Here is a 55,649-nt window from a genome sequence, read left to right as displayed (position 1 = left end):
CCCGGCGTGGGATCACCGTCACCAGCCTCGTCAACAACGCCGGTTTCGGCACCCACAGTCCGTTCCGCCAGGAGGACGCGGCACGGGTCCAGCAGGAGATCGGCCTGAACGTGGCCAGCCTGGTCGACGTCACCAGGGCGTTCATCGGCCAGTTGACCGGTGTCCTCGTCAACGTCGCCAGCTCTCTCGGGTACCAGCCGTGGCCCAATGCCGCGGTCTACGGGGCGACCAAGGCCTTCGTGCTGAGTTTCACCGAGGCGCTGTGGCAGGAATCGCGGGGGACCGGCCTGCGGGTGCTCGCGCTCTCCCCGGGCCCGACCCGCACCGAGTTCTTCGACGCGGCCGGCTCCGACGACATGGCCCGCGGTGTCCGGTTGCAGACGCCGAGTCAGGTGGTCACCACCGCGCTGCGCACGCTGGACCGGCGCAACCCGCCGCCCAGCGTCGTCTCCGGCGCCTTCAACTGGGTGATGACCCTGACCTCGCGCTTCACCACCCGCCGAGCCAACGTTCTCGCCTTCGGTGCGATGACCCAGTGGCAGATGCGCTCGCGGCCTGGTCACTGACCTGCTCCGGACCGCCGTCAAGGGGAGGTCCCCGGCTTCTGCCGCGCCGGCGAGACCACGACCTGGCCACAGGCGACGCCGACCGATGGCTCGCAGCGGGGGCCGCTTCCTGCCACAGCAGTCCGAGAGCCGTTCGGCTCCGAGACCTCAAGGTCTGGCGATCAGCGGGGCCCCTCCAGGAGCAAGACAGGGAACCCGGTGGAACCAAATACGAGGTGAAGTCATCCGGCCCCACCTCGCCGCGACTTCATGGGCCCATACCGGAACCGGCCCCAGGACGACTCCCAGCGCCACGCGTTCCGCGAAGACCACGGAGAAGGAGGCCGCGCCCATCAGCCGGCGGCGGAGGCCCCCTCGTGGGTGTCGAGGGCAGCCAGTGCAGCCGTGGCCTCGACGTGCAGCGGGCTGTTCAGCGCCGCGAGAGAGTCCCGGGCGGTGAGCAGCGTCTGCCGGGCCTCGGGGTGCCCGATGCCACTGAGCGCACGCCCCAGGTCCAGGCGGGCCTGCTCGGCCCAGATGGGCATGTGTGCCGCCTCGAAGTCGGCGAGTGCCTGGCGCAGTGGCGCTTCGGCCTGGTGCCAGCGCTCCAGGGCCACCAGGTCGTTGCCGATCTGCTGCCGGGCCACCGCGTGATACAGGCTCACCAGCTCGTCCGAGCGGCCGGGAAACCCCGTCCGGCAGATCCGCTCGCTGCGGCGATGGATCTCCAGCGCCTCGGCCGCCCGGCCGGTGTGCCGCAGCAGGTTGCCCAGGGTGTTGAGGATGGTCAGCTCGGCCGGCCGGGCCTCGGGGGCGTCCAGCGCCGCGAGGCGGCGGGCCGACTCCCGCAGTCGGTCGTGCGCGTCCTCGGCCCTGCCCTGCCGGTGGAGGGCGCCTGCGCCGTAGCCGAGCGCCCAGCCTTCCTGAAGCCCGTCCCCGCACTCACGGGCGGCCTCCAGTGCGGCGTCGGCCGCGGTCAGGGCGGCCTCCGGGTTGTGCGCACAGAGGTTGTGGGCCCAGGCGAGGTAGTTGAGGTGGACCGCTTCTTGTCGGCGGTCGCCCAGTGCGCGTGCCGAGTCGGTGGCGCAGGTGAACACCTCCACCCACTGCTCCCAGTGCTGGGTCATGTCGGAGAACCAGTGCATGGCCTGCGCGGTGTCGAGGACCTCCTGGTGCCAGCCGGATCGGTGCGCCCGGTGCAGCGCGGCCAGCCACTGCGCACGCTCGGCCTCCAGCCACCGCCGTGCCTCGCTCTTGCCGACCGGTGCCGTGTCGGGATCGGGGTCTTGGGCGGGTGTGGTCCGCTCCTGGTGGACCTCGTAGTGGAGCGCGGCGGCGGTGGCCCGTTCGAGCATCCAGCGCGCCGTACGGTCGAGGGCGGCGTCGCGGATGTCGGGACGGTCCTCCGACTCGGTCTGTTCGAGGGCGTAGAGCCTGAGCAGATCGTGAAAGCGGTACCGCTCGGCGACGGCGTCGCTCTGGAGCAGCCCGGCGTCGGTGAGTTCCTCGGCGCAGTCGACGGCCGCGTCGAAGGAGAGGTTGGCCAGCAGGGCACCGGTCTCAGGGCTGAAGTCAGGGCCTTCGGCCAGCGCGGCGCGGCGCAGGAAGGTCCGTGTGACGGGCGGGAGTTGACGGTAGGAGAGGGCGAACGCGGCACGCACCCGCAGGCTGCCGGCCTGGAGCCCGTCGAGGCGGCGTCCTTCGGCGGCCAGGCGGGTGACGAGTTTGGTGAGGCGTTCGTGCGGCCGGCTGAGGAGGCGTTGTCCGGCGATGCGGACCGCCAGCGGCAGGTGCCCGCACAGGTCGGCGAGGTCACGGGCGGCCTGGGCCTCGGCCAGGACGCGTTCCGGGCCGAGGATACGGGTCAGGAGTTCCACGGCCTCCTCGCGACGCAGCAGTGCCAGATCGGTGCGGTGGACGGAGTCCAGGCCCGCCAGGGAGTTGCGGCTGGTGACCAGCGTCAGTGACGGCCCGGAACCGGGCAGCAGGGGGCGGACCTGGTCCTCGTCGACGGCGTTGTCGAGCAGCAGGAGCACCCGGCGCTCACTCAGCAGTGACCGCCACAGGGCGGCGCGCTCGTCGAGACCGTTGGGTATCGCGGCGTCGGTGATGCCCGACGCGGCGAGGAGCCGGGCCAGCGCGTCCCTGGGCGGTGTCGGCTCGGCGTCCATGCCGCGCAGGTCCAGGGCGAACTGTCCGTCGGGGAAGCGCGGGGCAAGGCGATGCGCGGCGTGGACGGCGAAGGCCGTCTTGCCCAGCCCGGGTTGACCAGTGATCACGGAAACCGGGGAGACCGCCGTCGGTTCCGCGGGCTCGTCGCCGCCCGGTTTCCCGTCGTCGAGGGTCGCTGCCAGCTCCAGCAGCCGCGCGAGTGCCGGGCCCCGTGCGGTGAAGTCCCGGATGTCGCGCGGCAGGGCCAGTATGTTCGGCCCAGCGGGAGCGGTGGCGGCGCGCGGACGTGGTCGCCCCAGTGCGGCGGACTTCTCCAGATCCGCCGCCTCGTCGTCGTCCAGCTTCAGTGCCTCGGCGAGTGCCTGGACCGTGCGGCGCTGCGGCCCGAGCGTGCGCCCGCGTTCCATGTCGGCCAGGGCCCTGACGCTGACCCCGGCCGCCTCGGAGAGCGCCTCCTGGCTGAGCCCGGCACGGGTCCGGAAGTGTCGCAGTCGCTGCCTGAATTCGTCGCCGGCCGGCATGGCACCGCGCACCGCTGAGATCCCCGATCGTCCGGCTCTCCCTGTGCGAGCCCCCGGCAGAAGTATGACGGACGGTACTTCTGCCGGGAGAACCGCCTGGTGGCGAGGGTTTCGCGGTGATCGACTGGGGCCCGACGCGAACGGCGTCGCAGTCCGCCCGAGCTCGTGTCAGGGAATGGGCGGACCGCCGCACGTGTCACACCCGACCGATCGTTCCGGCCACCGGCAACAGGCCGGTGTCTCTGCACCACTTCACGGGGGAACCCATCATGACCGCTGTCTTCACCCGCTCCACGATGCTGGCCGTCGCCGGCACGGCACTGGCCCTTTCGCTCACCGCCTGCCAGGGCGGCGAGGACGACAACGCGGCGGCCACACCTCCCACTTCAGCCACGGCGACGGCGACGGCAGGCGCGTCCGCACCGGCCGCGACCGCGGACTCGGCCGGTTCGACCGGGTCGGGCAAGCCCTCGGGACCGGCCGACTCCGGCACCTCTGACGACTCGAACGGCCGGCAGGCGAGCACCTCCACGCCGGCGTGCGCCGCCGCCGACGTCACCGTGACCGCGGCCAAGCAGGACGGCCCGCCCTACACCCACCTCGTCCTCACCGCGAAGAACACCTCGGGGCACTCCTGCCGCCTGGCGGGCTTCCCGCACGTCCAGCTCCTGGAGAGCCACAAGCAGGACGTCCCGGCCGTGGCCAAGAGCAAGCCCGCCGCCCCGGTCGTGCTGTCCGCGGGAGCCCCGGCCTACGCCCTGCTCAAGGTCTCCGACGGCGGAACCGACGAGGACAACGAACCCGTGTCGGCGTTCTCGGTCACGCTGGAGGGAGACTCGACGGTCATCGCCGTTACCGCGCCCGGATCCGACGGCATCGCGGCTGATCCTGCCCAGGCCCTGGTCGGCTACTGGACCCCCGAGCTCCGCAACGGCGCCGACGACTTCTGACCGTCACACCCGTTCCCGGCGGCTGCCTCGTCGGGAACGGGGCGTCCGCCTGTGAATGATGCGTAGGCCAAGAGTGAAGAAAGTGGCCGAAGTTGTTCGCTTCAAACTTTGAAATGATTACAAGAAGATCACTAGGGTGAGATCTCGAAACCCTCGCACAGATGATCGCTCGCACCACGTGAGCGGCCGTGCAGGGCGCCGTCCACGTGGCTGGCCTGTGGGCGGTGAAGGAAGAAGGAGTTCGTCTTCGTGGCGCTTCACCGCCGACCCAAGCCGCAGAGCCGCACCCGCGTGAGTGTGCTCACCGCGACCGCGGCCGCTGCCGTGGCTCTCACCTCGCAGGCCGCCAATGCGGCCCCGAAGCCGACCAAGAGCGAGGTGAAGTCACAGGTCGACAAGCTCTACGAGGAGGCGGAGCGAGCCACCAACCAGTACGACGGCGCCAAGGAGAAGCAGGAGAAACTGCAGAAGGAGATCGGCCTGATCCAGGACGAGGTCGCCCGCGAGCAGGACGAGCTCAACGAACTGCGCACAGGGCTGGGAACGATGGCGAGCGCCCAGTACCGCTCCGGTGGCATCGACCCCTCGGTCCAGCTGCTGCTCTCCGCCGACCCGGACGACTACCTCGACAAGGCGTCCACGCTCGAGTCGCTCTCCGCGCAGCAACTGGAGTCGCTGAAGAAGGTGCAGACGAAACAGCGTGAGCTGGCCCAGCAGCGTGCCGAGGCGACGGAGAAGCTGAAGGACCTCGCCACCACCCGCACCCAGCTCGGCGAGAAGAAGAAGGAGATCCAGGGCAAGCTCAGCAAGGCGCAGAAGCTGCTGAACTCCCTGACCGCCGCCGAGCGTCAGGAGATCGCGGACACCGAGGCGCGTGCCAGCCGCACGGCGGCGGAGCGCGTCGACCTCGGCAACGAGGCGGCCGCCTCCCCCTTCGGCGCGGCAGCCCTGAACGCTGCCGCTTCCCAGATCGGCAAGCCGTACGCGCGAGGCGGCACCGGCCCCAACTCGTACGACTGCTCCGGCCTGACGCAGTGGGCGTACGCGGAGGCCGGGGTGCACATATCCCGGGTCACCTACACGCAGGTCAACGACGGAACCCGGATCGGGATGAGTGCGCTCAAGCCCGGTGACCTGGTCTTCTTCAACAACACCGAGCACGTCGGCCTCTATGCGGGCAACAACCAGGTGCTGCACGCCCCGTACCCGGGTGCCTACGTGCGCTACGAGTCGATGAGCACGATCGGATCGTTCCAGTTCGGCGTGCGGGTGACGGGCTGACGTCGGCCCGGCCGAGCGCATACGGGTATGTCGAGGAGCGGGGCAGCTCACTCATGATCTCGTGACGTGAGCTGCCGGAACGCTACGGGCCGTGGGAGACGGCCAGTCGGTGGGGGAGTGTCAGCGATCAGGCAGCGTCGCGGTCTCCGCGTCGGCCTCGTCCTCGACGACGGGCGCGGACGGGGTCGCGTCTTGGGCGGAACGGTCATCCGCGGAGCCATCGGTGCCCTGGACGCTGCTGTGCGACGAGCTGGAGCCGGTGCCGTCGCTGCCCTCGCAGGCCGCGAGGGTGAGCAGCGCTGCGGCAGCGAGCGCGGCCGCAACCGTACGTGTGCGCGTGTGGTCCCCCACCATGGTGCGTGATCTGAGAGAGCATCATGCGGCGCGCGGAGTCGGCAGGGAGGCACGGTGATGTTCCTGTGACACGAACGGGTGAGGTGAGGGCACACTGTCGCGGTGAAGATGACAGAAAGCTACGCCGCCACCGTCGCCGCGGTGGCACCGGTGATCCTGCTGGTGGCCGTGGTCGAGATCAACAACCGCCGTCAACGGGTGCGGGAGTTGTACGAATCCCTCACAGGCCCCATCACCCTGATCCGTGCGATGTTCCGCGAAGGCGGTGATCCTTCTGCGCAGCAGGTGGAAGACGTCGCACGGCAGGTGCGGGCGACGAATGTGGGGGCACGGGCAGGTCTGGCCATGGTGTTGTACGTCCTGTCCGCCGTCGCGATCATCTCGCTGTTGTTTCTCGCCGAGCTTGCGTCCCTGCTGTGGCTGACCGGGTCCCCGACGGAAACGGCTCCGGGAGTGGCCCTCTTCTGCGCAGTGGCATTGGGGGCCGGGTTCGCGTGGGTCGCGTACGCTCCGATGCTCGCCCTTGTCCTCCCGATATCGCGCAACCTCTTGTACGTCCTGGGCGGAGTTGCGGATTATCGGCGTTTTCTTCGCCTTCTGCGGCACTACCGTGCTCAGGGCGCTGCCAGTACCCAGGCGGCGCCCGGCGCTCCGGACGCGTGACACGGCACGCGGGCGGCATCCCCGCCAACCGGCGGCTGTGGAACCGGATCAGCTTTCGAGGCGCACGACGATGCCCTTGGAGGTGGGCTGGTTGCTGATGTCGGCGACGCTGTCCAGCGGCACCAGGACGTTCGTCTCGGGGTAGTAGGCGGCGGCCGATCCTGGGGCCGTCGGATAGGGGACCACTTCGAACTTCTCGGCGCGCCGCTCGGTGCCGTCCTCCCAGACGCTGACCAGGTCGACCTGGTCACCTGCGGCGAGACCGAGCTCGCGGAGGTCGGCGGGGTTGACGAGTACGACATGGCGGCTTCCGTGGATGCCGCGGTAGCGGTCGTTCTGCGTGTAGGGGACGGTGTTCCACTGGTCGTGCGAGCGCAGGGTCTGCAGCAGCAGATGGCCCGCGGGCGCGCGCGGCACCACCGGTTCGTTGCAGGTGAACAGGGCTTTGCCGACCGCGGTGCGGAACACGCCTTCGTTCACGGCGTTGGGCAGTTGGAAGCCGCCCGGGCGGGTGACGCGCGCGTTGAAGTCGTGGAACCCCGGGACGATGCGGGAGATGCGGTCGCGGATCGTGTCGTAGTCCCCTTCGAAGTCGTCCCAGGGGATGTCCGCCCGGCCGTCGAGTGTGCGCCGGGCCAGCCGGCACAGGATCGCGATCTCGCTGAGCAGGACAGGGGAGGCCGGTTCCAGGCGCCCTTGGGAGGTGTGCACCTGGCTCATGGAGTTCTCCACCGTGACGAACTGTTCGCCCGAGGCCTGCAGGTCACGTTCGGTACGGCCGAGGGTCGGCAGGATCAGTGCCGTGGCACCGCAGACGGTGTGCGACCGGTTCAGCTTGGTGGAGATGTGAGCGGTCAGCCGGCATGTACGCATTGCCTCCTCGGTGACCGCGCTGTCGGGGGCGGCCCGTACGAAGTTCCCGGCCAGCGCGAGGAACACCTTCACACGGCCCTCGCGCATCGCTTTGATCGAGTTCACCGAGTCCAGTCCGTGGGGACGCGGCGGGTCGAAGCCGAACTCCTTCTGGAGCGCGTCGAGGAAGGAGTCGGGCATCTGCTCCCAGATGCCCATGGTGCGGTCGCCCTGGACGTTGCTGTGTCCGCGCACCGGGCAGGCGCCGGTGCCGGCCCGCCCGAGGTTGCCGCGCAGCATCAGGAAGTTGACGATCTCCCGGATGGTGGGCACCCCGTGCTTGTGCTGGGTGATGCCCATCGCCCAGCAGACGATGACGCGTTCGCTGCGCAGGACCTCGTCGCGGACCTGCTCGATCTCCTGGCGGGTCAGTCCGGTCGCGGCGCGTACGTCGTCCCAGTCGACGGTGCGTGCGTGTCGGGCGAACTCCTCGAAGCCGGAGGTGTGGGCGTCGATGAAGTCGTGGTCCAGGACGGTTCCCGGCCGAGCGGCCTCGGCCTCCAGCAGCAGGCGGTTGAGGGCCTGGAACAGGGCCAGGTCCCCGCCGGGCTTGATGTGCAGGAAGCGGTCGGCGATCTGGGTGCCGCGGCCGACGACTCCCCGGGCCGTCTGCGGGTTCTTGAAGCGCCGCAGCCCCGCCTCCGGCAGCGGATTGACCGCGACGATCCGGCACCCGTTGCGCTTGGCCGTCTCCAGTGCGGTGAGCTGGCGGGGATGGTTGCTTCCGGGGTTCTGTCCGACCAGGAAGATCAGGTCCGCGTGGTGGAGGTCGTCCAGACCGACAGTGCCCTTGCCGGTGCCCAGCGTCTCATTGAGGGCGAATCCGCTGGACTCGTGGCACATGTTGCTGCAGTCGGGCAGGTTGTTGGTGCCGAAGGCGCGGGCGAAGAGCTGCAGGACGAAGGCGGCCTCGTTGCTGGCGCGCCCCGAGGTGTAGAAGACGGCCTCGTCGGGGGAGTCGAGCGTGGTGAGTTCCTCAGCGAGCACGCCCAGGGCATCGTCCCAGCTGATCGGCTCGTAGTGGTCGGAGTCGGGACGCTTGATCATCGGCTCGGTGAGCCGCCCCTGCTGGTTGAGCCACATGTCGGAGCGGCCGGCGAGATCGGAGACGCTGTGCTGCCGGAAGAAGTCGGCGGTGATACGGCGCCTGGTCGCCTCGTCGTTGATGTGTTTGGCACCGTTCTCGCAGTACTCGTTGCGATGACGGTGCCCGGGAGCCGGATCCGCCCAGGCACAACCGGGACAGTCGATGCCGCCGACCTGGTTCATGGCCAGCAGGTCCACGCCCGCCTTGCGCGGGGAGGTCTGTTCCAGGGAGTACTCCAGCGCGTGCACGACCGCCGGGACTCCGGCCGCCCACTTCTTCGGTGGCGTCACGGAAAGGGTGGTCTCCGTCTCCTCAGCGGGCGGGTTCTGCATGGGGTTCGCCTTTCTCTTGCCGGGTTCCGGTGCGCGGGTCAGCCGACGGGCCAGTGAGCCACGCGGCTACGGGGCGGTTCGGGGTGGTCGTGCTGCACCCGGCCGTTGCGGATGGTGCTCCGCCAGGCTCCGCCGGCTTGCCCCAGGCCCTCGATGAACCCCTTGAAGTTCCGCAGTTCGCGGTGCAGGAGCCGGGCGATCAGCCGCGTGGCGCGCGGTGAGCCGAGGAGCGCCTTCGTGGCCGCCCGTGGCCGCAGCAGTATCCGGACGGTGACGGCCGTGCCGCCCTCTTGCGTCGGCCGGAACTCCACTTCGCCCTGGTGCGAGGGGTGCTGCTCCAGACCGCGCCACGCCAGGTAGGCATCGGGATCCTGCTCGACGATCTCCACGGCGAAGCGGTGGCGCAGCGGGCCGTAGCCGAGGGTCCAGACGGTCACGGTCGGCCTGAGCTGTTCGACCCCGCGCACCACGGTCGCGAACCGGGGGAACGTCCTGAACTGCGTCCACTGGTCGTACGCCGTACGCACCGGCACGCTGACCTCGACCGTCTCCTCGACGTGCCGCTCTCGCAGCGGCCGACGCCGTGTGTCACCGTCGCCGGGAGTTGTTCGTGCAGGGTCCGGGGCAGCCTGTTGCAGGTCGTGTTCGCGCGCCATCGTCGCCTCTCCTGCGCCGCGAGGGCCGGGCCGCTCACCTCCGGCGCCTCTCGTGTGTCATGGGCTCCTCTCCCAGTTCCCCGATCGCGGTGTCCGAGTCGCCCCGGCGCGGAGAGGTTCCGGCAGGTGGCGCACAGGCCCGCTGACAGCAGCTTCTGAGGACGGGTGGGCCTACCTGCGGCCCTACACCACCAACCAAGAACGGACCCAAGCCCTGGCAGACTTCCTGCACACCTACAACCACCACCGCTGCCACACCGCACTCGGCGGTCACCCACCGATCAGCCGTGTCAACAACGCTTCAGGTCAATACAGCTAGAGCGAGGCATCCAGCCCCGCAGGTCGCAGTGCCCTGGTCATCGCCGGTAGGTCCGGGGGGCCTCCCTCCGGTGAGGAGACGTGTTCTCCGAGCAGTTCCGGTGTCAGCCGACGGGCCTCGGCGTGCTCCATGAGGAGTGCGCGGGCGGGCCTGCCGTAGCCGACGTACTCGTCCAGCAGCCTGTGGGCCTCGTCGCGCTCCACGAACCGGCTCATCCCGCAGTCCAGACCGTCGTCCTTGAGGCCCTCGGGGTAGGGGGCGCGGGCCCAGGCGCCGTTGTCGTACCAGTAGACGCAGCCCAGCTCGTTGCCCGCGAGGCGGTCGCGCAGCTCTTCGTGGGGAAGCCAGTCAGGGCCGCCCGCCAGCATGTCGACCGGCGGCTCGTGCCACTTGCATGCGCTGGATTCGTCCTCGCCGTAGAGCACGTACCGGCCACCGCCCAAGCGGGAGAACGTCCACCAGGTGCAGCCGCTGTCGTCGAGGTGCAGTCCCTCGTCGTCGATCCACGTACCGGTCCGGTGGCGCGCACGCTCGGCCTCGCTGGTCGCCGCCACGACGGCCACGAGCGCCCATCGCGCCCACAGCACCTCGGGGTCCGGAAGGTCCTCCGGCAGGCCCGGCCTCTGGATGGTCATCTGCTCTCCCCTTCGTCGATCATGAGCGACCGTACCGTCCGGCACGGACAGGCCGGCGGGCCCGGGGCACGTACCGTGCGCCTGAACCGGGCACCTCCAGGGGCCGGTGCCGGCCGGTGGACATCAGCCGGTGTGCCGTGTCGGGGGGGCACCGGACTGGGCCCCGTTCCGGTGAACGCGCGGTGACAGGCCGCGGTGCAACGGCAGGGGCAGTGGCCCCGGCCCTGGGAGCCGCTCAGTTGGTCGCGGTAGCGGGGGTCGCTGGGTCGCCGTACCGGTCCGCCTGCTTGCGCACTCGTCCGCATCGGGGGGGCGGACGAACGCCCTGGGGCCGCCGGGCGACGGCGATGCGGAACGCGCCGTGGGGCCGTTCCTGGCTTCCTGACGGAGAGACCGCACGGCCGACCGGAAGGCCGGCTCTCGCCCGCCCCCGGCCGGGCCCTGTGTCAGCCGAGTTCCGGTTCCACCGGGAGCCACAGTTCGGCGTCGGCCTCGCCTGTCCGGGGCGACAGGCGGGTGCGCAGGATCTCGGGTCCGGTGCGACTGCGGTACGGGTTCGACGGGAACCACTCGGTGAAGACGTCCCGCCACAGCTCCTGAATGGCCTGCGGCGCCGGCCCCGAGGTGGCGAAGACCGCCCAGGTGCCGGCCGGCACGGTCAAGGCGGTGGTGCCCTCAGGGGCAGCCGCGGAGGTGATCACCGCGTGGTAGTAGTCGAGCTCGGTGCCCTCGGCGCGGCTGGGGTCAAGATCGTCGCAGACCGCGACGATCCCTTCCGGCTCCTGGTCCGACAACCGCTGCAGACGCTCCACAATCTGCGGGTCGATGCCGCGTACGAAGTCGATGATCGCCTGGTTCGGCCCCGCATGTACCAGCGGTACACGCTTCTTGAGCCCCACGACGCTGAAGTCCGCCTTGTCCACAACGCGATATCGCATGCTGCTACTTCCTTCGACGACGAGACGGAAGGCCATCCGGGGCTGGGAGCTGAGCGCTGCGCCCGTACGTCGGGCCTCGTTCGGGCCGACGCCGTGCATGGCCCGGAACGCCCGAGCGAACGCTTCGCCGGAGCCGTAGCCGTAGCGCACCGCGATCTCCAGCAGCGTTGTCCGACTCGCGAGCACATCGGCTCCCGCGAGGGTCAGCCGACGGCGCCGGATGTATTCCGACAGCGGCATGCCCGCGAGTGCCGAGAACATCCGACGCAGGTGGTACTCCGAGGTGGCCGCGACGCGGGCGAGTTCGGCCACCTCGATGTCCTGGTCGAGACGGCACTCGATGTGTTCCATCGCCTGGTTGAGTCGCTCCAGCACGCCCGTCTTCCTTCCTCTTGACGACCACCACGCTAGGCAGGGCTCACCCTGCCCGACCCGACATCCTGTGCCCGATCAAGTCGGGTGCGCACGAACGCACCGTCGGCATCGGACTGCGAGCAGGGGCGCGACGAGCAACCTGGCGGACCACCATGAGGGTCTCCCTCCGTGAGCGCCGCGAAGAGGCGGCTGACTGCCGGAAGGTGTCCGTGTGAGAAGTGAACCCGATCTTCATCTGATGGTGCCCGACCGCTTCGACGATTCCGACGCCGATTCCCAAGTGCACCCCGTGGCACGGAAGATGTTCTTCGGCTCGCGGATGGCCGATCCCTTCGCCGAAGCCGCCGAATGGATCAGGGCGCACGATGTCCGTGTCCTCGACACGGCTTGGGAGAACGCCCCCGCCGGGGAGGAGTTCTCCTGTGTGCTGAGCGTGTACTTCGTTTTCGAGGACGACGAAGGGGACTGAGCGGCGGAACCGTCGACCGGTCATGCACGCGGAACCTCCGCCGCGGAGTCGCCGTCGCGCCGAGGAAGAGGAAAAGAGGGCGGCTCGGCCTCGTCGGCAGAGGGGATGTCGTGTCCCGCGGTCAGCACCAGAAGTTCGTCCTCGCACCTCCAGACGCGCCGTTCGGACTGGCGGGGGCACAGACGGATCCGGTGTGCCACGGGGTCGGCGCGGGGATCGCGGGCGCGGTATCCGATCGCGGCCTCGCCCCGTGCGAGCGCCGCCGCCGCGACGGTGGCGAAGGATGCCTCCGCATCGGGGCGTACGTAGGCGTGGGCGGGGCGCAGGGCCAGCGCTCCGCCGCGAACGGTGAAGATCTCCTCGAACACGGCCGCGAGAGCGGGGTTGTGGGAGATCTGGGTCATGACCAGGGCGGTCAGTTCACCGCGGACGACGACCGCCGACGTGGCGCCGAGGGGTGCCAGCAGCCGGCTGCGGTGATCGTGCAGTTCGGCGACTGCACGGACGCATCGTCCTGTCTCCTCTTCGTGTGCCTTGAGCATCAGCAGGGTCAGCAGGGTCCTGTCGTCGGGCTGCCCGGGGGCGGCAGGGTTCTCGTCCCGCAGGACGATGACGCTGTCGTAGCGGGAAGGGTCCAGGGCGCGCAGGGTGGCGAAGCGAGTGGGGTCGCCGCTACGGTGACTGACGCGGAGGAGGTCGGAGCCGTCGGAGTGTGACAGATGAGCGGCGGCCCCGGGTGGATCCGTCTCCGGATCGGTGACGACATCGAGGACGGAGCCCGGCCGTGCGGTGCGGCGCAGGAGGTCCACGATGAACGGCGCCCTGCGGTTCCAGCCCAGCATCAGCGTGTGGGTCGGTCCGTCGGCCCCTTCGTGTTCGGCTGTCGGCACCCGCTCGTCGATGTGGCCGGGGCAGTCGGTGGCGGCCGCCGGATGGTCGTCGTGGGCGACTACGACCAACCGGTCACCGGCACGGAGCAGGGTGTCCGGCCGCGGCGTGAGGTGCGCGGTGCCGTCGGCCCGCAGAATTCCGATCACACACGCGTCCTCGAAGGACGGTGCCAGTTCCGCGTACGACCGCCCCACCGGCCCGGCGACGTCGAGGGTGTGGAACTCGGCTCCGGCGAAGTCGAGCAGGTCGCGCAGGGCGGCCGGGAGCCCTGGCTGACGAGCCGACTGCACGAGCAGCCGTGCCGTCGTGCGGTCCGCTTCCAGGACGGTGTTCCGCAGGCCCGCCGCGAGTCGCGCGGCGCGCAGGTGATGGTCGTGCCGCACGGTCGCCACCAGTGGTGGCCCGGGCCGGGCGCCGATCACGACGCGCAGCGCCAGAAGAGTGCGGATCACCCGCGAGTCGGCGTCGGCGTCGTCGCAGGGGAGCAGCAGTACCGACCGTGCCGTGCCGGGAGCGACCAGTGCGAGTGCCTCGGGGTCGGTCGGGGAGCCGGTACGGCACACGAGCCGGGCGGGGGATGTGATGCCGAGCGCCTTCGTGAGCTCGGTGTGCATGTCGGCCGCGTCACGGTCGGCGAGGACGGTGACCACGTGTCGGCCTCGTCCGGAGCGGGCCGCGAACAACTCGGCCACCACCGTGAAGATGTGCTCGGACCAGCCGAGCACGACCGTATGACCCTGTTCCAGAACAGTGGAGCGGCCCCGGCGCAGCTCTGTGAGCCGGTCGCCCAGACCGGTGGTGATGACACCCACGACAGTGGACACACACAACAGGGCGATGAGGCCGAGTAACGCGGCCAACAGCATCCTGAGGGGAGAGCCCGTCACCCCGCTCAGCCGCAACGTCTCGGCACTGATGCGCCATACGGCGGTGATACGCCCCGGCACGGAGCGCGGCGCCCGCGGGTCCGTCCACACCAGAAGCGCGCTGACCGGCACGACCAGCGTCAGACAGCCCAGGGCCAGCCAGCCGAGCAGCGCTGCCGTGCTGCGTGCCAGCGTTCTGTCGAAGAGGTATCGCGCCCGATCACGTAAGAGGGGCGTCTCCTGACGCCGTCCCGCATCCGCCACCTGTTCTCCTCACTCGGCGTTCGGAATCGCAGAGTGCAGACTTCGGCACCGGCGACACGCCGCCCCCACCGGGACATTCATCCTTTCGAGCTCAGGGGCGGGCCCACGCTCTGCCGTACCGAGCACCGAGCACCGGGTCCTGTCCCGGTCGAGGCGTCGCACTGGAACCCGGTGGCCGAGACGGCAAGCGGACATCGGGGCGCGGCGCGGAAGGTGCCGGGAAATTGACCGCCATGACGTACGACGGCTCCTGACGTCGATCCCACCAAGCCCAGCACCGCCCGCGTCTACGACTACCTCACCATCACCGTCGAGGGCCTGCCCAGGACGGCCGGGCCTCGCTGCCCGCGATGGGCAACATCGACCTGCGCGAGTACGTCTCCGGTCAGCCCTACGACGGCAAGCCCGACCATTCGGGAGGCGGAGGGAAACCTCAGTGGGGCGACTGTGCCGCGTGGGTTGACCGTGATGACCGGCGTCGCTAACTTCGTGGGGTCTGCCACTTGGACAACGTTCATGATATCGAACGGCGTTGGCGCCCGGTCGGTCGCTGCACGGTCCTGCGTGATGATCGACACCACGTACCACTGAAACAGCCCGAGTGCGCTCACCCATAAGCGTGGGAGCGCTCCCATCTTGCGCGGCCTGTTCGGCCGGGCGCAGCCGAGAAGGTGCCGGAGCGCGCGCCGCAGTCACGAGGAGGAGACATGGCGCAGAGTCGGAATGAGCCCGTCGAAGGGCGAAGGTCAGCGAGCCGGAGGGCCATCGTGGCGTCGATGGGCGCCCTGCCCCTCGTCGCCGCCACGGCGTCGTTCGCGAGGGCCTCTGAGGCCGGGTCCGCGACGGCCGCCGCCGCAGCGGTCATCGACCCGTCGTCGACGCGGCAGACGATCCGGGGCTTCGGCGGTATGGCTCATGCCGCGTGGATCGGCGACCTCACCGCGGCTCAGCGGGACATGGCATTCGGGACCGGTGACGGGCAGTTGGGATTCACCCTGTTACGGATCCCGGTGCCCGAGGACCGGGCGGCCTGGAGCCCCGATCTGGCGACGGCGAAGCGCGCGGTGCAACTCGGGGCCTCCGTCATCGCGTCCCCTTGGAACCCGCCCGCCTCCATGGTGGAGACCTTCGTCCGCGGCACCCAGACCGACGCACGTCGTCTCAGGTACAGCATGTACGGCGCCTACGCCCAGCACCTGAACGACTTCAACACCTACCTCCGCAACAACGGGGTGAATCTGTACGGCATTTCGGTGCAGAACGAGCCCGATTACGCCCATGACTGGACGTGGTGGACCCCGGCCGAAATGGTCCGGTTCCTGAGGGAGAACGCCGGCTCGATCGGCACCAGGGTCATCGCGCCGGAGTCCTTCCAGTACCTGAAGAACATGTCGGACCCGATCCTCAACGACCCGGTGGCGCTCGCCAACGTCGACGTGATCGGAGCCCACCTGTACGGCACGTCGTACGGCAACTTCCCCTACCCCCTCTTCAAGCAGAAGGGTGCGGGCAAAGAGCTGTGGATGACGGAGGTGTACTACCCCAACAGCTCGGATTCGGCGGATCTTTGGCCGCAGGCTCTCGATGTGGGGGAGCACATCCACCGGGCCATGGTGGACGCCGAGTTCCAGGCCTACATCTGGTGGTACATCCGGCGCAGCTATGGCCCCATGCGCGAGGACGGCAGGATGAGCAAGCGTGGCGCCGCCATGGCGCACTTCGCCCGGTTCGTGCGGCCGGGGTACGTGCGGATCGGCGCGACGGCGAATCCCGTTGCGAACGTCTACGTCTCCGCGTATCGGGGCGGCGGCTCCACGGTCGTCGTCGCGGTGAACAAGGGGACGGCCGCGGTCAGCCAGCAGTTCACCATGGCGAACGGCGCCGGTTCCAGCGTGGCTTCCTGGCTGACGGATGCGAGCCGGAATGTGGCCTCCCAGGGCATGGTCGGCATGTCGAACGGGTCCTTCACCGGCACTCTGCCCGCGCAGAGCGTGACGACCTTCGTGATCCGCTGAACCTGGGCCCCCGCGCATGGCGGTCCGCCGCCACCAACTCGTCGAAGGACGGGTCGATGTGCGCCTGGACCAGGCGAAGCAGCCTGAGCCGCAGGGCGGCAGAGCATCCTGCAGACCGCGGCCGGCATGTTCGACGAGATGCCGGTCGCGGCGGTGAGTCTCAACGCACTCAGCTGCCGGGTCGGGCTGTCCGAGTCCGTCATGTCGCTCTACTTCGAGTCACGCGAGGCTGCGCTGGGCCTCATCACCGAGGCGGCCGCCCGCCACCGGGCCGAGACCGCCGAGACGTGCGCCGAGTGGGCCAACCCGTCGGCACCGGCTCCGGTGAGGGCACGCCATATCGCGGCGCGGCAGGCCGCCACATTCGCCGCTCACCCGATGCTGTGCGAATTGCTGAACGTGCAACACGCGATCCTGGAGCACGACATCTCCGTCGACGTCGCGATCAGCTACAGGAGATCCTCGCGTGACGGCATCCGCTGACTCGGGGAGCAGCTGCGCGACCTGCTCTCCGAACTCGACGACGAACGGGCGCTCCGCGCCGCGCACATGGTCATCATCCTCGTCGGCGCCCTGTGGACCCGCAGCCGTCCCGGCCCTCGCTGCTCGCCGCCACCCCAGACGGGCGGGAGCGGCGGCGGTGAGAGAACTCCTCGACGAGATCGAGGCCCGGCAGCGGCTGGTGTGTGAGACGGCCGAACGGCTGCGCGAGCAGATTGCCGACCTCACCGGGCAACTCACCGCCGCCGAGCAGACTTTGGAACGGCTGGAGATCACCCGCGAGTCCGTACTGGAACTGGCTACCGAGGCAGGCATGCCACCGGCGGAGCTGCTGCTGCCCGGCTACCGCTTGGGCGGGCCCGGACGAACTCGGGCCCGCCCAAGTACGGTTACGGCAGCATCACCCGTCCGTGCGGCTTCGAGCCCCCTTCGGAAGACTCGAACTCACGGCCCTTGTGTACCCGTGTAGTCAGCGCAGTGCGGCCTTGTCGCCCGTGCCGTAGCCGAGCGGGGTGATGACGCGGATCTCGGGCTCGGCGGTGAGCAGTTCTCCCACCCGGCTCATCGCTTCGGTGAGAAAGGGGGCCTGGCTGTGTTCGTCGATGGCCTGCTGTGAGGCCCACTTTTCGACGAGCACCATGGTGAGCGGATCGGCGGCGTCCTCGTGTGCGGCGTATGTGAGGCAGCCCGCGTCCTCGTGGGTTTGCGAGACCACCGACGCGATGACCTTCCGGGCCTCGTCCGCCCGCTCGGCGCGCAGACGCAGGGTACTGATCACGATCATAGATTCCACCGCTGGTCCTCCTCGCTGTGCGCACCGGAAGATCCGGCGCGCAGTCACTGAAGCACGCAGGCGGCTGCGGGCGGAACCCGCGTTATCGCAGGGTGGAAGATGCCAACCGGCTTGGCGCGGGCCATGGACCTTGTCCCCGAAGAGTGGACGCCTGTTCGTGACGTTATGCGGTAAATGTCAGGCTGGCTGACTGCTGTTCGTAGGCGATCGGTGCCTGCTGTCGTTCGCCGAGTGCGTTGTCCGCGCTCGTCGACCGCGCCATGACACGGTGACGGCGTCGACCCAGGCCAGGCAGCGCCGCAGGCCGGTGTCCGGGGCGAACGCGACGAACGTGCCGTCGGTGGTGGCAGGGCAGTGTTCCGGGTCTGCGCTAGTAGGGGAGGGTGACCAGGGTGCGGCCGTGGCCACCGCCGGTGTCGACGTGGTCGTGGGCCTTGGCGATGTCGTCCAGCGGGTATCGGTCGCCGGCGGCGACGGTGAGGGCGCCGACGGCGGCGGCGGAAGTGAGGTCGCGGGCGGCCTGGCGCTTGGCCTCGGCGGGGAAGTCGTCGCTGCCGAGCAGCCGCAGGGTGACGTTGTTGAACAGCAGTGGCCAGAAGGGGATTTCGGTGCGGTCTGAGCGGGTGGCGTAGGCGGCGATGACGGCCCCTTGGGCGGCGACGGCGTTGTCGAGGTCGGCGTTGTCGGACAGCGCGACTTCGATGATCCTGTCGACGCCCCGCGGTGCGTACGAGCGGATGGCGGCGGTGGGGTCGCCGGTGTCCAGGGCGACGGCGTGGGAGACGACCGCCGGGTCGACATGGTCGAGGTCCGCGGTGCGGCGGACGGTGGCGATCACGGTGGCGCCGGCCCAGTGGGCGAGCTGGGCGGCCAGGGAGCCGACGCCGCCGAGGACTCCGTGGACCAGGACCAGTTGGCCGTCGACCGGGCCGTCGGCGAAGACGGTGCGGTGGGCGGTGATGCCGGGGATGCCGAGGCTCGCGCCCAGCTCGTCACTGAGGTGGTCGGGCAGGGGTACGGCTTGGTGGCCGGGTACGACGGTGTACTGGGCGGCGGTGCCGAAGGGGCGGTAGGACTGGGCGCCGTACACCCAGACCCGTTGTCCGACGCGGCGGGCGTCGACTTGGCCGCCCACGGCGTCGATGATTCCGGCGGCGTCGCTGTGCGGGATCACTCGCGGATAGGGCATGGACGAGCCGAGCCAGCCGCGCCGTTTCTTGGTGTCGCCGGGGTTGACGCCCGAGACGGTGACGCGGACGCGCACCTCGCCGGGGCCGGGGCCGGGGCCGGGGACGGGATCAGGGAGTTCACCGACGTGCAGGACCTCGGCCGCGGGGCCCTGGGCGTCGTACCAGGATGCAAGCATGAGGGTGCCTCCGTGGACAGTCAGCTCGCGGGAGCGGCGGGCGTATGCGGATCGCTGTCGGTGGATCCGGTGTCGAACACGGGCGGTTGTTCCCCGAGGGCCTCGCGCAGCCAGGTCCGTTCGGCGCGACTGGTGGCGCGGGCGGTGAGCAGCATGCCCCGCCGGTAGGGGTCGGCGACCTCCTCGGCACGCAGGGGCCGCTCGTTGTCGTAGAAGAAGCTCGCCGGTTCTTCCAGGAACTCCAGGCGTCGGCGCAGCACCGCGTGCCGTTCGGCCGGGTCGGGCAGGTGGGAGAGGAAGGCCAGGACGACGTAGAACCGGGTGAAGTCGGTGATCTCGTGGTCGGCGGGCGTACGCAGGCGCTGAAGCATGTCGGCGCGCCCGGCCGCGGTCAGGCTGAGCGTGTACCGGGCCGCCCCCGCGGCCGGGTCGGCACGCCGCTCGATCAAGCCCGCCTTGGTCAGGCGAGTGATCGCCGGATAGAGGCTGCCGTCGCTGACCGGCCGCGTGTAACCGGTCAGTTGTGAGACGCGGCGGCGCAGCTCGTGTCCAGGCAGGGGTCCCTCGGCGAGGAAGCCGAGTATCGCGAGTTCCAGCATGAGTCCATCTTCGCACGCGACCATCGAATCGATGTGAACATCGATTCGATGGTCGCGTGCGAAGATATCCGCCCGAACGTCTCTGGAGAGGCACAGCACGATGCCATCGCAGTCCACCGAGTCAGTGATGAACCGTTTCGTCGAGTTCATCAACACGGGCGACGAGGATCTCGCCCGCGAGGTCATTTCTCCGGACGCGGTGTCCCACACGCCAAGCCATCCGGAACCGCTGCGGGGGCCCGATGGGTACCTAGCCGTACGGCGCGGCGGCGGAGGGCAGAGGCCCGCCCCGACCGCGGTGAGGCTACCGTGGAACGCGGGCTCACCGTGGTCGCCCTGTCCCAACGGTCGCTGGATCTAGCGTCGCTTTCCGGTCTCGGGGGTGGTGACGTCGTGGCTTGCGCGGCGCATGGCCTCGTACAGTGCCGCGTCTTCCGGCGGGTCGGGCAGCGGGCCGCGGGCTGGTGCCTGGAAGGACTGGATCATCCACGCGACGAGGCGGCGCCAGGCGTCGGGGGCGGCGTCGGCGGTGGCGCTGAGGACTCCGGCGTTGGCCATCAGCAGCAGCACGAGGTCGCGGCTGGTGAAGTCCTCGCGCAGCTGCCCGCTGTCCTTGGCGCGGCCGATGAGTTCCAGGAAGCCCTCGTACGCCCGGGCGTGGTGCTTCTCCAGCTCCGGGACGCCTGGGAAGTTCATGGTCAGGATGTCGGCGAAGCCACGGTCGGCGGCCTGCATCGCGCAGACCGTCTCGATGTAGCCGGTGAAGCCGTGCCACGGGTCTGGGTCGGCCAGGGCCGCGTCGGTGGCCTGCGCATACGCCTTCATGCGGTCGGCGAAGACCGCGGCGAGCAGGTCCTCCTTTCGGGGGAAGTGGCGGAAGAGGGTGGCGATGCCGACGCCGGTCTCCCGCGCGACCGAGGCCATCGACGCGTTAAGCCCGTCGCGCCCGAAGACCGTGCGTGCGGCGGCGATGATCCGCCCCCGGTTGCGTTCCGCGTCGCTGCGCTTGGCATGACCTGCGGAAACGGCCGCGTCGGCGCCGGCTTCGGGGTGCGGGTCTCGGGGGCTCATGACGATCAGACTAGCAAACCGGAATGCCTTATCCGATTCTCGTGTTACGGTGGGCAGTGAAACGGATAGGGCTTTCCGGAAGCGAAACGGATAGGCCTATCCATCTCCTCTTCAGTGAAAGGCTCTCTCATGCCCACCATCGCCATCGTCGGTGCCGGCCCTCAGCTCGGTCTCGCCATCGCCCGCACCTACGGCACTCACGGCTACGACGTCGCACTGATCGCCCGCGACCGGAGCAAGCTCGAAGACCTTGCCGGCGAGCTGGCCGGCGAGGGCATCACCGCCGCCGCGTTCCCCGCCGACGTCCTTGACCGCCCCGCTCTCACCCAGGCGCTCAAGGACGTGGCCGCGCACTTCGGTGGCATCGACGTCCTGGAGTACTCCCCGGTCGGCGGCCTCCAGACCGCCATGACCACCCCGGGCGCCACCGAGCCGGCCGACGTGCAGCACGAGATGGAGTTCCAGCTCTACGGAGCGATCGCCGCCACCCGCGCGGTGCTGCCCGCCATGCGCGAGGCCGGCGCGGGCACCCTGCTGTTCACCACCGGCGCCGGCTCCGTCGACCCCGTACCGCAGATCGCCAACGTCAACGCCGCCGCCGCGGCCCTGCGGAACTGGGTCATCAACCTGCACAAGGAACTCGACGGCACTGGCGTCCAGGCGGCGCACGTCGCCATCAACGTGTCCATCGGCACGCCGGCGGTCCCCGGATTCCCGACCGCCCAGCCCGAGGAGATCTCCCCGGTCTACTGGGACCTGCACACCACCAAGCGCGACCAGGCGGAACTCGTCTTCAGCCTCTGACACCCGCCCCCGGCTACCTGGCCTCCACGCCGCGCGTATCACCCTCAACAGCTGGTTCGGCAGGGGCGGCCGAAGGCATCCCCTCGGCCGCCCCCGAGCAGGTCGCGCCCTTGTACGGGGGCACGTACGACCCGCGCGACCAGGCCGAAGCCGTCTTCCACGGCTGCCCCCAGCACCAAATCTCCCTTGAACACAGCAAGGACACCAGCATGCCCAGCACGCTCAATGGCAAGACCGCCCTCGTCACCGGATCCAGCCGCGGCATCGGCCGGGCCACCGCCCTCGGCCTCGCCCGCGAGGGGGCCCTGGTCGCCCTGCACTACGGCCGCGACAGGCATGCCGCCCAGGAGACCGTCGGCCTCATCGAGAAGGACGGCGGACAGGCCTTTGCCGTCGGCGTGGAACTGGGCACGCCCGGCGCCGTCGATCAGCTGTTTGACCAGCTCAAGGCCGAACTACGCGAGCGCACCGGTGAGACCGCCCTGGACATCCTGGTGAACAACGCCGCCGCGACGACACCCGGCGATGCACCGGGAGAGGTGTCCGCCGAGCAATTCGACAAGATCTTCGCGGTCAACGCCAAGGCCCCGTTTCTCCTCGTCCAGCGGGCCCTCGGGCTGATCCCGAACGGCGGACGCATCGTCAACATCTCCTCCGCGGTCACGCCCATGGCCATGCCGCCGCAGGTCGTCCAGGCGATGTCCAAGGGCGCGCTCGACCAGCTCACGCTGCACTTCGCGCGGCACCTCGCCTCTCGGTGGATCACGGTCAACAGCGTGCTCCCCGGTGCCACGGACAACGGCGGCGCGGCCTTCCAGGTGCCCGAGGTCCGCGGGCCGATGTCGCAGCTGTCAGCTTTCAAGCGCCTGGGCAAGCCGGAGGATGTCGCCGAGGTGGTGGTCTTCCTCGCCTCCGACCGGGCGCGGTGGATCACCGGAGCCTCCCTCGACGCTGCCGGCGGCAGCCGCCTCGGCTAGCCGCTCGCTCCGCCCCGTTCCCCTCCCGCAGGCACGGGCCGGGCGCGTATCTCCGTGCGTTGGTGACCAGCTCGCTGACGACCACCTGCACTGTGCCCAGCGCCCGCTTCGACACCGGCAGCCCGTGCACCGCCTGCACGGTGGTGAAGAAGTCGCGGGCCATGGCACCGGCCTCGATGATCTCCGCGCTGCCCTCGAACGCGGCACCGGTCATGATCAGACGGTCGGCAAACGGGTCCCCGCCCTCGGTGGGCAGCAGCACCCATAGAGCCGCCTCACGTCCGAAGCATCGAGCAGTGCCCACCCCGCACTGTCCGCGGAACACCACAGCACGCGGCGGCAGACGCGGTCACGGCAGCGCGTAAACCCGCGGGCCGTGCCTCCGCGGTGCCGAAGTGGGCCGACCGCATCAGACGCCTGTGCAACGACGTCGGCCGCGCCCTTCTCAGGTCTGGCGCGGGCGAGGCAGCAAGGCGAACGCGCTCTCCGCTATCGACGTCAGGCGGTCGGGGCCGTGGCCGTACGCGCCCAGGACATCGCTCCCGCGGATGACGGTCAGCAGAAGGTACGCGAGGTCGTCGGGATCCGCGTCGGGGTCGATGTCGCCGTTGCGCTGCGCTGCTCGCACGCAGTCGGCCACCGCCGCCCGGACCACGGAGAAGCACTCGTTGGCCAGGCGTTTCACCTCGGCGTCGGAGGCGCCGATCTCCAGGGCCATCTTGGCGGCGAAGCAGGCCGTCCCCGCCCGGTCAGAGGCAGGGGGTACGTCGGCGGCGAGTGGCACGCCGTGGACGGCGCGGAGCAAGTACTGGTGCAGTCGTTCCAGGGCGCCCTCGTCCGGTCCGTCGAGCATCTTGCGCGGGCCCTGCGCCAGCCGGGCGAAGTAGCCGGCCATGGCCTCCAGCAGCACGCCGTGCTTGCCGTCGAACGCGGCATACAGGCTGCCGCGGCCCAGGCCGGTGGCGGCGCTGATGTCGTCGACGCTCGTGCCGTTGTAGCCCGAGGTGCGGAACTGCCGCTCGGCGGCGTGCAGGACGTGGTCGCGGTCAAAGCTTCGTGGTCTGGCCATCCAAAGACCGTAAAGCCGACTCGGCCTTCTTGACAAGTCAGTACAGAACTGCCTAGGTTTCGGACTATTCAGTAAACAACCATCCTGAGCTCGCCGGACAGGCTTGGTTCGGGCTTGCAGGACCGGTGCGGACGGTGTCGGCTCAGCGCGGGCGACCCTGCACAGCGCACGACAGAGTCATGCCCACATCCGAAGGAACGACCATGCAGACAACTCCACGAGTGGCCCTCGTGACGGGCGCCTCCTCCGGGATCGGGCGGGCGGCGGCGCTCGCCCTCGTGGGTGCCGGCTTCGCAGTGGTCGGCACGAGCCGTAACGCGGCGAAAGCCGAGCCGCTCGCCGGGGTGACGTTCCTCGATCTCGACGTGGCAAGCGACGAGTCGGTCCGCGTCCTGGTCGGAGAGGTGATCGATCGGTTCGGCCGGATCGACGTCCTGGTCAACAACGCGGGCTTGGGCGCGGTCGGCGCCGGCGAGGAGAGTTCGATCAGCCAGGCCATCGAGGTCTTCGACATCAACGTCTTCGGCCTGATGCGGATGACAAACGCAGTGTTGCCCCTCATGCGCGCTCAGGGGAGTGGCCGCGTGGTCAACGTCTCCTCGGTACTGGGTCTGATCCCAGCTCCCTTCATGGCCGTCTACGCGGCCACCAAGCATGCGGTCGAGGGCTACTCCGAGTCCGTCGACCACGAGCTTCGCGAGCACGGCGTCCGGATGCTTCTGGCCGAGCCGGCCTACACGAGCACGAGTTTCGAGGCGAGCAGCATGGCACCCGACTCGCCCCTGCCGGTCTACGCCGCACAGCGGGAGGTCTCCCGAGACGTGCTGGCCACGGCCGTGCGCAACGCCGACGCCCCGGGCGTTGTCGCGAAGGTGATCGTCGCGGCCGCCACCGATTCCAGGCCCAAGCTCCGGTATCCCGCCGGCTCGATGGCCAGACGCGTCAGCGTCCTGCGCCGGGTCGTGCCCTCGCGCGCCTTCGACAGACAGATCCGCAAGCTCAACCGACTGGCCGGCTGACCCCGCAGTACGGGGCGGCGCCCGAGGAGACGCACATGTCCGAACCAGAGACACCGAAGCAAGTATCAGCATCCCTCGTCCGACCGCCCTTGGACGCTGCGCGGACCGTCATCATGACTGTGGACGACGATCCCGGGGTGTCCCGGGCCGTCGCCCGTGACCTGCGGCGGCGCTACGGCGCGTCGTACCGGATCGTGCGCGCGGAGTCCGGGGAGTCCGCGCTGGAGGCGCTGCGGGAGCTGAAGCTGCGCGGTGATCTGGTGGCGGTGATCCTGGCCGACTACCGGATGCCCCAGATGAACGGCATCGAGTTCCTCGAACAGGCCCTGGACCTCTATCCGGGCGCCCGGCGCGTGCTGCTGACGGCGTACGCGGACTCGAACGCGGCGATCGACGCGATCAACGTGGTCGATCTGGACCACTATCTGCTCAAGCCGTGGGACCCGCCGGAGGAGAAGCTCTACCCGGTGCTCGACGACCTGCTGGAGGCGTGGCGGTGCAGTGACTTCCGGCCGATGCCGAGCACCAAGGTCGTCGGTCACCGGTGGTCGGCCCGCTCGTCGGACGTCCGGGAGTTCCTGGCCCGCAACCAGGTGCCGTACCGCTGGTACTCGGCGGACGAGCCCGAGGGGCAGCGGTTGCTGGCCGCGGCGGGCGAGGACGGGCAGCGGCTGCCGGTGGTGATCACGGCGGACGGTACGGCACTCGTCGAGCCGGAGGTGCCCGAACTGGCCGCCCAGGTGGGCCTCGCGACCACGCCCACGGCCGAGTTCTACGACCTGGTCGTCATCGGCGGCGGGCCGGCCGGGCTGGGCGCGGCCGTGTACGGGGCCTCGGAGGGGCTGCGGACGGTGCTCGTGGAGCGGTCGGCGACCGGCGGGCAGGCCGGGCAGAGTTCACGGATCGAGAACTATCTCGGCTTCCCGGACGGCGTGTCCGGCGCCCAGCTCACCGACCGGGCGCGACGCCAGGCCACGAAGTTCGGCGCCGAGATCCTCACCGCCCGTGAGGTGACCGGTCTGGAGAGCAGCGGGGCGGCGCGGCTCGTACGGTTCGCGGACGGGTCGCAGATCGCGGCGCACAGCGTGATCCTGGCGACCGGCGTGTCCTACCGGAAGCTGGAGGCGCCGGGTGCCGACGAACTGTCGGGCCGCGGGGTGTTCTACGGGTCCGCGCTCACCGAGGCCGCCGCCTGCCAGGGCCACGACGTGTACATCGTGGGCGGCGCCAACTCGGCCGGGCAGGCGGCGATGTACCTGTCCAGGGGCGCCAAGTCGGTCACCCTGCTGGTGCGCGGAGCGGACCTCACGGCGTCGATGTCGCACTACCTGATCCAGCAGATCGCCGAGTCGCCGAACATCTCGGTGCGGGCCCGCACGGTCGTCGAGGCCGCGCACGGCGACAACCACCTGGAACAGCTGACCCTGCGCGACGTCGACACCGGGGAGACCGAACTCGTCGACGCGCAGTGGCTGTTCGTGTTCATCGGCGCGGCGCCGCTGACCGACTGGCTGGAGGGCACGGTGTTGCGGGACGAGCGCGGGTTCATCCTCGCCGGGCCCGACCTGACCGCCGACGGGCGGCCACCGGCGGGCTGGGAGCTGGACCGGCCGCCGTACCACCTGGAGACCAACATCCCCGGCGTGTTCGTCGCCGGGGACGCGCGCGCGGAGTCCGCCAAGCGGGTCGCGTCCGCCGTCGGAGAGGGAGCCATGGCCGTGATGCTCGTACACCGGTATCTGGAGCAGTCGTGAGCGGGCGGCTGATGCCGTGCAGCGCGGCGGAGATCAGCTCGCTGTTCCTGTTCGAGAAGCTGAGCTCCGAGCAGATCGACAGGCTGTGCAGCGAGGGACGGGTCGAACTGTTCGACCCCGGGCCGGTGTTCACCGAAGGCGACCCGGCGGACTGCTTCTACGTGATGATCGAGGGCACGGTCATCATGTCGCGCCGCGTGGGCAGCGACGACATCGAGGTGAGCCGCACCTCCCAGCCAGGGGTGTACGCGGGGGCCGTGCGGGCGTACGTCGGGGACGGGAAACCGCAGCGGTACATGAACTCGCTGCGGGTGTCGGAGCCGACGCGGTTCTTCGTCCTGCCCGCCGAATCGTTCGCGAACGTCATGCACGAGTGGTTTCCGATGGCGGTCCATCTACTGGAGGGACTCTTCCTCGGTTCGCAGACCTTTCAGCGGGCCGTCGGGCAGCGCGAACGGCTGCTGGCGCTGGGCTCGTTGTCCGCGGGTCTCACCCATGAGCTCAACAACCCGGCCGCGGCCGCCGTACGGGCCACCTCGTCGCTCAGGGACCGGGCAGCGCACATGCGCAACAAACTCAGCGCCATCGCCTCGGGCCCCTACCACGGCGACGCCCTGAAGGCCCTGCTGGACCTCCAGGAGCGCACGGCCGAGCGGGTCTCCAAGGCGCCGCCACTGAGCCCGCTCGAAGCCTCCGACCGGGAGGACGAACTCGCCGACTGGCTCGACGACCACGGCGTCCAGAACGGCTGGCAAATCGCGCCGACCTTCGTGCAAGGCGGTCTCGACGTCGACTGGCTGGAGCAGATCGCGACAGCCGTCGACGAGCAGGAAATCCTGCAGGGCGCCATCGAGTGCCTCAACTACACCGTCGAGACCGAGCTGTTGATGTCCGAGATCGAGGACTCCACCACCCGTATCTCGCACCTCGTCGACGCCGCCAAGCAGTACTCGCAGCTGGACCGCGCCCCCTACCAGGTCGCCGATGTCCACGAACTCCTCGACAGCACGCTGCTCATGCTGTCGGGCAAGATCGGTCCCCAGGTCAAGGTCGTGAAGGAGTACGACCGTTCGGTGCCGAGGATTCCGGCCTACCCGGCCGAACTGAACCAGGTGTGGACCAACCTGATCGACAACGCCGTCTTCGCCATCAAGAGCGCGGGCGGCGAAGGGACGTTGACCGTACGCACCGCTCGGGTGCATGACCGGCTGCTGGTGGAGTTCCGCGACACAGGCCCGGGAGTGCCGGCCGAGATCCGCGGCCGGATCTTCGACCCGTTCTTCACCACCAAACCGGTGGGCGAGGGCACCGGGCTGGGACTCGACATCTCCTGGCGGATCGTCGTCAACAAGCACCACGGAGACCTGAAAGTCGAGTCGGTACCCGGCGACACCCGCTTCCAGGTGCTGCTCCCCCTCACCGCCACCGACCCCGACCCCGACGCCGTCCCCGACCCGGCCCGGGAGCCGTCATGACGAAGGACAGGGGAATCGATCCCGGTGTCCCGCCAGCGGTGCCGGATGCGTCGAGTGTGACGCCGACGGCGGCTGGTGGTTCCATCTGCGGCGCTGCGCCCAATGCGGCCACATCGGCTGCTGCGACGACTCACCCGGCAAGCACGCCACCGGCCACTTCCGGGACACCGGCCATCCGGTGATGCGCAGTTACGAGCCGGGTGAGACCTGGTTCTGGGACTTCGAGACGTCCGAGCTGTACGACTCCGGTCCGGCCCTGGCTCCTCCGGACGCCCACCCTGCCGACCAGCCCGCGCCGGGACCGGCGGGGCGCGTGCCGGCGAACTGGGCGGACACGCTGCGCTGAGCCTCGCCGACCACGGACCAGACCCTGATCAACTTCCCAGACCAGCGAAATAAGGAGAATGCCCGCATTGCGGCATTCTCCTTATTTGAAAGGGCAGAACCATGGAACGCAACGAATCTCCCGACGCGACGTACGCGAGAACCTGGAGCAACGGCCGCGGCGAGGTGCGGTTCTTCACCCGGGCCGACGGCTCGCGGCTGCGCTACTACACAGGGGGCACCGGCCCCGCCCTCGTTCTGATGCACACCGTGCGCGGTCAGCTCGACTACTTCCAGCGGGTGATCCCGCAGCTGTGGGACCACTACACCGTCTACGCGCTGGATCTGCCCGGGATGGGATGGTCCGACATCGTCCCTGGCGCACAGTACGAGGAGCCGCAGCTGCGGGCCGCGGTCGTCGAGTTCGTCCGCGGACTGGACCTTCACGACACCACCCTGTCGGGCGAATCCCTCGGGGGCGCCCTGTCCCTGTCGGCATCGATCGACCTGAAGGACCGGGTCAGCCGGGTCGTGGCGTTCAACAGCTACGACTACCCCCAGGGCGGGGAACGGGGGAACTGGATCGCCCGCGTAATCATCTCCAGCGTGCGAATGCCCGTGCTGGGCCCGCTGTTCGCCCCCCTCGAGCCGCGGCCAGTCTTTCGGGCCATCCTGCAGGGCGGTTACGTCGACAAGACCCGGCTGCCCGAGGACTTCATCACCGAGCTGCTGAGGAGCGGTCGCCGCAAGGGCTACGACAAGGTGTCCCGAGGGATCTTCCGCAGCCTCAAGGGATTCGACCGGGCCCGCGAGCGTTATCCGCGCGTGTCGGCACCCGTCACCCTCGTCTACAGCGAGAACGACTGGTCCAAGCCCGCCGAGCGGGACCGCGTGGCCAACGCGCTGACGGACGTCCACCGCATCACCGTGCCCCGCACCGGCCACTTCTCCGCGCTGGAGCGCCCCGACGAAATGGCGCGGATCCTCCTCGACGCGGCCTGACGCAAAACGATCGGCACCTCCCCGCCCCTCCCCGTCCAGACATTCAAGCTGCCCGACGAAGAACGTCGTGACCGCCTTCAGGATCGCCGCATCCTCTCTCAGCCGACGGTTCTGCGACCGCAGCCGACGGATCTCCTTGTTCTCCTCGATCGTGCCCCGGACGCCTCGCCGCGGTCGGTCTCGGCCTGCGCGACCCAGCGCCACAACGACTTCTGCCTACCTCGACCTGCTTGGACATGGTCAGCACCGCCGCGGTATTTGGTCGAGTACTGGGCACGGTGCCACAGCACCAGCCGGACGGCTCGGGCCCTCAGATCGGGATCCACCTTCTCCGGCATGACATGCATCCTTCCAACTCGGTATTGCTGCTGGCCAAGCCCGCGATCACCTAGAAGCCCGAAAACGGCATTCCGGGCAACGTCGTGGTGAGCGAGGGTCCGACCCGCCGTTATTGACAACCCAGTACAGAACCGCGTATGTTTCTGACTGTTCAGTACACAACCGTCCTGGGCTCACCGGACAGGGTGCGTGTACGCCTGGCGCGATGGAGAGCAACCCATGCCTTTGCGCTCCTCCGCGCCGCCCAACCTTGCGACGCCTTCCAGGCCGGCAAGGCCCGGTCTGATCCTCGCGATCCCGGCGACGGCGAGTTTCGTCGCCGGACTGGATCTGTGCATCACGAACGTCGGGCTGTCCTCGGCGCGGGGCACTTCCTGCACCTCGAACAGCCCAAGACGGTCGCCGACCACGTCCTGGGCTTCCTGAACAGCTGCCCCCTCCAACCACCCAGAACTCGAAGGGCTGACCGAACCATGACTGACAGCGAAACGCAGGAGGCCACGGCTGTGGCGACTCCTCCGTACGCGAGCGACGCACTGGCGGAGGAAACCGTCGACGCGGTGGTGATCGGCGGGGGCGCCGCGGGGCTGAACGGTGCACTGATCCTCGCCCGCTCCCGCCGCTCGGTCGTCGTGATCGACAGCGGCTCCCCGCGCAACGCGCCCGCGGAGGCGGTGCACGGCTTCATCGTCTTCGACGGCACCCCGCCGTCCGAGATCCTTCGACGGGGCCGGGAGCAGGTGCGCCAGTACGGCGGACGCGTCGTGTTCGGCGAGGTGGTCTCGGCCGAGTCCGCCGCCCCGTCGGCGGACGGGGACCTGCGGTTCACCGTCACCCTGGCCGACGGCCGCCGCATCACCGCCCGCCGCGTCCTGGTGGCCACCGGCCTCACGGATGTCCTGCCGGAGGTGCCCGGGCTCGCCGAGCACTGGGGGCACAGTGTGGTGCACTGCCCCTACTGCCACGGCTGGGAGGTACGCGACGAGCCCATCGGCATCCTCGCCACCGGCGAGGCCTCCATCGGCCACGCGTATCTGTTTCGTCAGCTGACCGAGGACCTGACCTACTTCACTCAGGGCACCGACCTGGACGAGGACAGCCGCGCCCGCTTCGCCGCCCGCGGCATCCGCGTCATCGACACCCCGGTCACCGAGGTCGTCAACGACGAGGACGGTGCCCTCGCCGGGGTGCGCCTGGCCGACGGCCAGGTCGTGGCCCGCCGCGTCGTCGCGGTCGCCGCGCCGATGCAGGCCCGCACCCAGGGTCTGGAAGGTCTGGGCCTGCCGGTGCAGGACCTGCCGAAGGGCCGCGGTTTCGCCTCCGGCACGGCCGGCACCACCGAGGTGCCGGGTGTGTGGGTGGCCGGCAACGTCACCGATCTGGTCGCCCAGGTCGGCGCCTCCGCAGCGGCCGGGGCGCTGGCCGGCGCCGACATCAACAGGATGCTGGCCATCGCGGACACCGACGCGGCCCTCCAGGAGATCGCCGGGGGAAGCCCGCGAGAGGCCACAGGGTGATCTTGAAGCCCGGAGATCTCAGCCCGTCGCCCGCTCGCCTCACGGGCAATTACGTGATGCCGCTCGTCCGCCCCGTCCCTCTCAGGAGCTACTGATGCCCTTCCTTGCACATACCCCGGTGGAGAAGATGACCGGGCCTTACGCGCGGCGCTGGTGGGCGCTGCTCGTACTGTGCCTGAGCCTGCTGATCACGGTGATGGCGAACACGTCGCTGATCGTCGCCGCCCCCGACATGACCACCGACCTGGGCCTGAGCAGCAGTGATCTGCAGTGGGTCGTCGACTCCTACACCGTTCCGTACGCGGCGCTGATGCTGGTGCTGGGCGCGATCGGCGACAAGTACAGCCGGCGCGGCGCGCTGGTGCTGGGTCTGCTGATCTTCGCCGGTGGATCGGTGATGGGGAGCCTGGTCGACGAGACCGCGCTGGTCATCGTGGCCCGCGCGATCATGGGTATCGGTGCCGCGGTCGTGATGCCGGCCACGCTGTCCCTGGTGGTCGCGACCTTCCCCCGGAGCGAGCGGGCCAAGGCCATCACCGCCTGGGCCGCAACTTCCGGGGTGGCGGTAGCCGTCGGCCCGCTGGTCTCCGGCTGGCTGCTCGAGGACCACGCCTGGGGCTCGACCTTCCTGATCAACGTGCCGATCGCCGTGGCCGCCGTGTTCGGCGCGCTTGCCCTGGTACCGCCGTCCAAGGCGGAGGGCATGGGCCGGATCGACTACGTCGGTGGTCTGCTGTCGATCGTCACGGTCGGCTCCCTGATCTACGCCGCCATCGAGGGCCCGCACGCCGGCTGGGGTGTCGGCCCCGTCACCGCCGCCGTGGTCGCCGGTGTCGGTCTGGTCGCCTTCGTCGCCTGGGAGCTGCGGCACCCGCACCCGATGCTGGACGTCCGAAGGTTCGCGCTGCGGCCCTTCAGCGGCTCGATGCTCGCGGTGATGTTCTTCTTCTTCGGCATGTTCGCCGTGATCTACTACTCGACGCAGTTCTTGCAGTTCGTCCTCGGCTACGGCGCCCTGGACACGGGCGTGCGGCTGCTGCCGCTGGGCGGTGCGGTGTTCCTCGGGTCCGCGCTGACCGGGGTGCTCGCCCCGAAGCTGGGCGTGCGGGTGATGGCCGTGACCGGCCTGGCCATCGGCACGGCGGGCATGTTCCTGCTCACCCAGATCGACAAGGGGTCGACGTACCCGGACTTCCTGGCGCCGCTGATGATGCTGGGCCTCGCGCTCGGCCTGGCCATCTCCCCGGCGACCGACACGATCATGGGCTCCTTCCCCGAGTCGGAGCTGGGCGTGGGCGGCGGTGTCAACGACACCGCGCTGGAGCTGGGCGGGGCGCTGGGCATCGCGGTGCTGGGCTCGCTGCTGGGCACGGCCTACCGGGACGAGCTGACCGACCTGGTGGGCAACCGGCTCCCGGCGGAGGCGATGGAGACCGCCAAGGACTCGGTCGGCGCCGGCCTGGCCGTCGCGCAGCGGGTCGCGCAGGATCCCTCCGCCGGGCCCCAGCAGGCGCAGGCCGCCGTGGACGCCGTCCACCAGGCCTTCGCCCACGGAGTCGCCCAGACCAGCCTCATCGGCGGGATCATCATGGCCGCCGGAACACTGATCGTCCTCGCGGTCCTGCCGGGCCGGCGCGCCTTCGCGAAGCAGAGCGCCGAGCCGGGGGCCGGGACGACGGTGAGCGAGACGGCGACTGTGCGGGAGCACACCGGGTCCACCCGCTAGATCGCAGGCGGGGCGTCCACTGGATCCCCACTGGATCGCCCGCCTGGTCTGTGGCGAAAGTGGATCTCGTTCGTTGATGGTCATCTCAGCGGGCCCGGCTGGAGGCGTTGTTGCCGCAGGGCATCAAGCCGGGCCGTCGCAGGTGTGGACGCGGCGGGAGCTGATGGACGGCGTACGGTGGCGGACCCGGGCTGGTGCCTCGTGGCGGGACGTGCCCGAGCGGTATGGCTCGTCGTCGCGAGCGGGGTGGATTCATCCGTTCGCGCCTGGGATGCCGATACTGGCCGTTGCATACGGGTGCAGCTCAGTTGGCGAACGGGCCGTCGGCGTTGACCGGGTCCTGGTAGGCGCCCTGTTCGACGACTCGGCCTTGGTCCATGACAAGGATGTGGTCGGCGAGCCGGGCGTTCTCCAGTTGGTGGGTTACGACGCTCGTCATGCAGTGCGGGGCCAGGCGTCTGATCTGGGTGAACATCCCGTGCGCGCCGCTGGCGTCCGTCTGCGAGGTGGGTTCGTCGTTCGCGCAGCTGGGCGACGTCGAGGCCGAGGCGGTCGGTGAGCTCGGGGACGCGGGCCCGAGGGATGGTCGAGGCGAGGCGGACGCCGTCATCGTCCCGCACACACTCAAGTCACCGCGTCCGGCTCGGCGGGGGAGACCCGGCAGCCGAGACAGCGGGCCGGGGCTGACCTGGTGGCCACGACGGTCGCCGAGCTCACCAGCGACGCGTCCGAAGCGCGGGACCGCCGCGAGAGGGTGCGGGGATTCGACAGCGTCCGGGTCGCGATGTCGGCCTGGTGCGCTGCTTCGTCGCTGGAGGGCGGCGGGGGTGCTGGACACGACTGTCTGGCCGCCGCGCGATGAAGGATCCGCACTCATCCAGGGTCGACCGGCCGTGGCCTGATCGATCGTTGTGTGATTGCCGCGCAGGGCTGAGACTACTGTGGCCAGACGGTGACGCGACGACGGGGCGCTTGGTGAAACGCATTCACTTCACGGTGGAGGACTTGGCGCGGACTCGCGTGGCCACGACGATCGGCGTGGCGGCGGAGACGTTTGACAGTGTGAGGCTGTTGAAGGACCGCGACGCCAGTCTCACATTCCGTCGCTGGCGTGTGTCGGTGCATGGCCGACTGGGCGAACAGGCCGGCCCGCTGGCCGCGTTGATGCCCATGCGCGGTCCGCTGATCGACGCGATGAGCCTGATGGGTGACACGGCATCCGTCGACGAGGCGGTGGACAACTTGATGGCGGCTCCCCGCGCCCTGATGCGCCTCGAACTGGAGAACCTCGCCTTCCACCCCACCCACCGTTCCTGGGCCCGCAACCTGATGGACGGCGACCGGGAACCCCGCCTCCAAGTGGCCGCGGCACTCCGAGCCTGTCACAGCGTCACCGTCGCCCCCTACTGGAGCAGGGTGCGCTCCCATCTGAGCGAGGTCCGCGGCGCGTTTGCCAGCACGATGGCCGACGGCGGGGTCGAGCAGCTGCTCACCACACTCTGCGGCCCGTTGGTCCGCTGGCGCCCGCCTGTGCTCGAAGTGGCCCACCGGCACGACGAGGACATCCACCTGAACGGGAGAGGTCTCGTCATCGCGCCGACGATGTTCTCCACACCGCAGATTCAACTTCTGTCTCCGCCACTGGACCCGGCCCGGGCACCCACTCTGGCCGTCCCCAGCCTCAGTGAGACCTCGCTCGACACCGTGCTGTGGGAGGGCGCCGGCCAGTCCACCGCCCAGTCACTTGACGACTTGCTGGGGCGCACTCGGGCTGCCGTGCTGAGGACGGCCGTCGGCGGATGCAGCACCACGGAACTGGCCCGCCGTCTGAACATCTCACCGGCGACCGCAAGCCACCATACGACGGTGCTGCGCAACGCCCACCTGATCACCACCCGGCGGGAAGGCAAAGCAGTCCTCCACACCCTCACGTCACTGGGTATCGCCCTGCTGGAGCAGAGGTACCCGTTCGTCTGACAGGGCGGTTGTGCCGAAGCCGGGGGAGTGACCCGTGGCCGACAGCCTTGAGACGACAGCTGTGACGACGCTGGTTGCTGGGAATGGATGGTGAGGCCGGTGTGCGTGAGGAAGGACCACGGGAGTTGTTCGCTGGAGCAGACTCGCGGGACGCCGCGTTCGGCTGCGTCAGCGGCATCGACGAGGTGGTCGCCGACGAGGTTGGCCAGCTCGCGGGTCTTGATGACCGACCCCAGCAGCTCGACGGGGTTGAGTTCGGGCGCGTAGGCCGGCGGCCGCTCAAGCGTCAGCCAGTCCTGCTCGGCCCCACCGACGACGTCGCCGAGGTCGCCGCCATCCAGCTGTGCCTCGTCGTGCCGTCCATGGGAGAAGCCCGCCGATCCCGGCTGGCTCACCCCCCGGTCCGGCGGGGGTTTCGGAACCTCCGCCCGCACGTGGCCTGCCCAGCCCGTGCACCGAAACCCTTCCACCCTCGGCACATGCCGCCCGCTCGGTTCCGAGGCAGACGCCTGGTCCACTCGGCGGACGGCCCGGCTTCCTGCCTCGGGGCATCGACGGCTCCAGGCAGGCCCACTGCGCATCCAGCGACCACTTCGAGGAGACCCGCTGCGGTCGCTGGGGCCGACGGCTTCCGCCGGCCCCAGCTGACCCGCGCCTCCTGTGCTCAGGTGCGGTTGACCCACACGCCGGCGTCGCCGAAGCCCAGGACATCGGCCTTGCCGTCGCCGGTGATGTTGGCGACGAACCGAGGATGCTTCTCGACGCGCCAGCCCCCGGCGTCGTAGCCGAAGTTCGCGATCACCCGTCCGGGTGGGTCGAAGAGCCCTGCGCCGAGGGACCGGGACACCCAGACGCCGGCGTCACCGAAGCCGACGACGTCCGCGCGGCCGTCCCCGGTGGTGTCGGCGAGGAACCGCGGGTGCTTCTCCACCCGCCAACCTCCGGCGTTGTAGGCGAAGTTGGCGATCGGCATCGCCATCGGCTGGAAGGTACCGTCGCCGTTGGAGAGCGCCACCCACACACCGGCGTCACCGAACCCCACGACATCCGCCCGGCCGTCACCGGTCACGTCCGCGAGGAACCGCGGGTGTTTCTCGACGCGCCAGCCGCCGGCGTTGTAGCCGAAGTTGTTGATGGCCAGCGTCATCGGCTGGAAGGTGCCGTCGCCGTTGGACAGGGCGACCCATACGCCGGCGTCACCGAACCCGACGATGTCCGCGCGGCCGTCCCCGGTGGTGTCGGCGAGGAACCGCGGGTGTTTCTCGACGCGCCAGCCGCCGGCGTTGTAGCCGAAGTTGTTGATGGCCAGCGTCATCGGCTGGAAGGTGCCGTCGCCGTTGGACAGGGCGACCCATACGCCGGCGTCACCGAACCCGACGATGTCCGCGCGGCCGTCCCCGGTGATGTCGGCGAGGAACCGTGGATGCTTCTCCACCCGCCAACCGCCGGCGTTGTAGCCGAAGTTGGCGATCGGCATCGTCATCGCTCCGAACGTGCCGTCACCGTTGGACAGAGCGACCCATACGCCGGCGTCACCGAAGCCCACGATGTCCGCGCGTCCCTCGCCCGTCACGTCCGCGAGGAACCGCGGATGCTTCTCGACGCGCCAGCCCCCGGCCTCGTAGCCGAAGTTGTCGATGACCCGGCGCGGGGTCTCGAAGCGGCCGTCGGAGTGGCCCGGGGACACATACACGCCCGCGTCGCCGAAGCCGACGATGTCCAGCCGTCCGTCGGCGGTGATGTCCCCGAGGAGCCGGGGATGCTTCTCGACGCGCCAACCTCCGGCGGAATAGCCGTAGTTGCGGACGAGGAGCTGAGGGGACCAGCCGAGGTGGCCTGGTGTGAACTCGCACACCGCGAAGGTGTTGAGCTTCATGAGGCAGGCGACGCCGCCGTCGCCCGCGCAGTTCTCGCAGTTGCCGTTGACCAGGCCGTACCGTCCCCAGGAGCCGCCGCAGTCGCACTTGCTGTTGGCGTACTCGTCGGGGCAGCCGAAGATGTGCCCGGTCTCGTGGGCGAAGACGCGGTCGATGTTGTCGGGGCCCCAGCCGTCGTTGGCGTACTGCATGACCACGCGCGGACCGCCGATGCTCGCGTACGCGAAGTGCGAGAGCGGGTACTTGGTGAAGAAGCCGCAGTAGGTCCAGCGGGTGCCGAACCGGGTGCGCAGGTCTTCGACGTAGGTGCCCACTCCGGCCCAGTCGGCGCTGTAGCCCATCGCCGCCATCGCAGGGTTGCGCCAAAGGGCTTCCAGGTCGGGGGCGTTGGGGTCGGCGGCGACCGTGACGGCCACGTTCTGGATGTCGTAGGCGAAGCTGATGCCGGCGATGGGGTTGGTCGTCGGGTAGAAGCTGAGCCCGTTCTGCACCTCGGCGACGACCTTGAGGATCTCGTCGTTGGAGAACTGCAGGTCGGAGGTGGGGCCCTGCACGATGACGATGCCGACCGCGACAGTGCCCTCCAGGTAGGAGCTGGTCGGTGCCGCGGCGGTGGCGGAAGCGGTGGGCGGCCCGGGCTGGGGCACGACCTCCGTGCAATCGGGCATGTCCCATGGCTCCGCGTCCCGCAGACGCCGGGCCTTGGCCGTGCGGTACGCGGTGGACTCGCGTAACCGCAGGGCGGCCAGGCCGAGTCGCTCCACTTCGGTGAGGCCGTCCGTGTCGCCGGGTTCGGGTCCCGGCGCCGCTGCGGCCGGTCCGCCGGGCACGGCGACGACGCTGACCCTGCCGTACCGGTGCAGGGTCTGTCCCACGCCGGGCCAGGTCGGTGCGGCGCCCCGCTGGGCGGCGTCCGCTCCGAGTACAGCGCGTTCGGTGATGTCGAAGTCTCCTGCCATCTCACACTCCGTTCGGGTTATGGTCGGGCGGCTGGAATTCCGGGTCGCCCCAGTTCCGTCCGTCGCCCGGCCTTGATGACTTGTTGCGCGGGCCCGTCTTCCAGGCCTCGACGAACAGGCGGGCGGTTTCGTCGAGTTGGTGGAGGAGGGTGTCGTCGCCGCTGCTCGTGATCTCTCCTTGGGGGGAGCGCGCGAGGGCGAGGCGGCCGTGCGCGGACAGCTCGGGGAGGTGTGTCGCGTCGGCGCGGAAGACGGTGATCGACGGTGGCAGCCGGGCGACGACGGGCCAGCGGGCCTCGTCCTTCACCTCACTCTTGGCGTCGCCCTCGCACGGGTCGGAGCCGATGCTCACGACGAGGATCTCCGCACTCTCCATGACCGCCCCCTGTCTTCTGTGCTCTTCGCGCCCCTCTCCCGCCTTCAGGGGGTGGGCGCGAGCTCGGTGTAGACGGCGCAGTGGTCGCTCCACCTGCTGGGCAGGTCGCCGCACAGCCCCGGTCCTCCGGTGGGCAGGAAGCTTGTGTGCGTGCCGGCCGCCGTGAAGCGTGCCGGGAGGAAGGCTGTTCGCCGACGAGGATCTCGACGACGTCGTCGGACGCCGGTGGCGCGGGCGGGAAGGCGGCGATTTCGTACTTGGCGAAGGTGCCCGTGGCGACCTGCTGTCGACCGAGTTGCCCGATGAACGATGTCCGAATGGTGCGCCATGGCGGCCCCCCGGCTGCCTGAGCGTCACTGGGCGCGGTACGCCCCGCTCAGGCTGGAGACTCAACTCTCGGACCGTGCCAGTGTCAATACGACATCGAACTGAAAGCCCGAGTCAGAGGGATGATTCCGCTTTTGCCGGCCCGCGTGCCAACCAAGCGGCCCGTCACTTCTGGGTGTTGTGGTGCAGCCCGTGCAGGAACACGTCGAGCAACCCCGGCGAGCGACGTTGACGAGCGGCTGAAGCGAGGCGATCGCCGCGCGACTGGTCACCGGTCACGCGGACTGGGAGATCTGAAATCAGCGTTCGCGTAGGGATGCGGCGAGGTCGGGCAGGCCGCAGTCCGCCGCGATCAGCGCCACCGGGTTGCAGACCACGCACGGCTCCCTTTGGACCGCGACGGTGACGTCGTCGTGCCTGGGCCCTGGTCCCCGTCCACTGCGACGCCGCGGGCTGGCCCGGCCGTTACTCGACCTCCTCGCCCACCGCGGCCCGCTGATCGTGGCGCGGTTCACCGCTCCGTGACCTGCAACTCCGCGTCCGTGCCGAACCGCAGTCGCCCGAGGGGACCGTCAACATCGAGCGCCCCGGGGACTGCCACCGGCCGAGGGTGCCCCCGCACCCGCCAGCCGACTGCTTTTCAGAACTATCTCGACCAGCGCGAGATCCTTCGTTCGAAGTCCTGGCGGCCCCCGGGCAGTAGACTGCGCCGACACCAGGATCGCCGCATTCAGCAGCGCACCCTCGACATGCCCAGTGACTTGACGATCTGTAGGGGTCTCAGAGTCAAGCTTTAGATCATGCCTCCGGCGGCGTTGATGGTCTGGCCGGTGATCCAGCGGGCGGCGTCGGAGGCAAGGAAAGCGACGATGTCGGCGATGTCGGCTGGTTCGCCCAGGCGGCCCAGCGGTGTGCGGGCCCTGGCGTCGTCGATGACGTGCGGGGGCACGGTGGCGAGGACGTCGGTACGGGTCAGGCCGGGCAGGACGCTGTTGACCGTGACCGATCTGGAGCCCACCTCCCAGGCCAGCGTACGGGCGAGCTGGTCACCGGCGGCCTTGCTGGCGGCGAGCAGGGCCATGCCGGGCAGCGGCGACACGGTCAGTGCGGAAGAGATCAAGATGATCCGGCCGTGGTCGCTGATGCGCTGCGCGGCCTCGCGCAGCGCCACGAACGTGGCCCGCACGTTGGCGTGCAGGTACTGGTCGAAGTCATCATCGGTGGCGTGGGCCAGCGGCCCGGCGGTGGCCGTGCTCGCGTTGTTCACCCACACATCCACATGGCCGTACTGGCTCTCGGCCTGGTCGAACAGCTCCTTGACCGCCTCGGGGCGGGTGATGTCGGTATGGACCGCGGTGGCCTGCCCGCCCGCGTCCTTGATCAGAGCCACGGCCCGCGCGGCCGTTACCTGGTCGCGGGAGCCGATGACGACGCGCATCCCCTCCGCGGCGAACCGGTCGCTGATCGCCTGCCCGATGCCGCGTGATCCGCCGGTGATGACCGCGACCCGATCCTCGGTACGCATGACCCCTCCAATTGGTCGACAATATGGATAGTCGAGAGTGTCGACTGTTTTGGTGGAGGGTGTCAACTGTCTAGGTAGTAGACTGCCTGCCATGGCTGCCGCATCCGATGACGAACTCGTCGAGACGTTGATCGGCGTCTTCATGGAGATCGACGGCCTGTTCAGCACAGCGAGCCGCCAGCTAGGACTGACCCCCCAGCAAGCGCAGCTGCTCTGTTTCGCCCAGCATCTCCAGCCCTCCTTCAGCGAGCTGGCGACCCTGCTGCACTGCGACAAGACCAACATCACCGGACTGGTCGACCGGCTCCAGCGACGCGACCTGATCACCCGCCAACCCGACGCCCAGGACCGCCGGATCACCCGCGTCCACCTCACCCCCCAGGGCGAAGCCCTCACCGGTCAGTTCCAACAGGCCATCAACACCACCCTGGCCACCCGCTTCAGCTCCTGGCCTCCCGCTCAACGCGACAGCCTCGTCGACCTGCTCCGATCCGCCACCACGGCGCTCCGCCCCTGAACCCAGCAGCCGCCTCCGCCCGCGGACCGCCGACTCGGCGGGTACGACCACGTGCTCGGCGCACGCTCCCTGCGTTCCGGAGACGACCACGACGGCCATGACGCGGTCGCCGACAGCGAGATCGCTGTCGACCCCCGCGCCGATCTGCTCGACCACGGCCGCCGCGTCCATACCCGGTCCCGGTACGTAGGGCGGCTCGGCGTCGGAGACGAAGGCGAATCCGCGGCGCACCAGCGCATCGACGGGGTTGACCGTCGCCGCGTCCACCCGTATCCGTATCCCGCCCGGCCCGGCCTCGGGTGCCGGAAGGTCCAGGACCCGCAGTACCTCGGGTCCGCCGAACGCAGTCAGTCCCATCGCCCTCATGGAAAGTCCTCCTCAGGGATGGGTCATTCGACCGCCGCGCCCCCGGACAGGCGGACCTCTTCGCTGTCGAGAGCGGCCTGGAGGCGGCGCAGCACGGTGTCGTCGATCCGGCGCTCGTCGCGGAGTCTGACGACGGTGGAGCGCTTGTGGGCGATGAGGGCCAGGCGCAGCGCGAGGTAGTCCTGGTGCTGGAGCACGGCGGGGTCGTCGTGGGCGCCCGAGCTCCTGGCCCGGATGGATGCCAGGTGGGCCTCGTACTCCTGCCGGAGCCACTCGGCGATCTTCGGATCGCTCCGCAGTTCGGTGACGAGCCGGGGCATCGCCTTGATCGCCTCTTCGGTGGCGGTGGTCTCGGCGAGGTCGTGTTCTTCGTCGACCGAGGTGTCGGGCGGCAGTTTCGCCCACCGCACCGCCACCGGCAGCAGCAGTCCCTGCACCACGAGCGTCACGAGGATCACGCCGGAGGTGACGAAGACGATGAAGCTGCGGTCGGGGAACGCCTCGCCCGAGTCGAGGGTCTGTGGCACCGAGAGCACCATCGCGAGTGAGACCGCGCCCCGGAATCCGGCCAGCCCGCTGACCACCCGGGTGCGGTGACCGACACGGAGCGATCGTTGTCGGGGGCTGCGATCGAGTGCGCGGACCAGGTAGGTGGAGGCGTACAGGAAGGCGAAGCGCACGGCGACCAGCACCACGCAGATGACACCGACCGCGATCAGCGCGTCCCGGAGATCGGCGCGGCCCAGGTCGCGGACCGCGTACTGCAGTTCCACCCCGACCAGGACGAACAGCGCCCCGTTCATGAGGAACGTGGCCAGCGGCCAGAACGCCAGTGCCTGCGTGCGGTGTTCGGCCTGGATGATGCGCGGGGCGACCTGCGACATGATCAGGCCGCTGACGACCACCGCGAGCACACCGGACGCCTCGATCAGTTCGGCGAGCAGATATGCCGTGAACGGTGCCAGGATCATGACGAGGTTGCCGAGCAGGGGGTCCTTCAGCCGCCGCCGCAGGTTCATGTTGACCCAGGCGACCGCGAACCCCACGGCCGCTCCACCGCCGTACGCGAGCAGGAACAGCCCACCGACGTGCGGGACGCTGAGATGCTCCTCGCCGACCGTGATGCCGACGGCGAGGCCGTAGACGACCAGGGCCGTACCGTCGTTGACCAGGCTTTCCGCCCGCAGGATGGTGACCTGACGGCGTGGCAGGGCGCGGGCGAGGACTCCGACGGCCGTCGCGTCCGTGGGCGCCATGGCCGCGCCGAGCACCCACGCGGGCCCCCACGGCAGGCCGAGGGCATGGCCCGCCGCCGCGACGGCCCAGGCGGTGAGGATGACAAGTACGGTGCTCAGTTGCAGGATGCCGCGCAGGTTGGTGCGGATCTCCCGCAGGGAGGTGGTCAGGCTCTCCCAGTACAGCAGCACCGGAAGGAAGAGCAACAGCACAACTTCCGGGGGCAGTTGGGCCTCCCTTGCCGCCGGGATGAATCCCAGGAGCACGCCCGTCAGGAGCAGGACGACGGGCGGGGCGATGCTCAGACGCCGGCCCACGACGTTGCCCACGAGAACGGCCGCACCCAGGACCACGACGAGTTCGAGACCGAGCAAGGTACTTCTCCTGAAGGGGTGAGATTGCCGCTGTTCAGCGAGGTGCGAGCTTCAGGGTCGTATCGCGCGAGGCCACCATCGGATCGATGTAACGCGCGCCGTAGCGGCCGTACTTGGTGCGGTAGGCGGCGTCGATGCGGTCGTTGACGCCGGCGTCGGTGACCTTGATGAGGGTGACGTCCTTGTCGACGCCGCCGCAGCGGATACGCCCCTCGTGGCTGGCGCGGGCCGCGCGGTACCAGGCGCCGGCGCTGCCGCGGAAGGAGCGGACGTAGAGGTCGTCGCCGTCGCGGACGACCCAGATCGGCACGGGTGTGCGCGGCGTACCGTCGCTGCGCGCGGGGGCCAACTGAAGTTCCTCGGCGTGCTCGATCCGGGTCAGTTCGTCGTTGGTCCAGGTCGTCATGGGTTTGCCTCCTTCACGACCGTGCGGCGGGGGCGTCCTCGTGGGCGGGAGCGCGGCCGGCGCAGTTCACGCCCACGAGGCGATCGGGTCAGGGTTTGAGGAGGGCCTTGATGGCGCGGCGTTCGTCCATCGCCTTGTAGCCCTCGGCGACCTGCTCCAGCGGCAGGGTGAGGTCGAAGACCTTGCCCGGGTTGATCCGGCCGGAAAGGACCCGGTCGATCAGGTCGGGCAGGTAGCGGCGCACGGGGGCGGGGCCGCCACGCAGGCCGACCTGGGAGAAGAACAGCTCCTGGCCGTCGAGCGTGACCTCGTGCGGGACGCCGACGAAGCCGACGTTGCCGCCGGGCCGGGCGGAGTGCAGGGCCTGCCGCATGGACTCCGGGGTGCCGACGCACTCCAGGACGGAGTCGGCGCCGATGCCGCCGGTGAGGTCCTTGATGCGGGCGATGCCATCGGCGCCGCGCTCGCTGACGATGTCGGTGGCGCCGAATTCCAGGGCGAGCTTCTGCCGGGACTCGTGCCGGGACATGGCGATGATCTGCTCCGCGCCGAGTTCCTTGGCGGCGATGACACCGCACAGGCCGACCGCTCCGTCACCGACTACGACGGCCGTCGAGCCCGGCCTGACCTCGGCGGCGAGGGCCGCGTACCAGCCGGTGCCCATGACGTCGGACACGGCCAGCAGGCTGGGCACCAAGTCACCGGAGGGGTGCTCGTCGGTGGCGACCAGGGTGCCGTGGGCGTTGGGGATGCGTACGTACTCGGCCTGGCAGGTGCCCATGAACTCGCGGTTCAGACAGGAGGACTGCCAGCCCTTCTGGCAGTTGGCGCAGGTGTTGTCCGACGTGGCGAAGGAACCGACCACGAACTGGCCGGGCTTGACGCCCGCGACCTCGCTGCCGACTTCCTCGACGATTCCGACGTATTCGTGCCCCATCGGGTGCGGATCACCGACCGGTTCCAGGCCGCGGTAGGGCCAAAGGTCCGAGCCGCAGACGCAGGTGGCGACGGTGCGGATGATCGCGTCCGTCGGCTTGAGGATCTTGGGCTCGGGGGCGTCCTCCACCCGGATGTCACCGGGGGCGTGGATCACGGTTGCGCGCATGGCTCTTCTCCTGATGCGTTTCTCGGGCTGCGGTGTCACTCGGACGTGACGGATTCGTCGGCGATAGTGAAAGTGGCGTACAGAAGCGCCGACGGCCTGTGAAAAACATTTATCGGCCTTTCACTCTGTCACCGCCCGCAGGACCCGTACAGAGGAGAATTCCACCCCCGGAGAGATGTATCCAGGGACAAAACCGTCCTACCCAGCCGAGTGGCGGACAGCGCGGACTGGCCAGTATGAACAGCAGCGTGCACCGAAAGGAGCTGAGTCAATTCCTGACCGACCGGCGCCGTCGCGTGGCCGGACTGCGCCGGGACGAGGTGGCCGTACTGGCCGAGCTCATCCGGGTAGCGAGGGTGTTCGACCACCCGATCGCCGGCGAACTCTCCCTCGCCTGGGACGCCCTCACCTGTATGGCCGACCCGGATCAGCAGCTGATCGTCTGGAGCGCCGAACCCGACCCGCGTGCGTACGAGGGCCTGTGTTTTCTTTCCTCCTGGGCGGCGGCCACTGCCGCTAATTCTTGAAATCGACAGGTGATGGTCGACGTAAGCCACGGATGACAAAGCCAGGGAGTAATCCTTCCTACCTTCGCTGTCGAATTCCGTGCCATGCTTCCAGAGCGCGATTCACACAATCTTTTTCGAGGAGTAATACCCCCATGCCCGCCACCTCCCGTCCCACTGTCGCCGTCGCTTTCCATTCCGGCTACGGCCACACTGCCGTCATAGCCGAGGCCGTGGCGCGCGGCGCTGCGGAAGCCGGTGCCGAGGTGATCTCCATCCCCGTGGACACGATCACCGACGAGCAGTGGGTGCAGCTGGACGCCGCCGACGCCATCATCTTCGGCGCCCCCACCTACATGGGCACCGCCTCCGCCGCCTTCCACACCTTCGCCGAGGCCAGCAGCAAGCGCTGGTACACCCAGACCTGGGCCGACAAGATCGCCGCCGGCTTCACCAACTCCGGTGCCAAGAACGGCGACAAGTCCTCGACCCTGGGCTACTTCTTCACCATGGCCGCCCAGCACGGCATGCACTGGGTCAGCCTCGGTGTCCAGCCGGGCTGGGCCTCCACCGAGGGCAGCGAGGACGACATCAACCGTCTGGGTTATTTCGTCGGTGCGGGCGCACAGACTCCGGTCGATGCGGGCCCGGAGGCGGTCCACAAGTCCGACATCGCCACCGCCGAGGGCCTCGGCGCCCGCGTCGCGCAGCAGACCGCCTTCTTCCGCGCCGGCCGCGACGCCCTCGCCATCTGAACTTCAAGAACTCACCCACAGCCTGACCCGCAAAGGAGCAGCGCCATGTCCGATTCCCCGAACCTCGCTCTCGTCCGGCGGCTGTACGACTCCGGCATGGCCCCGGACGTGATCGCCGAGATCATCGACCCCGACATCGTCTGGGACATCACCCCTGGCTTCCCCTACGGCGGGGTCTACAAGACCTGGGCCAGCGCCGGGGCGGACTTCTTTGGCCGGCTCGCGCCGCGCTTCACCTCCTTCGGTGCGGTGGCCGAGGAGTTCTACGACGCCGGTGAGCACGTCTTCGTCCGTGGCCACTACCACGCCGTGTCCAAGTCCGGCGAGGAGTCGGACGCCCGCTTCATCCACCTGTGGACGGTTGGCGGAGGCAAGCTCACGCACCTGATCCAGGCGGCCGACAGCCACGTCGTCCAGCAGGCCGCCGGCAACTGACCGTCCGTACTCACTCCCGGGAGCACCCCATGGCGAAGGTTCTCTTCCTCATCACCGCCGCCGATCACTGGACCCTGGCCGACGGGTTCGAGCAGCCGGCCGGTTTCTGGGCCGAGGAGGCCGTCGGTCCGTACGGCGTCTTCAAGAAGGCCGGCTACGAGATCGCCGCGGCCACCCCGGGCGGCATCCCGCCGACCGCCGACGCGCTCAGCCTCACCCCGGACTTCAACGGTGGCGAGGAGGGCGCCGAGCGGATGAAGACGGCCCTGCACGAGGCCACCGAACTGGCGAATCCCGTCCGCATCGAGGACGTCGACATCGTCGACTACGACGCCGTGTTCGTTCCTGGCGGCTGGGGTCCGATGGAGGACCTGTCCAACGACCCCGCGGCCGGCCGGCTGCTCAGCGACTGGCTCGCCTCCGGCAAGCTCGTGACGCTGGTCTGCCACGGCCCCGCCGCGCTGCTGTCCACCGTGGATGCCGACGGCAAATCCCCGTTCGCCGGCTATCGCCTGACCGGTCTGTCCAACTCCGAGGAAATCCAGAACGGCCTCGCCGACCGGGCGAAGTGGCTGCTTGAGGACCGTCTGGTCGCGGACGTCGGTGCGGACTACCGCAAGGGCGAGGAGAACTTCGCCCCCTACATCGAGGTGGACCGCACCCTCATCACCGGTCAGAACCCCGCCTCGGCCGTCCCGCTCGCCCACGAAGTCGTGAAGACCCTCGGCTGACCCCCGCACCATCGCCCACAGGCTCGAAGAAAGAGGTAATACCGATGGACAGCAACGCCACCCTTCCCAGTGTGGGGCAGACCTGGCAGGCGGATCTCGGCCCGGACACCCCCCTCGGCCACTTCACGGTGGACATCACCTTCGACTCGCCGACCCAGGTCAGCTTCGAGGTGACGGGCGGCGCCCTCAAGGGCCGCAAGCAGACGATGGAGTACACCACCACCCAGCTCCGAGACGGCCTTTTCGTCGTGCGCTGGACCGAGCCCAACTCCGGTGACCACGTCACCCACATCGAGGACTACACCGAGGGCACCTGCATGGCCAGCTCGGTCATCGGTGGCGAGTTCGTCCAGCTCCACGGAAAGTGGACCCGCGTCCGCTGATCCCGCGGGGCAGCAGAGCGTCCTCTCAACGCTGAGGACTTCCAGGGACAAATCTGTCCCCCTGACAACATTGTTCTCCGGTGTCAGGGTGTTGGCATGAACCGCGATCCTCACCGTCATGATCTGGGGGAGTTCCTCAAGGCGCGCCGTGCCGAGCTCGACCCTGCCGCCGTCGGTCTGCCCGACGGCGGCTCGCGTCGTGTCGCGGGCCTGCGCCGTGAGGAGGTCGCCGTGCTGGCGGCCATCAGCACCGACTACTACGCCCGCCTCGAACAGGGCCGTATCCAGCCGTCGCCGTCCGTGCTGGAGTCCCTGGCCCGGGTGCTGCACCTGGACGACGACCAGCGCGTCTACCTCTACGAGCTCGCGGCCAAGGAAGAGTTCCGCCCGCCGCGCCGGCAGCCGCGCCTGAAGGCGCAGCCGCAGTTGCAGCGCATGCTCGACGACATGGCGCACACCCCCGCGTTCGTGATCGGTCCGCGCACCGAGATCGTCGCCTGGAACGCCATGGGCGCCGCCCTGATCACCGACTTCGGGAAGATCCCCGAGAAGCAGCGCTACTACATCAGGCTGCTCATCACCGACCCCAGGATGCGCGAGCTGTACGCGGACTGGGAGGGCGTCACGCGGCTGGCCATCGCCCAGATGCGGATGCACAACACCAACAACCCCGGTGACCGGCAGCTGGCCGCCCTGGTGGGTGAACTCTCGGTCGGGGACGAGCAGTTCCGCCAGTGGTGGGGCTCCCACCACGTCGCCGTCCGGGACACCGGGACCAAGCACCTGCGCCACCCCGTCGTGGGGGACCTGCACCTCGACTGGAACGCCGTCACCTGGGCCGCCGACCCCGACCTCCAGATCATCGTCTGGACCGCCGAAGCCGGCACACCCACCCATGACAGCCTGCGCCTGCTGGCTTCCTGGGCAGCCGACCCCAGTCACTCGACCAGCGACAGCTCCGCCTGAGCGTCGCCCGGGTATTCCCTTCAAAGGGGGGAGCTTTTCCTCCTATGCGCCCCGCGCCTAGGAAGAAGCTCTCCCCTTTTTTCATGTACGGCTCTCCTGGCACGCTCGTCATGAGGCCCACCGCGCAGTGCGTTCCGCCCCGGTCCGGCCCTCTTCCCACCGGTTCCTCAGCGCCGAGGCATCCGACCTGCCTGCTCGTCCGCCAGGAAAGAGTGCACCTCCCCATGTCCATGACCCAGTCCCGCCCCGGGACGCTGCCGCTCGCTGAGACCGCTCCGCAGCCGCGCTGGACCGCCCGCCTCTGGGCGGTCCTCGCCGTGCTGTGCCTCGTGCTGTTCCTCGACGGCCTCGACGTCTCCATGGTCGGCGTCGCCCTGCCCTCCATCGGCCATGACCTCGGTATGGCCACCGGCTCACTGCAGTGGATCATCAACGGCTACGTACTCGGCTACGGCGGACTGATGCTGCTCGGTGGGCGCACCGCCGACCTGCTCGGACGGCGCCGGGTCTTCCTCGTCGCGCTGGCTGTCTTCGCCGCCGCATCGCTGCTCGGCGGCCTGGTCGACAGCGGCTCGCTGCTGATCGCCACCCGCTTCGTCAAGGGCGTGGCCGCCGCGTTCACCGCGCCCGCCGGCCTGTCGATCCTCACCACGACGTTCCCGGAGGGCCCGCAGCGCAACCGGGCCCTGTCGGTCTTCAGCCTCTTCGGTGCCTTGGGCTACTCCTCCGGCCTGATCCTCGGCGGTCTGCTCACCGGGATCGGCTGGCGCTGGACCTTCCTGATGCCGGTCCCGCTCGCCCTGCTCGCGCTGGTCGTCGGCCTCATCCTGATCCCGCGCGACCGCCGCAGCGAGACCGGCGGCCAGGACCCGGCCGGAGCGGTCACTCTCACCGCCGGCATGCTGCTCGCCGTCTACGCCGTGGTCACCGCCCCCACCACCGGTTGGACCTCCGCGGCCACCCTTGCCGCCTTCGGAATCGCCGCCCTGCTGCTGATCACCTTCGTCCTGGTCGAGCGGCGCGTCCGCCACCCCCTGGTCCGCTTCGGCATCCTGCGCAAGGCCACCACGGTCCGGGCCAACCTCAGCATCGTCGCGCTGATGGGTTCCTACCTCAGCTTCCAGTTCATGATGACGCTGTTCCTGCAGGACGGCCTCGGCTGGTCGCCCCTGCGCATGGCGTTCGCGCTGCTGCCGGTCGGCCTGATCGTCGCCGTCGGCTCGCCCCTGACCGGCCGGCTCGTGAACCGCTTCGGCACGGCTCCGCTGATCATTGCCTCGATGACCTCGCTGACCCTCGGCTACGTCTGGTTCCTGGCCACGGCCGGTTCCTCACCCGACTACGTCACTGCCATGCTCCCGTCCCTGATCCTCCTCGGCGGTGGCTTCGCGTTCGGCTACAGCGCGATCATGGCCCAGGCCACCGAGGGCATCGACGACTCCGAACAGGGCCTCGCCTCCGGGCTGGTGCAGACCTCCGGCCAGGTCGGTGCCGCCCTCGTCCTGGCCGTACTCACCGCGGTGATCGCCGGGGCAGGCGACAGCGGCGCGGACTTCACCGTCTTCCGCCCCGGCCTGAACCTGGTCACCGGCGTTGCGGTGATCGGGCTCCTGCTGAACCTCGTCCCGGTGCTGCGACTGCGGCGCAGCTCCGCGGCGTGACGAGCGAAGTCCTCCTCCCCAACGCCGCGATGTCCCCATGTCGACGCCCGCACTGACCCGTTCCGCTCCCACGCTCGTCCCTCAGCGGCAGCCGGTTGTTCCGGACCAGCTGCCGCCGGTCCCACGGCCACGCCACTCCTGGGCCCTCAGCGTGCTGTGGTGGGTCGCCTGTCTGATCTGCGGCGGCCTGGGCGGTGTGGTCCTCGCCGCCGTGGGAACATCGCGCGGTCGCGTGCCGTCCCGGCGGCGGGTGGCGGTGGTCCTCACCGGGACGGTGCTGCAACTGCTGTGCGCGGTTTCCTTCACGGTGGCCGGTGCCACCGGCGAGTTCCGCGCCTGCCCGGCGCCCTCCGCCCAGGCCTCCGGCGGCGGGAACGGCGACGAGAAGGCCGTAGGGGACGCCGGAGTGTGGGGAGCCGCGCGCGCGATGGTCAACGCGCCGGTGTCCGGGGCGGCCCTGCTCTACGGCAGGGGCCAGGGTGGTGAGGTGTACCAGTGCGACAACGGGACGACCGCCGTGGTCATGGACGACGGCGTCGTCCGTGCCGGCACCATGTTCGGCACGGTCTTCCTCACCGACCAGCGCATGGAGACCGAAACGCCGCGCACACACCGTCTGGTGGAGCACGAGGCCCGGCATGCCGACCAGTGGGCCGGCTTCTCACTCACCGCCGGGCCCGCCGCGTTCCCCGCGCTCTACGCCCTCGACGAGGCGTTCTTCCCCGGCGCGTTCAACCACTTCGAGCGGCAGGCGGGTCTTGAGGAGGGCGGCTACGAGATTCCGTCGGACTGCCCGTCCATCGCGGGCCAACTGGCCCTTGCCTCCCTCGGACTCCTCGCTGGCGCCGTCCTGATCGTCCGGCACCGGTACCGTCGGCCGCCGGTTTCCGATCGCTCCGGGACGCCTCGATGACGGTCAGGGTTCTGGTCCGGGTGCTCATGATCGCCTTGTCGATGACGTCCGGAACGACCGCTGCTTCACCCCACCTCACGGGCGGTGCGCCCTCGCCCAGAGGCGTGCGCTCGACCCCGCGGTAGAAGGCTGGCCAGGCGTGGGACCTGGAGCAGCTCGGCCTGTTCGAAGGGACGCGGAAACATGGCGTCGATCTCCATCGGTCGGCCGGCCTGCAGGTCCAGCGCGATGGTCTGGAGGTGCGGCGTGCCGTCTCCGCGGGGAGGGCGAGCTCCCGACGGAGCATGGGCACCGGGCTGGGGGAGGTACGGCCTCGGTCGTCGGCGAGATGGATCGGACGGGCTGTCCAGTCCCTTTCGCGGAGGCGGGCGGCCTCCACCGGGGAGGGGCCGCTCCACGCCGCCCACCCGCTGCGCAGTGGCGAGGCCGACCGGGGGTGATCGGTCACCAGGTCGGACGCGATCTCTCCACTGGATGCCGCGTAGCCGAACGACAGGTCCGTCGGCACCTGGATCTCCGGCTGCCGATGGTCGATGCCGCCCGATACGGCGTTGGCCGATCGGTCTTGACCTCGTTGCCCATGCACGGCCGAGGAGACGGCAGTGTCCGTCGCCACGGAGATCGTCGCACCCCGCCAACCAGGGCACAGGCCTGCCTCTGTCCCAGCCACAGGCACGTCCGGCGGCCGGCGCGGTCAGCCGAGCGGGGAGGAGGCCGGCAGGTGGTGGTCGGTGGCCCAGGACGCGAGGATGCGCAGTCGCTCGTGGGTGGGGGAGCCGGGGGCGGCGGTCCAGACGGTCAGGTGCTGGTCGGGGTCCGTGTTGGCGGTGAGGGTGTCCCAGTCCAGGACGAGTTCGCCGACGACGGGATGGTTGAGGGTCTTCGTGCCCACGGTGCGGGCGGAGACATGATGATCGCCCCACCAGCGGGCGAACTGCTTGTCCCGCAGGGACAGTTCACCGACCAGCTCGATGAGCCGGGGGTCCTCCGGATACTTCGCGGCCTCCATGCGCAGCTGGGCCACGGAGATCCGCGCGGAGGCCTCCCAGTCGGCGTACAGGGTGCGCATCGCCGGGTCGGTGAACTGGATCCGGGGATAGTTGCGGTGCTTCTCCGGGATGCGGGAGAAATCGGTGACCAGGGCGGCGGCCAGCGCGTTCCAGGCGAGGATGTCGCCGCGTCGGCCCTGCACGACGGCGGGGGTGGCGGTGAGGTCGTCCAGGACCCGCTGCAGTTGCGGCTGGACCTTCTGTCTGCTGCGCCGCCTCGTGCGGGTGCTGGTTTTGCCGGCGAGCTGGAAGAGGTAGCCGCGCTCGTCGTCGTCCAGGTGCAGTACGCGGGCGAGGGCGTCCAGCACGGGCGCGGATGCCTGCATGCGGCCCTGTTCGAGGCGCGTGTAGTAGTCGGTGCTGATACTGGCGAGCTGAGCGACCTCCTCGCGGCGCAGCCCGTCGACCCGGCGGGGCCTGTCGGTCTCGGGCAGTCCGACTGTGCGCGGGCTCAGCTTCGAGCGGCGCTTCTTGAGGAATTCTCCCAGCTCATTGAGGGGGACGTTGGCGGTCATGCGTCCCAGCATGGCACTGGTCGCACCTGGGGAAGGGGGGAGAATTTACTCCCAGGATGTTTTCCTCCCGGGATGGATTTCTCCGCTTTTCGTGCTTGTCCTCGCGTGTGAGGCTCGAGATCGAGCAGCCGATCGCGATCACCGGCTGCGGCTCACCGACCTCGCACCGAAGGAAGCACCCCATGCGCGGAGCAGTCATCTACGCCCCCGGAGACGTGCGCTTCGAGAACCTCGACGACCCGAAGATCATCAAGCCGACCGATGCCGTGATCCGTACGGTCGCCACCTGCGTGTGCGGCTCGGACCTGTGGCCCTACCGCGGCGCGGAACCTGTCGACGAACCCCACCCGATGGGGCACGAGTACGTGGGTATCGTCGAGGAGGTGGGCAGCGAGGTCGCGGGCGTCAGGCCGGGCCAGTTCGTGGTCGGCTCGTTCGCCACGTCGGACAACACTTGCGCCAACTGCCTGAACGGCTGGCAGTCCAACTGTCTGAACCGCGAGTTCATGGGCACCTGCCAGGCCGAGTACGTACGCATCCCCAACGCGCACGGCACCCTGGTCGCCACGGACGAGCACCCGGACGGCGAGATGGTGCCCGGCCTGCTCGCCGTCTCCGATGTGATGGGCACCGGTTGGTACGCCGCCCTCGCCGCTGAAGTGAAGCCCGGTTCCACGGCCGTGGTCGTGGGTGACGGAGCGGTCGGCCTGTGCGGTGTCATCGCCGCCAAGGAGCTCGGCGCGGAACGGATCATCGCCATGAGCCGCCATGAATCCCGGCAGAAGCTCGCCCTCGAATTCGGTGCCACCGACATCGTGACCGAACGCGGCGAGGAAGGCATCGTCGGCGTGAAGGAGCTGACGAACGGCATCGGCGCCGACTCCGTCCTGGAGTGCGTCGGCACCCCGGAGTCCATGCGGCAGGCCCTGCACTCCGCCCGGCCCGGCGGCAACGTCGGCTTCGTCGGCGTCCCGCACGAGGTCGCGCTCGACGGCCAGGAGCTGTTCTTCTCCCAGGTCGGCCTGCGCGGCGGCCCCGCCCCCGTGCGCCGCTACCTGCCCGACCTGATCGACCGGGTCCTTTCCGGCCGGATCAACCCGGGCAAGGTCTTCGACCTCACTCTGCCGCTGGAGCAGGTCGCCGAGGGCTACAAGGCGATGGACGAGCGCCGCGCCATCAAGGCCCTCCTCAAGCCCTGACCGCAACGGGGCGCGGTCCCGGGTGCCGGTGCGGCCCCGGACCGCAGCCCCCGCTCACACAAGGACCGCCATGACGACCTTCGCCCTCGTCGGCGCCGGAGTCGGCCTCGGGTTCGCCGCAGCCCGCCGCTTCGGAGCCGCCGGCCACACCGTCGCCCTCATCTCCCGCGATGCGGAGAAGCTGGACGGCCTGACCGCTCACCTCTCCCGTGACGACATCCAGGCCCGCGGCTTCACTGCCGACGTCCTCGACACCGAGTCGCTGACCACGGCGCTGTACGTGGCCGCCGAGGCCCTGGGGCCCATCGAGATCCTGCAGTACAGTCCCGTGCCCCGCGCGGACTTCATGAAGCCGGTCCTCGACACGGGCGCTGACGACCTCGACGCGCCGCTCGCCTTCTCCGTCAAGGGCCCCGCCACTGCCGTGAACGCCGTCCTGCCCGGCATGCGCGAACTCGGCCGCGGCACCCTGCTGTTCGTCAACGGCTCCAGCGCCGTACGCCCCAACCCGAACGTCGCCGGCACCTCCGTCGCCTTCGCCGCCGAAAGCGCCTACGCAGCCATGCTGCACGACGCCCTCGCTCCGGAGAACATCCACGCCGCCCAGCTGATCATCCCCGGAGCCATCCGGCCCGACGCCGAGCACAGCAGCCCCGACGTCCTGGCCCAGCGCCTGTACGACATCCATCAGGAACGGGACGGCTTCCGCCACTACTCCGAGCCCCTGCCCGACTGACTCCCAGGACGAGACCCATGAACTCGGCCGCCTTCCGTACCTTCGCCCGCGCCGCCACGGCCACCGCCGTCCTCCTGACCGTGGCGGCCTGCACCGACACCTCGCCAGGCTCGCCCTCCGCGACTGTCCCCGCCGGGCAGCAGACACCGACGGCCCAGGCACCCACCGCACCCTCCAGCAGGAACACCGCACCGTCCGACAGGAACATCGTCATGGACATCCGGGTCACCCTCGACGGACGCCCCGTCGACGCCACCTTGAACGACAGCCCTGCCGCCCGTGACTTCGCGGGGCTGCTCCCGCTCAGCCTGGACCTGGAGGACTTCCACCAGACAGAGCGGGTCGCCTACCTGCCGCGCAGGCTGACCACCTCCGGCGCCCCCGAACCGGCGGCGCCCAAGGCCGGCGACCTGGCCTACTACGCGCCGTGGGGCAACCTGGCTCTCTTCTACCGCGACGGCCCCTCCGCCTCCGCCGACCTGCTCATCCTCGGACACATCGACGCCGATACCGACCGGCTTGCCGGGGCCGACCGCATCACCATCGAAGCCGCGCCCTGACCGCGCCCGACCGCCCGCCCCGCAGGGGACGCCTTCACGAGAAGGGGGAGAAGAACCTCCCCTTTTCGATCAGTTCGCTCCATGGAACCGTGAAAGACGTGGCCGCGCCGTCCGCAGTCCGTCGTGACGGCCTCAGCCGTCACCATGATCCCCAGATTTCCGCCCAAGGAGAGACCACACGTATGCCTTCCGCATCCGGACCACCCCCGGCAAGCCGCCCTTCGTCGCGTGGATGCTCGCCGCCGGCGCGTTCCTGATGGGGACCGCCGAGTTCGTCGTCGGCTCCTTCGCCGGCCAGTTCACCGGCTGGCGCGGCCCCTTCTGGGCCCTGGCCGTCCTCGCCGGGCTCGCCGCCGTGTTCGTCGGCCGCTTCATCCCGGCCCGGGAGAAGCGCGTCGAGGTGTCCGTCCGGGCCGAGGCCCGGGCTCTGCGTCAGGGCCGGAGATGATCCCGCTGCCCACCAACCCCGTCACGCCACGACTCTGGTCCTCCCCATGGCCCTGAGCGGCTTCACGGTCAACCCGGTCGTCACCGCCCTCACCCTCCTCCCGCTGCTCGCCCTCGCCGTCCACGGCACCTCCCACCGGGGTCGGATCGTGGCCCGGAGCAGCGCTCCTACTCACGCGCGCCGCGACGAATCGGCGCAGGTGCCGTCGCGGGACTGACCCTGGCCGAGATCCGCGTGCCGCCGAATGCGCATCAGCTGACGTACCCGCAAGCGAGAGGACTCCTCCCATGACCGTGAGCAACGCAGTCTTCACCGGGCAGTCGGTCTTCGTGACCGGAGCCGGCTCCGGCATCGGCCGCGCCACCGCCGTCGCCTTTGCCCGTGCAGGCGCCCGCGTCGCCCTGGCGGACCTGTCTCGGGGCGGCCTGCGGGAGACCGCACGGCTCATCGAGGAAGCGGGCGGCGAGGCTCTGGCCCTCGCCTGCGACGTCACGAGCGAGAACGACGTGAAGTCCGCCCTGGACGAGACCGTCCAGGCGTTCGGACGGCTGGACGTCGCCTTCAACAATGCCGGTGTCGAGCAGCCGGTCAAGTCGGCCGCGGACATCCCCAAGGACGAGTGGGACAGCGTCATCGGCGTCAGCCTCACCGGCATGTTCCTGTGCATGAAGCACCAGATTCCGCTGATGCTCCAGCAGGAGGGCGGCGCGATCGTCAACGCCTCGTCCGGCGCCGGCGTCAAGGGCTTCAAAGGACAGGCGGCCTACGCCGCCGCCAAGCACGGTGTCATCGGGCTGACCCGCTCAACTGCCCTCGACTACGCGGCGTCCGGCATCCGCGTCAATGCCATCTGCCCCGGCATCACCGACACGGAGATGATCGAGCGCTTCGCGGACAGCACGCCCGGTGGACGCGACGCCCTGATCGCGGACGAGCCGATCGGACGCCTCGGCACCCCGGAAGAGATCGCGGCTGCCGTGCTCTGGCTCTGCTCGGACGCCGCCTCCTTCGCCACCGGCCACGCCCTGGTCGTCGACGGTGGCCAAACCGTCTGACGGCGGCTCACCAAACCGTGCCGCCGCAGTTCATCGAGCAGCCCCAGTACTACGCGCACCGCCACACCTCAGCGCTCGAAGGGACAACCCGACGTGAATCCCAGCTTCGAC

General features: G+C 69.7%; 55 protein-coding genes and 4 pseudogenes (2 of these 59 cut by a window edge). 36 read left to right on the top strand and 23 right to left on the bottom strand.

All coding sequences use genetic code 11. The features are described from left to right. Positions 1 to 566 carry the 3' portion of an SDR family NAD(P)-dependent oxidoreductase gene (locus EJC51_RS02220; protein WP_126269437.1) on the top strand. Its footprint begins 241 nt before the window's first position, so only the last 566 of its 807 coding nucleotides appear in the window; its start codon lies beyond the left edge, outside the window; it ends in the stop codon at positions 564 to 566. 332 nt (positions 567 to 898) lie between these two features. Here EJC51_RS02220 and EJC51_RS02215 read toward each other — a convergent pair whose 3' ends face one another. Then, on the bottom strand, positions 899 to 3,250 hold the full coding sequence (locus EJC51_RS02215) for an ATP-binding protein (protein WP_341870632.1): 2,352 nt from the start codon (positions 3,248 to 3,250) through the stop codon (positions 899 to 901). A 257-nt stretch (positions 3,251 to 3,507) separates the two neighbouring features. Between EJC51_RS02215 and EJC51_RS02210 the strand changes: the two genes are divergently transcribed. Next, entirely contained in the window at positions 3,508 to 4,188 is a 681-nt protein-coding gene (locus tag EJC51_RS02210; protein WP_126269436.1) for a DUF4232 domain-containing protein, read from the top strand. A 249-nt stretch (positions 4,189 to 4,437) separates the two neighbouring features. Next, positions 4,438 to 5,469: a C40 family peptidase gene (locus EJC51_RS02205; RefSeq protein WP_126269435.1), complete on the top strand. Its 1,032-nt coding sequence runs from the start codon at positions 4,438 to 4,440 to the stop codon at positions 5,467 to 5,469. Positions 5,470 to 5,589: 120 nt separating this feature from the next. Here the strand turns inward: EJC51_RS02205 and EJC51_RS02200 are convergent, their stop codons facing one another. After that, positions 5,590 to 5,823, bottom strand: coding sequence for a hypothetical protein (locus EJC51_RS02200; protein WP_126269434.1), 234 nt, complete (start codon positions 5,821 to 5,823; stop codon positions 5,590 to 5,592). Positions 5,824 to 5,925: 102 nt separating this feature from the next. Here EJC51_RS02200 and EJC51_RS02195 point away from each other — a divergent pair, with 102 nt between their 5' ends. After that, positions 5,926 to 6,486 carry a hypothetical protein gene (locus tag EJC51_RS02195; protein WP_126269433.1) on the top strand — a complete coding sequence of 187 codons (561 nt, stop codon included), beginning with the start codon at positions 5,926 to 5,928 and terminating at the stop codon, positions 6,484 to 6,486. 48 nt (positions 6,487 to 6,534) lie between these two features. Here the strand turns inward: EJC51_RS02195 and EJC51_RS02190 are convergent, their stop codons facing one another. After that, positions 6,535 to 8,817, bottom strand: a complete 2,283-nt coding sequence (locus EJC51_RS02190) for an FdhF/YdeP family oxidoreductase (RefSeq protein WP_126269432.1) — start codon at positions 8,815 to 8,817, stop codon at positions 6,535 to 6,537. Between the two features lie 38 nt (positions 8,818 to 8,855). Beyond that, a complete protein-coding gene (locus EJC51_RS02185; RefSeq protein WP_126269431.1) occupies positions 8,856 to 9,473 on the bottom strand; it encodes an SRPBCC family protein in 618 nt (205 codons plus the stop codon). Between the two features lie 160 nt (positions 9,474 to 9,633). On the opposite strand from EJC51_RS02185, the pseudogene EJC51_RS02180 reads away from it, so the two are divergent. Then, positions 9,634 to 9,792, top strand: a pseudogene (locus EJC51_RS02180) (integrase core domain-containing protein); the annotation flags it as partial. Here the strand turns inward: EJC51_RS02180 and EJC51_RS02175 are convergent. Continuing rightward, positions 9,789 to 10,427: a hypothetical protein gene (locus EJC51_RS02175; protein ID WP_126269430.1), complete on the bottom strand. Its 639-nt coding sequence runs from the start codon at positions 10,425 to 10,427 to the stop codon at positions 9,789 to 9,791. The pseudogene EJC51_RS02180 and the gene EJC51_RS02175 sit on opposite strands and share 4 nt — an antisense overlap. A gap of 446 nt (positions 10,428 to 10,873) precedes the next feature. Beyond that, positions 10,874 to 11,740 (bottom strand): AraC family transcriptional regulator, encoded by an 867-nt coding sequence (locus EJC51_RS02170; RefSeq protein WP_126269429.1) that lies wholly within the window; start codon positions 11,738 to 11,740, stop codon positions 10,874 to 10,876. A gap of 211 nt (positions 11,741 to 11,951) precedes the next feature. On the opposite strand from EJC51_RS02170, the gene EJC51_RS02165 reads away from it, so the two are divergent. Beyond that, the gene (locus EJC51_RS02165; protein WP_126269428.1) at positions 11,952 to 12,209 is read left to right on the top strand and encodes a hypothetical protein; all 258 of its coding nucleotides are present in this window, start codon (positions 11,952 to 11,954) and stop codon (positions 12,207 to 12,209) included. Between the two features lie 20 nt (positions 12,210 to 12,229). On the opposite strand, the gene EJC51_RS02160 is transcribed toward EJC51_RS02165, so the two are convergent. Beyond that, on the bottom strand, positions 12,230 to 14,230 hold the full coding sequence (locus EJC51_RS02160; RefSeq protein ID WP_126269427.1) for a CASTOR/POLLUX-related putative ion channel: 2,001 nt from the start codon (positions 14,228 to 14,230) through the stop codon (positions 12,230 to 12,232). Positions 14,231 to 14,523: 293 nt separating this feature from the next. After that, a complete protein-coding gene (locus EJC51_RS47600; protein ID WP_166682808.1) occupies positions 14,524 to 14,841 on the bottom strand; it encodes a hypothetical protein in 318 nt (105 codons plus the stop codon). A gap of 96 nt (positions 14,842 to 14,937) precedes the next feature. Between EJC51_RS47600 and xynC the strand changes: the two genes are divergently transcribed. The 3 genes from xynC (at position 14,938) to EJC51_RS02145 (ending at position 17,215) form a co-directional block, all read left to right on the top strand. Beyond that, entirely contained in the window at positions 14,938 to 16,245 is a 1,308-nt protein-coding gene (xynC, locus tag EJC51_RS02155; RefSeq protein WP_126269426.1) for a glucuronoarabinoxylan endo-1,4-beta-xylanase XynC, read from the top strand. Positions 16,246 to 16,371: 126 nt separating this feature from the next. After that, the gene (locus EJC51_RS02150) at positions 16,372 to 16,728 is read left to right on the top strand and encodes a hypothetical protein (protein WP_126269425.1); all 357 of its coding nucleotides are present in this window, start codon (positions 16,372 to 16,374) and stop codon (positions 16,726 to 16,728) included. Positions 16,729 to 16,885: 157 nt separating this feature from the next. Then, positions 16,886 to 17,215 (top strand): hypothetical protein, encoded by a 330-nt coding sequence (locus tag EJC51_RS02145; RefSeq protein ID WP_126269424.1) that lies wholly within the window; start codon positions 16,886 to 16,888, stop codon positions 17,213 to 17,215. Here EJC51_RS02145 and EJC51_RS02140 read toward each other — a convergent pair whose 3' ends face one another. The 4 genes from EJC51_RS02140 to EJC51_RS02120 form a co-directional block, all read right to left on the bottom strand. Then, positions 17,216 to 17,524, bottom strand: a complete 309-nt coding sequence (locus EJC51_RS02140; RefSeq protein ID WP_165951306.1) for a putative quinol monooxygenase — start codon at positions 17,522 to 17,524, stop codon at positions 17,216 to 17,218. 385 nt (positions 17,525 to 17,909) lie between these two features. After that, positions 17,910 to 18,905: an NADPH:quinone reductase gene (locus tag EJC51_RS02135; protein ID WP_126269422.1), complete on the bottom strand. Its 996-nt coding sequence runs from the start codon at positions 18,903 to 18,905 to the stop codon at positions 17,910 to 17,912. Positions 18,906 to 18,925: 20 nt separating this feature from the next. Continuing rightward, positions 18,926 to 19,504: a PadR family transcriptional regulator gene (locus tag EJC51_RS02130; protein WP_126269421.1), complete on the bottom strand. Its 579-nt coding sequence runs from the start codon at positions 19,502 to 19,504 to the stop codon at positions 18,926 to 18,928. A gap of 357 nt (positions 19,505 to 19,861) precedes the next feature. After that, complete coding sequence (locus EJC51_RS02120) at positions 19,862 to 20,575, bottom strand: TetR/AcrR family transcriptional regulator (protein ID WP_126269420.1); 714 nt, start codon at positions 20,573 to 20,575, stop codon at positions 19,862 to 19,864. 129 nt (positions 20,576 to 20,704) lie between these two features. Here EJC51_RS02120 and EJC51_RS02115 point away from each other — a divergent pair, with 129 nt between their 5' ends. Both EJC51_RS02115 and EJC51_RS02110 read left to right on the top strand, forming a co-directional pair. Then, complete coding sequence (locus EJC51_RS02115; protein WP_126269419.1) at positions 20,705 to 21,379, top strand: SDR family NAD(P)-dependent oxidoreductase; 675 nt, start codon at positions 20,705 to 20,707, stop codon at positions 21,377 to 21,379. A 209-nt stretch (positions 21,380 to 21,588) separates the two neighbouring features. Beyond that, positions 21,589 to 22,356: an SDR family NAD(P)-dependent oxidoreductase gene (locus EJC51_RS02110; RefSeq protein WP_126269418.1), complete on the top strand. Its 768-nt coding sequence runs from the start codon at positions 21,589 to 21,591 to the stop codon at positions 22,354 to 22,356. Here the strand turns inward: EJC51_RS02110 and EJC51_RS02105 are convergent. Then, complete coding sequence (locus EJC51_RS02105) at positions 22,310 to 22,570, bottom strand: hypothetical protein (RefSeq protein ID WP_399584778.1); 261 nt, start codon at positions 22,568 to 22,570, stop codon at positions 22,310 to 22,312. The two genes, EJC51_RS02110 and EJC51_RS02105, sit on opposite strands and share 47 nt — an antisense overlap. A gap of 231 nt (positions 22,571 to 22,801) precedes the next feature. Continuing rightward, a complete protein-coding gene (locus EJC51_RS02100; RefSeq protein ID WP_126269417.1) occupies positions 22,802 to 23,425 on the bottom strand; it encodes a TetR/AcrR family transcriptional regulator in 624 nt (207 codons plus the stop codon). A gap of 203 nt (positions 23,426 to 23,628) precedes the next feature. Here EJC51_RS02100 and EJC51_RS02095 point away from each other — a divergent pair, with 203 nt between their 5' ends. The 7 genes and pseudogenes from EJC51_RS02095 (at position 23,629) to EJC51_RS02065 (ending at position 32,581) form a co-directional block, all read left to right on the top strand. Beyond that, a complete protein-coding gene (locus EJC51_RS02095) occupies positions 23,629 to 24,444 on the top strand; it encodes an oxidoreductase (RefSeq protein WP_126269416.1) in 816 nt (271 codons plus the stop codon). Between the two features lie 113 nt (positions 24,445 to 24,557). Then, complete coding sequence (locus EJC51_RS02090; protein ID WP_126269415.1) at positions 24,558 to 26,198, top strand: NAD(P)/FAD-dependent oxidoreductase; 1,641 nt, start codon at positions 24,558 to 24,560, stop codon at positions 26,196 to 26,198. Further along, positions 26,195 to 27,673, top strand: a complete 1,479-nt coding sequence (locus EJC51_RS02085) for an ATP-binding protein (RefSeq protein WP_126269414.1) — start codon at positions 26,195 to 26,197, stop codon at positions 27,671 to 27,673. The genes EJC51_RS02090 and EJC51_RS02085 overlap by 4 nt, the downstream gene beginning before the upstream one ends. Beyond that, a pseudogene (locus EJC51_RS02080) lies at positions 27,670 to 28,019 on the top strand (UBP-type zinc finger domain-containing protein). Before EJC51_RS02085 ends, EJC51_RS02080 begins: the two are co-directional and overlap by 4 nt. A gap of 101 nt (positions 28,020 to 28,120) precedes the next feature. Next, the gene (locus tag EJC51_RS02075; RefSeq protein WP_126269413.1) at positions 28,121 to 28,999 is read left to right on the top strand and encodes an alpha/beta fold hydrolase; all 879 of its coding nucleotides are present in this window, start codon (positions 28,121 to 28,123) and stop codon (positions 28,997 to 28,999) included. Between the two features lie 812 nt (positions 29,000 to 29,811). Continuing rightward, positions 29,812 to 30,855 (top strand): NAD(P)/FAD-dependent oxidoreductase, encoded by a 1,044-nt coding sequence (locus EJC51_RS02070; protein ID WP_126269412.1) that lies wholly within the window; start codon positions 29,812 to 29,814, stop codon positions 30,853 to 30,855. A gap of 94 nt (positions 30,856 to 30,949) precedes the next feature. Further along, positions 30,950 to 32,581 (top strand): MFS transporter, encoded by a 1,632-nt coding sequence (locus EJC51_RS02065; RefSeq protein WP_126269411.1) that lies wholly within the window; start codon positions 30,950 to 30,952, stop codon positions 32,579 to 32,581. A gap of 304 nt (positions 32,582 to 32,885) precedes the next feature. Here EJC51_RS02065 and EJC51_RS49120 read toward each other — a convergent pair whose 3' ends face one another. Continuing rightward, positions 32,886 to 33,020 carry a hypothetical protein gene (locus EJC51_RS49120; protein WP_279631330.1) on the bottom strand — a complete coding sequence of 45 codons (135 nt, stop codon included), beginning with the start codon at positions 33,018 to 33,020 and terminating at the stop codon, positions 32,886 to 32,888. A 680-nt stretch (positions 33,021 to 33,700) separates the two neighbouring features. Here EJC51_RS49120 and EJC51_RS02055 point away from each other — a divergent pair. Together EJC51_RS02055 and EJC51_RS49510 are read left to right on the top strand one after the other, a co-directional pair. Then, complete coding sequence (locus tag EJC51_RS02055) at positions 33,701 to 34,558, top strand: ArsR/SmtB family transcription factor (RefSeq protein ID WP_341870631.1); 858 nt, start codon at positions 33,701 to 33,703, stop codon at positions 34,556 to 34,558. 357 nt (positions 34,559 to 34,915) lie between these two features. After that, positions 34,916 to 35,104, top strand: a pseudogene (locus EJC51_RS49510) (NF041680 family putative transposase); the annotation flags it as partial. A 118-nt stretch (positions 35,105 to 35,222) separates the two neighbouring features. On the opposite strand, the gene EJC51_RS48170 reads toward EJC51_RS49510, so the two are convergent. From EJC51_RS48170 to EJC51_RS02035, 3 genes are all read right to left on the bottom strand, one after another. Then, positions 35,223 to 37,394: an FG-GAP-like repeat-containing protein gene (locus tag EJC51_RS48170; RefSeq protein ID WP_208870674.1), complete on the bottom strand. Its 2,172-nt coding sequence runs from the start codon at positions 37,392 to 37,394 to the stop codon at positions 35,223 to 35,225. A 1-nt stretch (position 37,395) separates the two neighbouring features. Then, positions 37,396 to 37,770 carry a hypothetical protein gene (locus tag EJC51_RS02040; RefSeq protein WP_126269410.1) on the bottom strand — a complete coding sequence of 125 codons (375 nt, stop codon included), beginning with the start codon at positions 37,768 to 37,770 and terminating at the stop codon, positions 37,396 to 37,398. A 1,120-nt stretch (positions 37,771 to 38,890) separates the two neighbouring features. Beyond that, entirely contained in the window at positions 38,891 to 39,622 is a 732-nt protein-coding gene (locus EJC51_RS02035) for an SDR family NAD(P)-dependent oxidoreductase (protein ID WP_126269409.1), read from the bottom strand. Between the two features lie 91 nt (positions 39,623 to 39,713). On the opposite strand from EJC51_RS02035, the gene EJC51_RS02030 reads away from it, so the two are divergent. Beyond that, positions 39,714 to 40,139 (top strand): MarR family winged helix-turn-helix transcriptional regulator, encoded by a 426-nt coding sequence (locus tag EJC51_RS02030; protein WP_126269408.1) that lies wholly within the window; start codon positions 39,714 to 39,716, stop codon positions 40,137 to 40,139. A 36-nt stretch (positions 40,140 to 40,175) separates the two neighbouring features. Here the strand turns inward: EJC51_RS02030 and EJC51_RS02025 are convergent. From EJC51_RS02025 to EJC51_RS02010, 4 genes and pseudogenes are all read right to left on the bottom strand, one after another. Then, a pseudogene (locus tag EJC51_RS02025) lies at positions 40,176 to 40,496 on the bottom strand (alcohol dehydrogenase catalytic domain-containing protein); the annotation flags it as partial. Positions 40,497 to 40,528: 32 nt separating this feature from the next. Then, positions 40,529 to 42,115, bottom strand: a complete 1,587-nt coding sequence (locus EJC51_RS02020) for a Na+/H+ antiporter (RefSeq protein WP_126269407.1) — start codon at positions 42,113 to 42,115, stop codon at positions 40,529 to 40,531. 34 nt (positions 42,116 to 42,149) lie between these two features. After that, entirely contained in the window at positions 42,150 to 42,521 is a 372-nt protein-coding gene (locus tag EJC51_RS02015) for a DUF2255 family protein (RefSeq protein ID WP_126269406.1), read from the bottom strand. A gap of 88 nt (positions 42,522 to 42,609) precedes the next feature. After that, positions 42,610 to 43,626, bottom strand: coding sequence for a zinc-dependent alcohol dehydrogenase family protein (locus tag EJC51_RS02010; protein WP_126269405.1), 1,017 nt, complete (start codon positions 43,624 to 43,626; stop codon positions 42,610 to 42,612). Between the two features lie 236 nt (positions 43,627 to 43,862). Here EJC51_RS02010 and EJC51_RS02005 point away from each other — a divergent pair, with 236 nt between their 5' ends. The 8 genes from EJC51_RS02005 to EJC51_RS01970 all read left to right on the top strand — a co-directional run bounded on the left by EJC51_RS02005 (position 43,863) and on the right by EJC51_RS01970 (position 49,976). Next, complete coding sequence (locus tag EJC51_RS02005; RefSeq protein WP_126269404.1) at positions 43,863 to 44,153, top strand: hypothetical protein; 291 nt, start codon at positions 43,863 to 43,865, stop codon at positions 44,151 to 44,153. Between the two features lie 134 nt (positions 44,154 to 44,287). After that, positions 44,288 to 44,887 (top strand): flavodoxin family protein, encoded by a 600-nt coding sequence (locus EJC51_RS02000; RefSeq protein WP_126269403.1) that lies wholly within the window; start codon positions 44,288 to 44,290, stop codon positions 44,885 to 44,887. A gap of 45 nt (positions 44,888 to 44,932) precedes the next feature. Next, on the top strand, positions 44,933 to 45,322 hold the full coding sequence (locus EJC51_RS01995; protein WP_126269402.1) for a nuclear transport factor 2 family protein: 390 nt from the start codon (positions 44,933 to 44,935) through the stop codon (positions 45,320 to 45,322). Positions 45,323 to 45,351: 29 nt separating this feature from the next. Beyond that, a complete protein-coding gene (locus EJC51_RS01990) occupies positions 45,352 to 46,053 on the top strand; it encodes a type 1 glutamine amidotransferase domain-containing protein (protein WP_126269401.1) in 702 nt (233 codons plus the stop codon). Positions 46,054 to 46,097: 44 nt separating this feature from the next. Further along, positions 46,098 to 46,436 carry a MoaF-related domain-containing protein gene (locus EJC51_RS01985; RefSeq protein ID WP_126269400.1) on the top strand — a complete coding sequence of 113 codons (339 nt, stop codon included), beginning with the start codon at positions 46,098 to 46,100 and terminating at the stop codon, positions 46,434 to 46,436. A 96-nt stretch (positions 46,437 to 46,532) separates the two neighbouring features. Then, complete coding sequence (locus EJC51_RS01980; protein WP_126269399.1) at positions 46,533 to 47,402, top strand: helix-turn-helix transcriptional regulator; 870 nt, start codon at positions 46,533 to 46,535, stop codon at positions 47,400 to 47,402. A 224-nt stretch (positions 47,403 to 47,626) separates the two neighbouring features. Continuing rightward, positions 47,627 to 49,063 (top strand): MFS transporter, encoded by a 1,437-nt coding sequence (locus EJC51_RS01975; RefSeq protein WP_126269398.1) that lies wholly within the window; start codon positions 47,627 to 47,629, stop codon positions 49,061 to 49,063. Positions 49,064 to 49,100: 37 nt separating this feature from the next. After that, entirely contained in the window at positions 49,101 to 49,976 is an 876-nt protein-coding gene (locus EJC51_RS01970) for a hypothetical protein (RefSeq protein ID WP_126269397.1), read from the top strand. 694 nt (positions 49,977 to 50,670) lie between these two features. On the opposite strand, the gene EJC51_RS01965 is transcribed toward EJC51_RS01970, so the two are convergent. Continuing rightward, positions 50,671 to 51,552, bottom strand: a complete 882-nt coding sequence (locus EJC51_RS01965) for a helix-turn-helix domain-containing protein (protein ID WP_126269396.1) — start codon at positions 51,550 to 51,552, stop codon at positions 50,671 to 50,673. A 170-nt stretch (positions 51,553 to 51,722) separates the two neighbouring features. Between EJC51_RS01965 and EJC51_RS01960 the strand changes: the two genes are divergently transcribed. From EJC51_RS01960 to EJC51_RS01935, 7 genes are all read left to right on the top strand, one after another. After that, on the top strand, positions 51,723 to 52,739 hold the full coding sequence (locus EJC51_RS01960; protein WP_126269395.1) for a zinc-dependent alcohol dehydrogenase family protein: 1,017 nt from the start codon (positions 51,723 to 51,725) through the stop codon (positions 52,737 to 52,739). Positions 52,740 to 52,809: 70 nt separating this feature from the next. Next, positions 52,810 to 53,475, top strand: coding sequence for an SDR family NAD(P)-dependent oxidoreductase (locus tag EJC51_RS01955; RefSeq protein WP_126269394.1), 666 nt, complete (start codon positions 52,810 to 52,812; stop codon positions 53,473 to 53,475). A gap of 17 nt (positions 53,476 to 53,492) precedes the next feature. Further along, entirely contained in the window at positions 53,493 to 54,035 is a 543-nt protein-coding gene (locus tag EJC51_RS01950) for a cyclophilin-like fold protein (RefSeq protein WP_126269393.1), read from the top strand. A gap of 232 nt (positions 54,036 to 54,267) precedes the next feature. Beyond that, positions 54,268 to 54,483, top strand: coding sequence for a hypothetical protein (locus EJC51_RS48530; RefSeq protein WP_244362389.1), 216 nt, complete (start codon positions 54,268 to 54,270; stop codon positions 54,481 to 54,483). A gap of 46 nt (positions 54,484 to 54,529) precedes the next feature. Then, entirely contained in the window at positions 54,530 to 54,700 is a 171-nt protein-coding gene (locus EJC51_RS48525) for a hypothetical protein (RefSeq protein ID WP_244362385.1), read from the top strand. Between the two features lie 70 nt (positions 54,701 to 54,770). After that, the gene (locus tag EJC51_RS01940; RefSeq protein WP_126269392.1) at positions 54,771 to 55,538 is read left to right on the top strand and encodes an SDR family oxidoreductase; all 768 of its coding nucleotides are present in this window, start codon (positions 54,771 to 54,773) and stop codon (positions 55,536 to 55,538) included. A 93-nt stretch (positions 55,539 to 55,631) separates the two neighbouring features. After that, positions 55,632 to 55,649, top strand: the beginning of a protein-coding gene (locus EJC51_RS01935) for a glucose 1-dehydrogenase (RefSeq protein WP_126269391.1). Its footprint extends 750 nt past the window's final position; 18 of the gene's 768 nt are visible here — the first part of the coding sequence; its start codon is at positions 55,632 to 55,634; its stop codon lies off the right edge, out of view.

This window comes from Streptomyces aquilus, from assembly GCF_003955715.1.
Taxonomy (GTDB): Bacteria; Actinomycetota; Actinomycetes; order Streptomycetales; family Streptomycetaceae; genus Streptomyces; species Streptomyces aquilus.
Note: the sequence above shows the minus strand (reverse complement) of the source record. Positions and strands in the feature narration are given on the sequence as shown.

Coding starts and splice junctions, on each gene's coding strand:
- EJC51_RS02210 (WP_126269436.1), top strand. CDS start 3,508: ATGACCGCTGTCTTCACCCGCTCCACGATGCTGGCCGTCGCCGGCACG.
- EJC51_RS02200 (WP_126269434.1), bottom strand. CDS start 5,823: ATGGTGGGGGACCACACGCGCACACGTACGGTTGCGGCCGCGCTCGCT.
- EJC51_RS02190 (WP_126269432.1), bottom strand. CDS start 8,817: ATGCAGAACCCGCCCGCTGAGGAGACGGAGACCACCCTTTCCGTGACG.
- EJC51_RS02185 (WP_126269431.1), bottom strand. CDS start 9,473: ATGGCGCGCGAACACGACCTGCAACAGGCTGCCCCGGACCCTGCACGA.
- EJC51_RS02175 (WP_126269430.1), bottom strand. CDS start 10,427: ATGACCATCCAGAGGCCGGGCCTGCCGGAGGACCTTCCGGACCCCGAG.
- xynC (WP_126269426.1), top strand. CDS start 14,938: ATGGCGCAGAGTCGGAATGAGCCCGTCGAAGGGCGAAGGTCAGCGAGC.
- EJC51_RS02150 (WP_126269425.1), top strand. CDS start 16,372: ATGTTCGACGAGATGCCGGTCGCGGCGGTGAGTCTCAACGCACTCAGC.
- EJC51_RS02135 (WP_126269422.1), bottom strand. CDS start 18,905: ATGCTTGCATCCTGGTACGACGCCCAGGGCCCCGCGGCCGAGGTCCTG.
- EJC51_RS02130 (WP_126269421.1), bottom strand. CDS start 19,504: ATGCTGGAACTCGCGATACTCGGCTTCCTCGCCGAGGGACCCCTGCCT.
- EJC51_RS02120 (WP_126269420.1), bottom strand. CDS start 20,575: ATGAGCCCCCGAGACCCGCACCCCGAAGCCGGCGCCGACGCGGCCGTT.
- EJC51_RS02115 (WP_126269419.1), top strand. CDS start 20,705: ATGCCCACCATCGCCATCGTCGGTGCCGGCCCTCAGCTCGGTCTCGCC.
- EJC51_RS02110 (WP_126269418.1), top strand. CDS start 21,589: ATGCCCAGCACGCTCAATGGCAAGACCGCCCTCGTCACCGGATCCAGC.
- EJC51_RS02105 (WP_399584778.1), bottom strand. CDS start 22,570: ATGACCGGTGCCGCGTTCGAGGGCAGCGCGGAGATCATCGAGGCCGGT.
- EJC51_RS02100 (WP_126269417.1), bottom strand. CDS start 23,425: ATGGCCAGACCACGAAGCTTTGACCGCGACCACGTCCTGCACGCCGCC.
- EJC51_RS02095 (WP_126269416.1), top strand. CDS start 23,629: ATGCAGACAACTCCACGAGTGGCCCTCGTGACGGGCGCCTCCTCCGGG.
- EJC51_RS02090 (WP_126269415.1), top strand. CDS start 24,558: ATGACTGTGGACGACGATCCCGGGGTGTCCCGGGCCGTCGCCCGTGAC.
- EJC51_RS02075 (WP_126269413.1), top strand. CDS start 28,121: ATGGAACGCAACGAATCTCCCGACGCGACGTACGCGAGAACCTGGAGC.
- EJC51_RS02070 (WP_126269412.1), top strand. CDS start 29,812: ATGACTGACAGCGAAACGCAGGAGGCCACGGCTGTGGCGACTCCTCCG.
- EJC51_RS02065 (WP_126269411.1), top strand. CDS start 30,950: ATGCCCTTCCTTGCACATACCCCGGTGGAGAAGATGACCGGGCCTTAC.
- EJC51_RS49120 (WP_279631330.1), bottom strand. CDS start 33,020: ATGACGAGCGTCGTAACCCACCAACTGGAGAACGCCCGGCTCGCCGAC.
- EJC51_RS48170 (WP_208870674.1), bottom strand. CDS start 37,394: ATGGCAGGAGACTTCGACATCACCGAACGCGCTGTACTCGGAGCGGAC.
- EJC51_RS02040 (WP_126269410.1), bottom strand. CDS start 37,770: ATGGAGAGTGCGGAGATCCTCGTCGTGAGCATCGGCTCCGACCCGTGC.
- EJC51_RS02035 (WP_126269409.1), bottom strand. CDS start 39,622: ATGCGTACCGAGGATCGGGTCGCGGTCATCACCGGCGGATCACGCGGC.
- EJC51_RS02030 (WP_126269408.1), top strand. CDS start 39,714: ATGGCTGCCGCATCCGATGACGAACTCGTCGAGACGTTGATCGGCGTC.
- EJC51_RS02015 (WP_126269406.1), bottom strand. CDS start 42,521: ATGACGACCTGGACCAACGACGAACTGACCCGGATCGAGCACGCCGAG.
- EJC51_RS02010 (WP_126269405.1), bottom strand. CDS start 43,626: ATGCGCGCAACCGTGATCCACGCCCCCGGTGACATCCGGGTGGAGGAC.
- EJC51_RS02005 (WP_126269404.1), top strand. CDS start 43,863: ATGAACAGCAGCGTGCACCGAAAGGAGCTGAGTCAATTCCTGACCGAC.
- EJC51_RS02000 (WP_126269403.1), top strand. CDS start 44,288: ATGCCCGCCACCTCCCGTCCCACTGTCGCCGTCGCTTTCCATTCCGGC.
- EJC51_RS01995 (WP_126269402.1), top strand. CDS start 44,933: ATGTCCGATTCCCCGAACCTCGCTCTCGTCCGGCGGCTGTACGACTCC.
- EJC51_RS01990 (WP_126269401.1), top strand. CDS start 45,352: ATGGCGAAGGTTCTCTTCCTCATCACCGCCGCCGATCACTGGACCCTG.
- EJC51_RS01985 (WP_126269400.1), top strand. CDS start 46,098: ATGGACAGCAACGCCACCCTTCCCAGTGTGGGGCAGACCTGGCAGGCG.
- EJC51_RS01980 (WP_126269399.1), top strand. CDS start 46,533: ATGAACCGCGATCCTCACCGTCATGATCTGGGGGAGTTCCTCAAGGCG.
- EJC51_RS01975 (WP_126269398.1), top strand. CDS start 47,627: ATGTCCATGACCCAGTCCCGCCCCGGGACGCTGCCGCTCGCTGAGACC.
- EJC51_RS01970 (WP_126269397.1), top strand. CDS start 49,101: ATGTCGACGCCCGCACTGACCCGTTCCGCTCCCACGCTCGTCCCTCAG.
- EJC51_RS01965 (WP_126269396.1), bottom strand. CDS start 51,552: ATGCTGGGACGCATGACCGCCAACGTCCCCCTCAATGAGCTGGGAGAA.
- EJC51_RS01960 (WP_126269395.1), top strand. CDS start 51,723: ATGCGCGGAGCAGTCATCTACGCCCCCGGAGACGTGCGCTTCGAGAAC.
- EJC51_RS01955 (WP_126269394.1), top strand. CDS start 52,810: ATGACGACCTTCGCCCTCGTCGGCGCCGGAGTCGGCCTCGGGTTCGCC.
- EJC51_RS01950 (WP_126269393.1), top strand. CDS start 53,493: ATGAACTCGGCCGCCTTCCGTACCTTCGCCCGCGCCGCCACGGCCACC.
- EJC51_RS48530 (WP_244362389.1), top strand. CDS start 54,268: ATGCTCGCCGCCGGCGCGTTCCTGATGGGGACCGCCGAGTTCGTCGTC.
- EJC51_RS48525 (WP_244362385.1), top strand. CDS start 54,530: ATGGCCCTGAGCGGCTTCACGGTCAACCCGGTCGTCACCGCCCTCACC.
- EJC51_RS01940 (WP_126269392.1), top strand. CDS start 54,771: ATGACCGTGAGCAACGCAGTCTTCACCGGGCAGTCGGTCTTCGTGACC.